Origin of the sequence: Algoriphagus algorifonticola (genome assembly GCF_007655305.1) — a bacterium.
GTDB classification, from domain to species: domain Bacteria; phylum Bacteroidota; class Bacteroidia; order Cytophagales; family Cyclobacteriaceae; genus Algoriphagus; species Algoriphagus algorifonticola.
Window position 1 is genome coordinate 1 of the sequence record NZ_VLOG01000040.1, and the last position, 57671, is coordinate 57671.

Consider the following 57671-nt stretch of genomic DNA (forward strand, 5'->3'; position numbering starts at 1 on the left):
CTTATACGCAAAGTCAACTCTTTCATTCCCGTTTGTGAAGCTCTAATTCATGAATGTTTTTATGGGAATCATTTTAAAAGAAATCTGACTATCCGCAATCATGCCAGTTGCTTTATTTTCTTTGCTTGACCGATTGGATACTTCGACTTCGCTCAGCACAGGCGACCGATGACCCAGCCACGGCAGGCAAAGCTTCCGGATTCTGATCCATTTAGCTGACAATAAGCAGTATTTGGTTGTTACTGGTAAGAAAGTGGATATACGTAATTGGTAATTTCTGGATTATATCTTTTGTATTTAAAGATTAATTCAAATGAGGGGAAATAGCTAAAGGAACTGTTTGGAAGGGAAATTTTAAAAAATAAAGAATTGTTTCTAAGAGCTAGTAGAAGGGTGAGATTTCTGAACCTGGCTTTTGATAATTAAATAAAGGATGGCCATTCCAATTAAAAATACAAGCGCCAAATAGTTGCCAGGAAGCTTATCAGAAGGTTGGACGAAGAGAATGTAATTAATCAATGCCTGCAAAACAGCATACAGTAAAGCAATATACACATGTGGGATTTTAGCCTGATTGACAAATAACTGATACAGATGACTTCTGTGAGGTTCGGTTAATTTCTCCCCATTTTGATACCTTTTCACCATGGTAAGAAAGACATCTGCACCATAAACCAAAAGAATCAAAATAATGGTCCAACTTTCAGTTTCGATATACCACTCAGTCATGAAGTAGATCATCATGTATGCCATAGAAATGCTTCCGATGTCACCTGCAAACATCAGGGCTCTTTTCCGGAGATTAAAAAGCAGAAAAACACTCAGGGACAGTAGAATATATTGAATCAGATCTTCATCAAATAATTGATAGTAATCATCCAGTACTAGTAAGGTACCAAAAAACACAAGACCACTAAGGCCCGTAATTCCATTGATACCATCCATAAAGTTGATAGCATTGATCACTCCCAAAGCAAAAAAGAAAAATATCGGCCAAGTATAGGCCGGGAAGTATGTAAACAGCCCCAAATCATAAAAACTAAAGCAAATAGCCAGAAACTGCACTCCAAAGCGAAGTTTTCGAGAAAGCTCAAACATATCATCCAAAAGGCTGATACCGGAAATCAAAATTAATCCCAGGATCATCCAGGTATTTTGGAAGTCAAATATTATCCACCATAAAATTGCCGCGACAGGAAAAATAATCCCTCCTCCCCTCACTGTGGCATGGGAATGAGAAGATCGATGGTTAGGTTTATCGACGATGTTGAACTTTTTTGCTAGTTGGTAATAAAGCCAACTTGCGGTCAAAAGAGAAATAAAAATGAATAAACTAGTAGGTGGCATCAAAGGAGAAATACTGAAATATCTTTTCGCAAATAATATACTGTAATCAATTTTTTAAGGCAAATGATTCAATTTTTTAAGATTTGCCTAAAACATTTCAATGAAATCTAAATAAGGAAAAAGGCGATGAGGAAAACACCTCCTTCTCTAGCATCATTTATTATGAAGCAGTAGGGCTGTGTTTAACCACTGCCAGACATGAAAGCTGCTATCATTATCCCCTTTCATAAACTTACTGAGTTCTTTTTCAATTTTAGCATAATCAAACCAAGAATCCTGTCGAAGCAAGCTAATTTCATCACAAACCCAATCTTTCAAATTATCTGACAACCATTCTCTTTGAGGAGTTTGAAGAGGTCTTTTAGGAGCTAAGGAGATTTCCTCACCTAAGTATTTGTTTGCAATTTTTCTTAGAAGCCATTTTTGCTTTCCGTCTTTAATTTTAAAGTCTTTCGGACGCGAAAAAACATATTCAATTAATCGATAATCCAAGAAAGGCTCCCTCAATTCAGTACTAAAAGCCATACTAACTCTATCATTAAACCTGAGCGCTCTAGGGATCTTAGTATAAAACAAATCTCTGTATTGAAGATTTAATAACTCTTCTTCAAAAGGTTTAGGAAACTGATTTTGAGAAGCCAAACTACTGAAATTAGCATCTAAAACTTCTGGTCTTAGAGGAGAAGATTTCACTCCTTGTATTAAATTTTGAGATTTCTTTAAATAATAATCATAACCTGCCCAAGCCTCATCAGAACCCTGCCCATCCAATAATACTATAATTCCTTTTTCACGGGCTTTTTGAAATACTTTTGCGTAAGCTAGTGTAGGAAGACCACCAAAAGGTTCATTCTGAACATCACTTATTTTCTTAGCTAATTCAGGGACCTCATCAGTCGACAACATGCAGGGATTCAAGGGAAAAGGCTTATCCTTTAGCATCTTTTCCACCCAAAATATTTCATCATAGCGGTCATCACCTGTCAAAAAAGTAAATGCTTCAATCTGTCTATTTTCGGGAAAAAGATCATAAACCAAGGCTAATAGAGTACTTGAATCCAATCCTCCGCTTAAGTTAAAACCAACCGGCACATCGGCTCTAAATCTTAATGAAACAGCACTTTTTAATAGCTCCAGAATATATTCTTCCTGATCTTTAAGCTCCACTTCCGGTTGCGATTGAATCCTAGAAAAGAAATCATACCATTGGAAGATTTTTTGTTGCCCATCCTGCCAGATTAAATAATGGCCTGCAGGTAGCTGTTCCACCCCATTCCAAAAAGTTTCATTTGGTTGACCATAGGTCCCCTTACTAAAATAGGAAGACCAAACCGAGGGATTTGGGGTTTTTGGAACTCCAATTTTCCAAAACGGACTAATTTCAGAGGCAAAAAGAAAGGATCCATTCCAGTTGGTATAATTGAAAGGCTTCACCCCAAATCGATCACGTGCAGCAAATAACTTTCTCTCTAAATTATCCCAAATGGCAAATGAAAACATTCCATTAAAATGGGATAAACAGCTATCCCCCCATTTTAAAAAGGCTGCGAGAAGCACTTCTGTATCCGAACTAGTTCTAAACTTATAAAAGCTATTTAGCTGTTCTTTTAATTCGAGATAATTGTAAATCTCTCCATTGAATACTAGGATATACCTTCCATTCTCGCTTTGAAAGGGTTGATTTGAAGAGTCTGATAGATCTAATATTGACAAGCGATTATGCCCTAAAGCTATCACTTGGTCATCCACCCAAAAACCAGTATTATCAGGTCCCCGATGAGATTGACTCCCTAACATTTGGAGAATTGGGGACTTCGAAGCCAGCTGTCCTAAAATTCCTGCTATGCCGCACATTTTATCTGAATAGTTTATTTACCAAAATTTCAGCCTTCTTCCAGTCATCGAATGTATCAAGGTTTACATATCGAGATTCATCACCAACTATATAGGCTAATTTTTCACTTAAAATGGAATTTTTCGAGAGGATGACCTCTGACTTCGTGATATAAATAGCCCCATCCCTGAAAAAAGAGGTGGGTAAATCTTGCCTTCGGGGAATTATTTGTTTTTCTCCTGTAGCAATTTCCAAAAATCCATTTAGGCCAGGTTCAAACACCCAATGTGGATTAAACTCATGTGGAACGGGCAAAACAGAAACTAAGGCTTCTGCATCTGTTCGAATAAATTCTTTGATCGCATCATCGATCAAACCTTTTCTTCTAAATGGATAAGTTGTCTGAAGAAGGCAAACTGCATCAAATTTTTCACCCTTTTCCTCAAAAAATCTGAGTGCATGAGCAATCACAGGAAGAGTTGGCGATTGGTCATTTGCTAAGTTTTCCGGACGTGTAAATGGGACTTCTAAACCTATTTGATTTGCTACAGCAATAATATCACTGTCATCAGAACTCAAAATAACTTTACTCAGCAGCTTAGACTGTTTAGCAGAATCATATGTGTAGGCTAACAGAGGTTTTCCTCCGAGTGCTTTTATATTTTTTCCAGGAATACCTTTGGAACCACCCCTAGCAGGAATCAATCCAAGTATTTTCATAAGTTCATTTTGAGTTTTAAATAAAACTAATTTTAAAGCGCCTCAAATAATTACTTATTTCCAAATGATTGAGGGTTTTCAAAAATATACTAAATCCAATGTAGCACATCAGAAACAAGGGCTTTTCATCCATCTTATTTGGATTGAAAATCAGTTCTTTTTCAATAGGGTATAAAGGCTGGACAATTTCACTGCTGTTTTTTATTGCAAGAGCATTAATTTCCTTATCCAATGATTGAAATGCATTTGTAGCATGGGAATATTGGAGGGATGCCAGTTCCCTATTTTAAATTTTAAATACATGTCAAAAAGTAATGGTTTTATGGAAAATAAGAGGTACTTCAGCTAATAAATTAGCGATCTGAAACCCTGCATCTCCCCCTCCATAAACATCCGAGGAATCAGGTCTAGGATTGGATTTTATCTGATTGATTGCTTCAAGGATCTCAGATTTGGAATAGTTTACATCCAACACATTTTTGCCTCTTGCTCTTCTATTTTGTCTCGTACCAATATTGATCACTGGCACGCCCAGAAAAGCACATTCTCTGATCCCAACACTGCTGTTTCCTATCAGACCCTTGCTGTGAGATAACAGCTTAAGGAAATCAAGAGGATCCATATTCTTAAAGAAATGGAATTGACTCAGATCATTATTTTCTCGAAAAGCTCTAATACCGGTGCTAGTTCCATCAGCACCTGCATCAACATTAGGCCAAAACCATAACACAGGCTCTTTTAATTCATGCAAGGCTTTTAGGGTCTCTTCAATATGCATTCTAGATTGACTTACTTCTGTTGTAACAGGATGCTGCATAACCACCCAATAGCCATTCTCAATGGATGGCTTCCCCCCTACTCCACCGTATTTCGAAAAAGGATTAAAATCCAATTTTGGGAGGTCCAATATTGTTTTCGCCAAGTCAATACTTGGGCAACCCGTATTAAAAACAAAATCAGGGTTTTCTCCTAAATCAAGCACCCTTTTTTTTGCATTTTCAGAAGCAACAAAATGGTAATCCGATAATTTAGTAATCGAATGCCTTACTTTTTCATCAATGTTTCCGGTAACTTCACCTCCTTGAATATGAGCAAGTGGAATATTCATATAGGAAGCAGAAATGGCTGTTGCCATAGTCTCAAACCTATCAGCAATTGTTACAACTATATCAGGATTAAGGTTGTCAAAAACAGTGGATAACTCCAAGATTCCGATTCCGGTAGTCTTGGCTGCCGCTGTGAGGTTTTCACCTTCCAGAACATTAAAAACCTTAGCTGCTATACTGAACCCATCACTTTCAATTGTCCGAACCGCAGTTCCATATCGCTCCAACAAGGCAGAGGCAGCTACAACTAACTGAAGTTCTAACTCAGGATGATTTTGGATTGCATCCAATGCGGTCTTAATTCTTGAATAGGATGGCCTTGCGGTCACCACAACACAAATTTTTCTTTTCATTTAAATTATATCCTGATCAGTCAAAAATTCCCATTTTGTGAGTTTTCGAGCGGTCTTTTTGCCAATAACCGACTGATAATTGATTGCTGCTATTCCCTTATCGCCTGGTTTTTTTGATTCCAAATCATCAAAACCTATTATGTGACCAGCTTGAAGATCCTTATTTACAGCCAGACTTTTTCCAAAAATTCTTTTCAGCTCAGTAAACTTAGAATTATCTGATTTGTGAATCGGGGACCTTAATGAGTTTTGTATCTGCCTGATTCCTTTACATAATCTTTCGGTATCATCGATTGAAATACTCGCCGGGGAATCAGGGCCAAACTGTCGCTTATCAAAAACAACATGAAACTCGAAGATTTCAGCGCCAAGTGCAGCAGCAGCTAAGCAGGCGTAAATATCACCACTATGGTCAGAGAATCCAACTGGAATTTGAAAACGGGTTTTCATCTCTGAAATTACATTTAAGCCCCACTCCTCTGGCTGGGTAGGATAGGCAGTAGTACATTGGAGAAGGCTAAGAGATGGCGTACCCGATTCTTTTAAAAAGGAAAGAGCTTGTTCCAATTCCTCAAAATCACTCATTCCAGAACTGACAATAACCGGTTTGCCGGTTTTACCTATTTTTTCAAGTATTAGACGGTTGGTTATTTCCCCAGAGCCAATTTTGTAGACCTCGACTCCAACCTTTTCCAATAAGTCTACAGCCGCCAAGCTAAATGGGGAGGAAATAAACTTTAATCCTTTTTCTTTACAATGCTCACTAATCCCCAACCATTGCTCCTCTGTAAATTCCATCCGCTTCCAATAATCAAACCTGGTTTTGTCCTGTTTTGAAAATTTTACTCGAAAGGGCTCATATTCCGAACTTTCCGCTTCTGCAATATGAGTTTGAAACTTGATGGCATCGACACCTACAGTTGACAACGCCTCTATAAAAGCATGAGCATTCCCTAAGCTCCCATCATGGGCTTGGGCTATTTCTGCAATAATCATTAACGAATTAAAATAAATACTCCGGATTTATGAACAACTTCACCTGATCTGCTGGTAAACTTGCCTCTAAATACATAATTGCCATTTGGTGCAGGGCGACCTTTGAAATACCCATCCCAACCTTGAGCTTCTAGTGAAGAAGTCTCATATATTAACTCTCCCCAAGTTGTGAAGATGTAAAACTCCATTGAGGCGATTCCTCTAAATACCGGTTTAAAGAAATTATTTTTGCCATCCGCTCTATCCGGCGTGAAGGCAGTAGGAACTTCTACCCAAAATTCATCTGATACCTGAATAGTTTGCTCATATACAGAGGAACAACCAAATTCATCAATTACAGTCAATCTAATCAAATAGGTTCCTGCTTCTTCATAAAAGTGCGTAGGATTAATTTCTGAACTAGAATTTCCATCACCGAAATCCCAATTCCAAATAATTACTTTCCCTTTTGATAAATTATTGAATAGGATATTTTCAAAAATCTGAAGTGAATCCTGTGACACTAATTGACCATTGAAAAGCTCAACTTCAAAATCAAAGTCAGCCACTACTAACTCATCTGCGATAATCACTCTAATTCTTTGAGGCTCATTCCAACATCCAGAACCTTTGGTACTACTTCGCACCCTATAATCTCCAGATTGGTTCACGTTATCAATATCGCTAATCTGCATGGCCGCTCCAGAAGGGCTCAGAATATCATAATCATATATGGCAGGATTAAACCCTTCGATATATTGGGTTAAGTCCACCGTTCCTTGTGGATCGCACACCACTGAAGGGTTTGATACTCTTAAATCAGGTATCCTACTCACAAAAACCTGAACCGGTTTTGGCTCAATGCCACAAATACCTGTTCCGGAAACATTGACATAATAGGTATAAGGCGTAGATCTTTCTCTTAAACCATCAACCCTTAATTCCCCATTAGAAGAAATTGAATAAGTAACTCCTCCTGAACTTCCATTGGAAATTGGCTGAGTTCCATTTGAATCAAAAAACCAGGTAAATTCCTCATCTAAAATATTCTGAGGGACTCTTGGAGATAAGATCGCCTGCTGTCCTTCACAAATTCTTTGATCCTCAACGGTTATTTCAGTAGGAATTTCGGTTACTTCTATGGATTGAGGCAAACTGAATTCGCAGCCTGAGTCGTCAACTATCCTAATTTGATAATCTCCTAATCCCAATCCAGTGATTGAAACTATTCCTTCAGAAGCAACTGACAAACTATTCTCAGGGTCTCCAGATTTTTGATAATAAACAGTATATGGAGTATATCCACCTGATAGTTCAAATCGTACAATTCCATTATCCAACCCACAAGTCGGGCTGTCTATTTCCGGATTATCAACTGCAATAGCTGCTTGAGGACCATTTACAAGTATATCGGAAAGAATCACACTGCAGCCCGTAGCACTCATCACTTCAATACTATAAGTACCTGCAGCAACTTCAAAAATATTATCATCAACAAAATCTCCTCCATTCAAACTATAGGTATATGGTCCTGTGCTTCCACTAGGATTTACCGTAATTCTACCACCATCACCAAAACAGACTTCATCGATTACAGTATAAGTCGCATTCGGAATTTCTGAAACTTGAATGGTCCCGCTTCCTACAAAACCTTCACAGACATCTCCACCAGAAACCGTGACATAGTATGTTAAACTCGCATTAGCATCTGCAAAGCCACTGACATTCAATATCCCATTTGAAGAATTATATTGATAAGTTAAGCCATTCGGAGCAGAGTTAGGAGAGCTTGTGATAGGCTGAGAAAGATTTGAATCAAAATACCAAGTAAAATTGACTGAAGTTCCATTAGGGTCTAACTCAGGAATCAGAGTTGCATTTTGATCAGAACATATTTCTACATCATCAACCAAAATTTGGGTAGGACCGTCAACTAAAGTGAGTAAGTTGGTGTCAAATTGGCAACCTTCTGAATCAGTTATTCTAATAGAATAATCTCCAATCGTTAGGCCGTTGATTTCTACTTTTCCATCCTGAGAAGAAATACTTTGATTTTGGCTTCCATTCTTAATCAAATCAATTTGATAAGGAGCCCAACCACCTGTCACAGTCACAAATAATTTTCCATTTGCTGACCCACAACCAGGGTCTAAACCAGTTAAAGGAGAGGCAGTCAAGGCGGAAGAAGGACCTTCAACAGTGAATTCAATAAGTTGAGAGCAATTTGCAGGCGTAAATATTTCTAATTCATAATCCCCAGCGACAAGATTTAATGATTCAAGCTGATTTTTATCCATTACACTTCCCCCATCCAGACTATAAGTATAATCAGGTAAGTCCCCACTAGTCACTGTTACTTTACCGTTGGTATCTCCAAAACAAGTGACGGGAGAAACTTCCAATTCAACCGATGGAGTTTCATAAATACTTAGGTCAACTTTGATTTCCTGTCCGGTACATACCACGAAGAAATAATAAGAATAATCACCAGCTGGCAATCCAGAAATAATTAATTCAGGATTAAGCCAATCAGAATCATTGATTGTATAACTAACATTCGAGTTCGAAGGATCTTGTCCATTTTCAATCAGACCATTTTGATTCGGTTGCTTATACCATCTAACTTCAGTGGCTGAAGCAGGTGGCAAAGAAGGATCCGGAGCCAAGTGAATAGGTCTTATCGAAACGTCGTTTCCAACACATGAATTGATTGGTGGAACTAATTGATAAACAGGATCCGAAGATCTTTCGATTATGAATTCAAAAATCTCTTCACATCCTTCAGCATCCTGAACGATTAAATAATAAGTGCCAGGCGCAAGATCAGAGATTCCAGATTCAGTTCCTTGTAAAATTTGACCATTTATTGAGCCTGCCCTCCACTCTATTTGGAAAGAGCCCCATCCACCTGAAATTTCTAAACCAGAGATACTACCATTATCCAAATCGCAAGAAGCTCTGACTATTGATGGAGAGTTAATTTGTATTGGTTCTTCAGGACCTAACAATTCGACAGTTTCAGAATAGGTACATCCCAAATCATTCCGAACTTCAATTGAATAAGTTCCTGGACTCAAGTTTTGGAAGTTCAAACCTGAACCAAACGCGCCTCCATTAAAACTCACCTCGTAAACCCCATTTCCACCAGAAGGAAGTACTGATATAGAACCATCATTAGCTCCAAAACATACTACGTTTTCAATATCAATATCAGCTGTTACAGGAGGATAAACCTTCACCTCAGCCATTTCAAAGAATGCGCAAATGCCTGGACCTGATACTCTCAAATAATAGATATAATCACCTGCAGGTAGATTTTGAATACTTAATTCACCATTCGAATTAATTTGGAAAATCAATCCGTTTGCGTCAGGATTTGGACTTGAGTTAATTGGTTGTGAAGTATCTGGGGTTTTATACCAAGTAAGTTGAGGCTGAACACCAGCAGGAATTTCTAAATCTGGGGTTAAACTTACTATTTGTCCTACGCAAATTTCCTCAGAAATTGGCGTTGAATTTATTTGAACCCCATCATTATTGACTAAAGTAACGAAATCAATCTCAGTCAGTGAGCAATTATTCTGATCTACTACTTCAATGGAGTAATCTCCCGGTGCTAAATTGGTTAATGTATATTCTTGACCATTTTGAGTAAAACTATAGGTAGAAATATTCTGACCATTTATTTCAATTGAATAATCTGGCGTACCACCCTGAACAGCAAACGAAAATTCTCCATTTGAGTCGCCACAGCTTGGATCTGTACTGTTAATAAAGTTAACAGCTAATGGTTCAGGCTGAACAATCTCCAACTCATATAGCTCAAAACAACCATTTGAGTCTTCAACTCTCACCTCATAAATCCCGGCAGCTAAATTTGAAAAATTACCAGTTTGATTAGATTCACCCGTGTTAATTGTATAAGTATAGCCTGCAGGGTCACCGATCAGACTAATTCTTCCATCATTTGACTCAAAACAGCTCAACGGGGATACATCAAAATCTTTTTGAGGCAATGGATTTACAATGATAGATCCTGGAATCATTGGCCCTTGACAAACTCCATCCCCACTTACTTGAAGTAGCAGTTGGTATGGAGAATCATTGGAAGAAAGTCCTGTTAAACTTATTTCTCCATTACTCGAAATTGAAACTTGAGCTCCAAAAAGCTCCTGACCATTCGAGATTTCAGTAGTGTCTCCTGTATCATTCAAATAAAACCAGGCGAATACAGGAGAAGAGCCAGCTAAATTTATAATCTCAGGAATTAAAACTGCTGAGTTTGGATTTCTGGTTGTAGGATCAATTTCACAAATTTCGGAATCAATTACTCCAAATTCCGGTATTTCGTCAGCATCAATAATAATTGTTTCCTCTTTAGTACAACCTTTCGAATCCTCAATTAAGACTATATAGGACTTAGGCGCTAAGTCAGTTAGAATCGCTGTAGCGCCAGGGTTGGCAAGGTCACCTCCTGTTATTTCGGCTCCATCCAAAAATAGTTTGTAAGGAGCAGTTCCTCCAGAAATTTCTAATTCTATAGATCCATTGTCTAAATTACATGAGGCATTGAATCCAGAGATTTGAGTGAAAATCAATTCCTCTGGCTGATCTATTATCACTTCGAATACATCCAAGCAATTAGTTTGAGTATTTGTGACTTGGATCGAATAAGTTCCGGCTGACAGGTTAGTAAAAGTACCTGAGGTATTGGACTCTCCTGAATTAAGTAGCTGATAAGCATAGTCATTGGACTCTCCTGCCGATACAAATATCTCACCATCTGTTCCATTGAAACAACTCGGTATCGTGGAAGAGAATTCTGGATTTGGGAGGGGGTTTACAATCAATTCCACAGAAATCTTTGGTCCAGAGCATACCTTATCGCCTGTAACCTCCAATAAAAACGTATAAGGATTGGAAGAAGCTGGAACTCCAGTTAAAGAAAGGTTTCCATTAGAATCTATCGAGGAACTACCACCGAAAACAGCATCTCCTGAATTTACTTGAACTTCATTCCCATTTTGATCTAGGTAAAACCAGGTAAATACCGGTGAAGAAGAGGCTAATTCTACTATGACAGGTGATAAAACTGCCGTATTAGGATTCCCCGAAGCTGGGTCAGACTCACATATGATTGAACCTGTTGCAGAGAACTCTGCAAATGGGTCGGCTTGAATTACAAAATCCTGTGTAACCTGACAACCTTCTGAGTCTGTCACCACGATTTGATGGTTACCACTTGCTAAGTCGGTTAATTGGATAGTAATTCCTGAAGAGGACAAATCAAATCCTGATATGGAATTCCCATCTAATATTAGCGTATAAGCAGGAGTTCCACCTTCAATAAAAATAGTTGCTATACCATTATCCTCACCACAGAAGGTATTTTCCAAACTTGATAATGCTACATTTAATACCGGTGCTTGGTCAAGAGTAAACGGAATAGAACTTACACAACCTGTGGTTTTATTTCTTACAGTTGCAGTATACGAGCCAGCAGTTAGGCCTGTAAAAGAAGGATCATTTTGGAAATTAGTCAGCCCATCAATTTGAAATTCAAAATCAGCGATATTTCCATTCAGTACACCAATAGTTACTGCTCCATCATTTCCTCCAAAACATGATATATTTTGGAGACTCGTAATTTCTGGTTCAGGAAGATCAAATATTTCGAAATTGACTGGGATTCTAGGTAGATTACAGGATTCTGGCCCTGACATCTCTAGATATAAAGTATAAACACCCCCGGATAGATTTGAAATCGTCAAATCACCGGTTTGCGTTTCATAGAAATAATCCATCCCCCCAGGGCCTGTACCATTTGGTATTAGTGAACCTCCAGTCTCTTGGGTATACCAATTAAAAATTGGGGTGGCAGTGGCTTGAATCTCAAAGAAATCAAACGTGACATCTAAGAAATAGCTATTATCACTTTCACAAATTGAGGGAGGAGTATTTACTGAAAAAATTGGCTTGGTGATGTCATCAAGCGAGAAACTCAAAGTTACCAAACAAGACCGGGCATCTCTAAATTCAATAGTATAAGGTGTATTTGGTGCTAAGCCATCAACTCTATACTCGGAAGTTGCATTATCAAAATTCAGTGAGCCAAATGGACCACCTGAAATTGAAATATCAGAAATATTATATGGAGTATTTCCTCCATTTATCTGGAATGTAAACTCTCCATTGTTTAATTCACATGTAGCAGGACTTCTGGAGATTTCAGTTAAAGTTAAGTCAGTATCCGGGCCCTGAACTATCACTTCTATTGTTTCGAAGCAAGAAGGTGACTGAGAGGTCACTTCTACCTGATATGTTCCAGGCAATAGTCCTGCAAATTGGCCATCTGAATTTTGACCGAGTGTTGAAGTTCCTGATTCATCGAATAAAGTGAAAGTTCTCGGACCATTCCCCCCTGTAGCTGCTATAGCTATGGAGCCTATACCTTCTCTACACCAATCTGGAACTGAGCTTTGAGTAAGCTGTATAGCGGGATGAACAATTACCGTCGCAGAAGTGGCGATATCGCCGATAAACGGGCAAAAATTAGGGGTACTCGGATTATCTTGAGGAGCAACTTCAACGAAAAATTCATATTGCTGGGTTGAGGCTCCATTAGCAGGCAATCCTGTCAATGTTAACACCCCCTGAACTACTGAAACTTGAACTGGTGCACCGCCAATTGTAACGGTAGTATTATCTAAAAGAGGACCAGTTCTATTAGCATTTTGGAACCATCTAAAATCAGCCTGAATATTAGATGGATTGTAAACTCCATCAATGAACGGAGTAAAACTTACGGGTTGAAACTCACAAATCACTTCATTTTCAGAAGTCAACTCTATTGGAGTGCCCAGTTCCTGATCAACCACTATTGGGACATCCAGATAACACCCACCACCATCGGAAGGATTCCAAACTTGAAGTGTATAAGTACCAATATTAATACCTGTGATATCAAATACGCCAACTCCTGTGCTTGAGTCAAAACTTACATTCGCCCCTGATTTGCCCAAACTTACTTCAGGACCAGTACTTGGCTGCCACAACCACTGATAATCAAATCCGGGAACTAAATTTCCAACTGTAACATCAAATATTCTTCCATTACTTTGGCCATCACAGGTTGGATATTCTAAATCTCCTCTATCTATTTCTTCTGGAAATGGATTGGAAATTACAGTAACCGTTTTTCCGAAAGATGTTAATCCATAGTTGTCAATTACTTGGTAATAAACCTGAGCTTCCCCTACAAATCCAGGCTCCGGCACAAAATTAATCGCTGCTTTTATCCTATCTTGATCATTTTCGAGATCAACATTTTCATCTAAAACGACAGTGAAAGTACCTTTTCCAGGAATTGTTACAGAATTGTTCGCCGGGTTACATTTCTCTATACATACATCCGAAGCCCCACAATTATTGACATCAGGATCGCCACCTGTAGGCGGGCTGTTATCAGGTGTTCCCGGATCAGTTTCAAAAAGCTGAACACACCTCACGAAAGAGTTTTCAGAAGTTAAAGTAACATCAAACTCAAATAAGTTTTCTTCGTCCTTACAAATCTCGGCTCTTTGATCAATAATTTCAGGAATTGGAATCGCCAAGTAATCAGATACTTCGACTGTTACATTTCTGATCTCGTGAAAATTGGTTTGTCCTCCAGTAGAGGCCGCGAATCCAATCTTGAGGTTATCAGGAGCAGGGAAATTATAAGGAACATTAGTAATAATTGGCTCAATCCTTCTGAATCCATTTTCAGTAACCAAAAGATCTACTGATAATAAATAGGTTCCAGATCCTGTTGGTGCCAAGTTCACAAACACCTTTCTATACCCATCCAAATTACAGTCCACTACCTTTACTGGTGAAGCTAAGGAAAACCTTCTTGAAATATCCGCAACATTGGGATAGAGATAAGCGGAAGGAGGCAACACTACTGCTGGACTAGGCTCATTATCAGGCCCATGTAATACCCTTTTCCCTGCAATGAAACGATAATTGTCTGACTCTGGACCTCTAACTGCTATTGATTGAAAATATTCCTTATTCGGAGGAATAAAGGAAAGATTAATCGGGGCAGCATTGGGATTGTCAAAACTACCCAATCTACCTTCCATATTATTACCCCAGTTTTTGAAAGCATCTAACCCTAAGCCCAAATACCCACCTTTCAACCCAGGTAAATTTACAGGAGCAGGAATGATATCAGTTGCATTTATTGGCGCATAACCCAAAGAACCTCCCCAACCTCCGATTTGGAAATCAGCCGCTGAAATATTTCCATCAAACAAAAAGACTGATATACCGTCAGCTCCAGAGCCACCATACATGAAATATTCAAATGAAAATTTCAAACCATAGGCAGATGAAAAAGGCAAATCCACAAAAACATAGCCCCTTTGATCGGTGTTATTGTTAGTCAATCGTAGAAAACCCTGACCCTCGGGATTTTCACCATTTGCAGCGGTGAGAATGGGATTAGTTGGACTACCACCCAATACGGTGTTTTGCCTAAAAGTTGAATTTGTAAATGGTTCGCAATAAGGAAACCCGTCCCTAGGTATTACCACCTGGGCTTCGGATACTGTATTCAATGCTAAAAAAAAGATTATAAAAACATATAAGAATCTAACATATAGACACTTATTGGACAAAAAAGACAATGTCCAAAGCCAATTACTTACTTTTATATGATCTCTACGCAACACGCCTGAAGAATTCTACACTTTGTAAATCTTGGAATAAATCAAATATACGAATTGAACTACCAGCACCAAGAAATCTGGATCAATGAAGCATATTTCATACCAAGAATTTAGCATTCATATTTAAGGAACAAATTATTCTGATTTTGCAAAAAATACATGTAGCAGTAATTTAAAGGACTTTTAAAGCTCCTCGAAACAGATCATAAGCTAAAGATAGGCTAAGTTGATTTTTACACTTGCCCCAATGCCAAATTATTTTTTAAAATAGAACTTATAATACTTTGATAATCAAAGAGTAATGCTATACGAATTGTCAAATTTAGGTCTAAATTAACAATGTCTCTGTTCTTATATTTAGAATTTCTACTTTAATTAAAAAATGGAAGAAACTATGAATTATCGTCAGTTATAAGCTTAGGGCTTTGCTTATATTTTGGAATTGATGTGAAAGGAATATTGAATACAATATTTTTGATAATGCTGAGAAATTGCCTTAACCCAATCTTTCCTGCTCTATGCAAATAGATCAGCTGAGGATATTTACTATCGGGATATAAATCCTTTAATGGATTCCCAAACTGGGATGGGTCTCTATAACACTTGAAATTATTTCGCTTGACCAATAAGCTAAAAATGGATTGATCATGACGATGCTCAACAAAGCAATCTATTCCCTGACTTGGGTGACTATCATCAATGTAAATCAAATTTTGAGAATATGACAACCACTCTTCTATTAACTTAACTGAGAGATCACTTTTTTTAATTAATATAAACCCCGCCAATCGCTGAAAGGAATCTTGAAATTGAGAAGATTCACAGTTCAATTCCTGAAAAACAAGTTGCTTGGTAAATGCCTTTTCTACATAGGGAAGCTCAAAGGAAATAACATCCTGGTCTAGATTTATACTTGAAATTAGGCGTCTGATATTTCGTTTAAAAACAGACCCTGAATCAGAATAAAATAAGTACTGCCCATATTCTAATTTTTCTAATGTTTTTAAAATAACATAGGGTTTCCAGACCCAATACCCGCCTCCTCTGGATTTTTGAAAGTGATCTTGATTTTTTTCAACAAATTCAATCTCCAAATCTTCGAAACAATAAGAAATTACTTTATCGAATCCGCCAAGTAAAACACCTGAAATGGAGTTAAAAATCTGGGCCGTCTTAAAATTACTATTTGAATAATTTACAAGGACAATTGGTACTTTGCTTTTGAAAAAGGATCTATATATTTTCATTAAAGGCTTTGTGAAGTAGCTTTTGTGAAAATCATGATGAATTTTGGCATGAGTGCCCAAACCCACCTATTCTATAAGTATAAAGCTAAAATTTAGAAGAATACTGAAATAGATTAGCATTGACTGACACTTAGCAGGTCTTTTCTATTGAACTCTTGCAAAAAGAATAAAAAAAGTCCAACGGGTAAATAAATTATTGAATCCAAAAAAATCAATCCGGGTCGCCCAATAAATTTATAAGAACCCGGTCGAGCTTTTTTAAATCAATTTTAAAATCGGCATACCCTGTCTGAGCACTTGTGGCTTCATTATCAGTATAATAATAATCATGGCCTAAAAATGAAGCAAGAGAGTAAAAGCTTTGACTTAAAACCCAAGAATCATTCTCATTTCGAAACTCTAAAACCTTTCCATTCTTTGGCATATAGAGCATATTCACCAAACCTGCTCCATGGAGTCCTACCAATATTTTGGTTTCCATCATGATTTCAATTTGTTGTCTTACAGTCAAATGCTCAAAATAGACGATTTCAAATCCTTTTCTCTTAAGTTTTTCAATTACTTGATCCTCATTAAGAACCTTTCTATGGGCAGCATTTTCTCTACTGATATAGATTTTTCTACTTGCCTTCTTGACCGGGAAATTATTCCAGATTTTTTCTCTAAGTCTAAGAATTGCACTTTCCTGAAAGTCTATCACATACCCTGCTTTATTAACTGTTATTAATTCCCCTACCACATAATTCACTTTTCTATCAAAGTAGAGGGGCTTAACACCCAGAATTTCCAAGCTTTCCTCCACAAATTTTAGCCCTTTAAATTCTGAGGGTAATAAAACAGGATGGTCTTCCAAATATTCTAAACAGGAGATAAGTCTAGGGAGAGCTTCACTATTCCAGTGATAAAAATTCATGCTCCAGTTATCTATGATCCAAACACCTCTTTCTATATGCTTTGTTTTCCTTAGAAGCCCTAGTACTAGCCTTTTGAATTTTGCTCTAGGTTTTAATTTTAGTGCATGGGTTAACTGATCCAGAACTTTCAGTTTATAAATAATTGAATCAGTAACTAGAGACACATTTTTAAATATATATGCATCTACTTGATTGGCAACTCTTCTTTGAATATCTGAAAAGATTGCTGTGTCTTTTTCTTCCAAATTCACAGGAAGTTGAAGAAGATATTCAGTTTTTGGATAAACTGTATGCCTTTCGAGGCTTGAATTTTTGGGCAGTAATCTCATTTAACCTAATTCAAAGATAGGTTTGATTAAGAATTAGAGAAAGGTTTCATATACAACCAGGACATTCCTTTTGGCCTTCTTTCATCTAAAGCATATCGTTTCTCTTTTTCAGATAGCATGTGTAGAGGGTAACTTAATACTCTTCCAGAATAGTCAAGAGCTATTTGAATAGCATGGCTTGCTTGGAACCTTTCCACTAAGGCTTTTTGAATTCCCGGAAAAAAACAATCATGAACCTCTACCAAAATCTCGCATTTTAATAAGCTTTTGCTTTTTAAAGGATCTAATAAAGACAATTCATGACCTTCTATATCACAAAAAAGTAAAGTCGATTCATCACAATGCTGATCTAAAAATTTATGGTCTACCTCCTTAATAAAATCGATATTCTTCAATCCATTTCGAACTGAAAGTTCCTTTGCTAGTGCAAGTGCATTTTCATTAATATCGCATGCAATTATTTGGGCAGTCGGGATTGATCGGGCAAATCCAATTGCATAAAAGCCTTCAGCACAACCAACATCAATAATTCTTTTGTATTTGTTTGATGCCAAAATCTGGAAAATCCAATCATGTATCGGTTCTTCATAGGCTCCTATAATTTTCGGAAGCAACATGCTTCCACTAGCCATCCCCCCATATTTCATTCCTTTGAAAGGTCCCTGAAGAACAACCATCTGATCATTAAACCCAAGTTTATTCAGAATTTGATGTTGTAAATTTTCCTCCTCTTTTTTTAAAGCCTGACTTAATTCTTGACTCTTTTTATAAGAATTTGTCTTTCTATAAAAAGATCTATACAAGCCATATAATGACTTTTTAAGAGAATTTGCGAGCATATGAGATTTTTCTGTAAATGAGATGTTATTAAGATTCAAAAAAGTTAATTTTTTTGATTTCTGGGGGAAAATTTTTCAGTTGTTATGTCATTTGTATCAATTCGACTTAATTGAAAGGCATTGTTCGAGTTTACACGAGCAACTCCTGGAGATACTGTAAGTGCAAGCTTGAATCCCATTGATTTTATCACTTCAATCGTATCAGAATTATAGCCCCCATGAGGATAGCACATTGTCTTGGTGTTTTCATTCACCCCAATTGAACCTAAAAACTGACTACACTTGGATATTTCCTCCTCCTGCTCTTTTCTTGAGAGCAGATTAAGCCATGGATGAGAGTATGTGTGATTTCCAAGATGCATCCCAGAAGAAACCATGTATTCTAACTGATCCTTACACATATATAATTCCTTACTGAATGACTCTTCGTCCATCCTGACGGAATCCCTAAACAACTCATCAATCAATTGATTTCTATAAGGCTGAGGAATAACCTTCTGAAGCATTCTTTTTATCAGCATAATCTCTCCGCAATCGTTGAGGTGTGGTATAGCATGCATCTGAAATAGGCTATCGGAATCAGGAAGAGGAATTTCCCTTCTGATCTTATCTACTTCTTCAAATATTTTCTTGATAATTTCTCTTTTATTCGAATTTAAGGCTAAAATAAAATGAATCTTATTCACATTTAAGACTCTGTTTTCAGTAATCATTTGAGATGGAATGTAAAAACTTCCCTGAATACCCCACTTTTTTAATATTGGAAAAACCTGAGCAAAATGATCTGAATACGAATCATCAAAAGTAAGTATTGCTGCATTTTCCGGAAGTTTAGATTGGCTCACGATTGCATCAATCAAATCTTCCATTGTAATCAATTTATAATTATTCTTCAAAAAGGCCACTTGCTCCTTAAATAAAGACGTTTCAAGCCCCTTTATTCCTGGAAATCGTGACTTTTTAATTTCTCGAACATAATGATAAACAACAATAGAAACGGTATTAGTCATTAGTTTTAAAAGTTTGGTCCAATTTTGCAATTCTATCTCTGTCTGAATCCATTCGGGTAAAATAGATGTCTTCAGACCTTAAAGAACGAATCTCTTGGTTAAAAAGGTTACTATAAATTGCTAAATATTCTTGATTGGGTCTATTTTCAACTGGAGAAGAAACCTGAGGAAATAAAGCTGCATCGTCTTCATCTAACCTGATAAATCCTTGGTCTAGCAATTCATCGCTATAAAGATTTCCAATTTTGGAAAACTCTAAATAGATATGATTTCTTTGAAAGCTCCAAATTTTAATTTTCTTTAAGAGAGATCTAACTAATCTAGGCCTGCCGTATAAATCAATGATCCTACCTATCTTTTTACCGGATGGTTCTAACTTTTCTTCTCTTATTACAGCATATGCATTTATTTCATCTCCTACTTTTTCAATAAATATTTTGTAATCAATGAATGGATTGTCTAAAAATCTCCAAGAGATGAAATCTTTATCTCTATGAGTAGTACAAGTGGCATGCACACCCAAATCGAAGGAATAGTTCTTTAAATTTTCATTTTTAACTGGTTGAATCCCCATACCCTCTTCAACGCTTTTTGGAATAAAAGTAACCGGCGCCAACGATTGAGCTCTTTCAGTATTTTGCCCCATTCCAGAAATAATTAAAAAAGAATCCTCTTTAAAATTTAGTATAAACCTACTAAATCTTAAATGATCAAACACCTGATATCCCAATTTTTTGTAAAATTTGTGGGTTTCAAGGCTCATTCCTAAGGCAGCATTCACCACATTCTCCTCAAAAAGTATTTTGACAAGGTTTCCATTGAACCCCAAGCCTCTATATTCCGGTAAAGTGTAGGCATTTACTCCCCATGCTACTTGCAAGGTTTTTTCGCCTAGTTGCAGTTTATATTGTAGTCCCCCATAGTGAGAAACTATTTCACCTGTTGGATTTAAGCCAATCCAATTTGATGAAAAAAATTGAGATGGATCATAAGGATTTCTGAAATAATATTTTAAAAAATCGAAGGATTGAAATGCGGTATTTGAGCCATAAGCTTTCAAAAAAAAAGAAGCGATCTTGGATAGATCATCAAGCTGGGCCTTCCTTAAAATTAAATCTCCCATTTTTTTAAGAAAAACTTACCTCAAATTATTTCTTAATTCGATATTCATGGCCTTGAAATAGGACGGTTTTCTAAAATAATCCATCCAAACCTTCCTGCATTCAGACTGAATACGTTGGAGGTCTTCAAGGGTTTTATCTTTTAAAAACCCATGGATATACTGGTCGGCCTTTAACCTATTTTCAAAAGGAACCCGAACAATAAAATTGTCATAATTTAATTGGGATTCAAAGGGCAAAAGGGAATCTGATTCAATGACTACAGGGATACGTCCCATAGCCAGAGTTTGAAAAAATCTTACAGAATAATTTCCAAATCCCCTGATGCAAAGTGTAAAAAGGTTTCTATTTATATTTTCAAAAAACTCTGACTCTAACTGCATTAAGTCTTCTTCACTTTTACCTCCCCCTTTATATCTTTCTCTTTTAAGAAAATTTGTGTCTATTAATGAAGATTTTTCCAAGTGATTTAAAATTTTCGCACGTTCACTGGCTGCGAAAAAAAAGGGAATATATAAATGGGTCTTGTCTCCAAGCAATTTTTTAGCATTTAATTGTAGATATTGAAGCCTATCTTTTAAGTACTTTAAACCATGAGAAGTTGCCTGCCCACAGAATCCAACACTAAAGCGGGATAGGTCTTGAATAGGTTCCCATATTTCCCCAACCCATTTGGCATATGGATCTTTGGGCAATAATGCGGGAATTGAAATTTGATTAGGCAGACTTTTGTAAGCTCCGGGAGTTAAAATAATTACATCATCAAATCCTGGGTTGAAAATCAGATCTGCGTCTGAAACAACAAATACCTTTTTATTAAAAGCTCTTCCTATATGGACATGACTTTTTATTTTTTCACGGCCAAGTTGATTTTTTACAAGTTCAGAAAGAGGAACCGGAATAAAAATTAAATCTGCATCTTCAGGTTTTTCGACAATGGTAAAATAATCTGTCGCCTCGGAGAGGATTTGAATACTTTGGTCCGTACTTCTTAAAAAGAGGTCAAATACATATCCTTCAGGGAATAAGGATTGGTCAAAGTATAGTTTAACTTGCTGTAGGCTATCCTTTTCAATCATAAAAATCTATTTCATTAGCTTAAATTTTCCTCTCGGAAAAAATCTATACTGAAATCTTCTGATTCCCTGCCTGAAAATTTTAGGAGTTAAATATTTAATAAAATTGAGGGCATTAAAATCCTCAGGCAAAGATCTGGAATAAGGAGTTTGTCTCAAGAATTTCCAAAATTTCTTTTTGAATGGATGTTGATTACTGGTATGCCAAGGCTTACTGGTGCCGGTGAAATGAACTATTAAAGGATTCTTTTTCGCTTTGTTTATATCTTCTTTACTACATCCGCAATCACCAAATTCAAAGTCTCCTTCGTATACATCCACCGTTAAGTTATGAGACAATGGGAGCCTTACCCAATGATTTTTAGCAAGTGCGTTTAAGCCACATTGGTCCACGAAGCGGATTAATTTGGGGTTATCACTTACAAAATCAATTACTCTTCTTCCGAAGTTCTCTTCGCGCCACTTTCTAAGATTTAGTAACATTACTCCAGAATTAAAGTATCCATCCTCTTTACTAACACCCAGTTCTGGATGCCAACTAACCCCAGGAGTACAAACTGCTGCTAAATAGTAATTTGTTAATGGCGTTTCCCAAATGGGAAGAAGAGAACCTAAGATTAACAGGTCCGCATCTAGATATATTACTTTATCCTCTTTGACAAATTCAGGGATAAGTAAACGATAGTAATTAGCTTTTTGGAAATGAAGAGTGGTAACAAGACCTGATAAATCATCATCTGAAATCTGAATTAACTCAAAGTCTATATCATTACCCCCTATTATTTCCTTAATTTTTTCCTGATCACTTTCAGGAATTTCATCAGTCAAAACAATAAGCTTTTTCAACTCACCCTTGTTATGAAGAAGGAGAGAATGAAGCGTAACTGCAAAAGGTAGCAGAAATGATTTATTGATGGTAAAAACTATAATCAAATGACAAAAATTTACTGTGACTATCTTGTTATTGGAGTTCAGAAGTTATGAGATTCTATAAAAGATATATCTTCTAAAGCAATTTACCCCGAATTACCGATTTAAAAACGAAACTAAGCTTTTTTTAAATAAAGATAAATAGCTAGTATCAGAAAAAATCAAAGAACCTTCACTCCTCAAAATGGGCAGAAGATTATTTTTATTTATAAGGAGGGTGTAGGATGCGGAATCTAATCAAGCTACACTATTTAATATTTAGTAATAGGTATCTAACTGGCATGAAGGGGTTCAAATCATCATTACAAAAAAATCAAGAGGATTTTTCATGGGATTAAATAAATAGATGATTGCAAAAAAATATCATTGAAGGTTGGGCTAAGAAATTTTAAAAGCTTTTCACTCGAAAAAATTCAAACACCTATATCTTTTAGGTTGGTAAAAAGAGTATTTTTTATTCAATGAAAAATTCGTTTTGAAAAAAACATTGAGTTTATCTCTTAAAAAAGTTGAAAAAAGCCATTCTCATTTTTGGAAAGAAATTTCATACCATAAGGAAGTGAAAAATAGCTGCTTCATCCAACCCAGGTTTGATTTTGGATTATTTTTAAAATTTTCAACTGCCTTTTTGATATCAATGTGAGATAAAAATCCCATTTCAAAAAGTTCTGATTTATGCATTGATTCTAAATGCTGTCTCAACTCAGGATTTTCCATAATATATCGATCCCAGGGCATGGATAAACCGATTTTCCTATGATTTCTGATATAGTCTGGGAGCTTTTTCCCGAAACTATCCATGGCCAATAACTTTCCTTTTCCCTTACTATTAAAGTATTTATCATGAACTGATGCCGCTCCGACCACTAATCGATAGTCTAAGTAAGGTTCTCTGCATTCAATTGAAGCCCCCATAGTAGTTCTATCATTTTTATCATTTAAAGAATGTAAGTGAGTGTGCTGCTCCAGATACAAAAGTTGACGATAACGATTTTTCGGAAAAAGAGACTTGGCTTCTTCCAAAATATTAATTCGATATTCGGGTAGTAAGTTTGAAGATAGAATTCCTAGTTTTTTCAAATCAGAAAGATATACCTCATTTGCATTCATGAGCATTTGTGCATCAGGATTCCTCAAAGACATATATCGTTTTAGCTTTTTCAATCTATCTTGAGACAGATATTTCTCAGGGATTAGATTCAATAAGCTGAGCATGCTATATCTGAATTCGCCATCGTGTACTTTGTACCTTACATATCCACCTAACACCTCATCAGCACCCTCCCCTGTCAATAATACGGTTACTTTCTTTTTTGCCTCCAAACTCAGTCCCAGTAATACATTATCTGTAAAATGCATCAATGGTTCATCATTGATTCTTATGGCTTGCTTGGTGAGTTCAACCTGCCTTTGTCCTAAAAACTCATGACCATTATATTCTACTCCCAATTCATTGGAAAATCTTTCAGCAATACTGGACTCATCGTGTTCGTAGCCTTTAAATTTCACATTCCAAGAACTCAATCCAGTGAAACCTTGGGTAGCTTGACTGTAAACAATTCCACTACTATCTAATCCTCCACTCAGCAAAGTACCTACAGGAACATCTGAGATCATTCTTAACTTCACGCTATCAAAAAATGTCTCTTCAAACCATTCGATTGGATTCTTAATATCCTTGAAATTTTTGGCTTCTTCTCCTAAATGAAACCATCTTTTGGTCTGAACTACTCTGCTATCCTGTGAAAGAGTCATCAAATGTCCAGGAAGTAATCTTTTCACCCCCTTGAAAATGGTGTTTTCACCTGATACAAATCGGTAAATAAACAACTCATCTAAATACGATGGATCAATTTCTTTACCAATGCCTCCAGCGAATATGCCCTTGGGCTCGCTTGCAAAGCTAAATCCCAAATCATTTTGATGATAAAATAAGGGTTTAACTCCAAATCTATCCCTAACTAGACTCAGCTGTTTTTTAGTTTTATCCCAAAAAGCAAATGCAAAAAATCCGTTTAGCCGAGAAAGAACATCAAATCCATACTCCATCAAAAGAAATAACAATACTTCAGTATCTGAAGTGGTTTTGAATTGATAGCCTTTTGATTTTAGCTCAGGATAAAACTCCTGAAAATTAAAAATCTCCCCATTATACACCAGTATATAATTTCCGCAAGGAGAATGAAAGGGCTGATTCGCATGCTCGGACAAATCCAAAATAGAAAGACGCCTATGACCTAAAGCTAAAGTCTCCTCAATGTAAGTACCCTCTGCATCAGGACCTCTGTGAAAAATTGCATCATTCATTGATTTTAATCTTTCAGGAGAAGCAACTTGATGATTCTGCCAAAAGCCTACTATTCCGCACATATTTAAATTATTATTTTAAAAGCTGTTGGTATCGGGACCATATTATTTTCATATTCTTATTGAAGTCAACTTCAGATTCAATATAAGCCCTGTTTTCTATGATGTATTCGGTGAATTTGCTTCTGCTGGCCAAAAACAACTCTATGGCATCGGCCAATTTCTGAGCATCACCTGAAGGAACTAACAATCCATTTTGTCCTGGACGAATAAATGCTCTATTGGAGGGCAGGTCTGTTACTATAGGAAAACAACCTCCAGCCATGGCCTCAAACAAAGAAGCTGAGACCCCTTCTGTTTCAGGTATAGCGACATAAAAATCAGAGTCATCCAATAAGACTGGTAATTTATCATTATCCACTCTTCCTAAAAACATCACCTGATTTGAGATCTGAAGATTTTTTGCAAGAAGCTTTAGATCTTCCATCAAAACTCCATCTCCAACAATCCTTAGTTTTACTTCAATACCTTTCTCCTTCAGTAAGGCCAAAGATTGCAAAATAATATCATGTCTATAGATATCTGAAAGGGATCTGGTAACAATTCCTATCGGAGTGGAATTGAACTCGTGTTTTTCTGAAAAAGTATATCGTTGAAGATTAATTCCTTTAGGTAAAACCATGATTTTAGATGGAGCTGCCCCACTTTCAAGCATCGCATAAGTCATTACGTGGCCCCATGCATGTATCAAGTCCACATTTTTATAGACTCTTCTTTGAAAAAACCTCTTATAAAGGCCAGTAAACCCTTCCTCTGGGAAAGCATCCGTAATACCTTGTTGTGCGACTACTTTCACTCGTGCTTTGACCAATAAAGAAAAAAAACCATAACTCGTGGCTCTTTCCGCTAAGACTATATCAAAGGATTTTTGAGTTCGAAGTCTAATGAGTTGCACTAAAAAAAGGAGAAACAGAGAAATCCTTTTCCATCTTCTCGGAGAAAATGGCACCTCCATAGTATCAATTTTAGCACCAGAGAAGGTTTCAATTCCTTCTATCCAAGTTTTGGCATCAGCACGATAAGTTTCTCCCAGAAAAAGGATCTTCATTTTTTGATTTTAATTTTATTTTTTAAAAAGTCCAAAACAGGAGTTGGCTTCCAATTCAAGTCGGTGACCGCTTTGGAATCATCAAAGGTTAAGGAGGAAGTCAACTTTTCTAAGCGATTGGAATTTACTGGAAAAAAGGAAATTTGATCTCCAACTTTAGCCATAAAGTTGACTAATTGAAAAGGGATAGATTTCAAAGACCTATTGCATCTATCTGAAAGCACTTGCTCTATTTCGCTGATACTAGGATGTATTCTGTCAGTTAAATTGAAAATGCCACATTTCCCATGTATATGTGGAATAAGCTTAGCAACATCTTCCGCAAGGACAATTGACTTTTTTGATGTATTATTTCTTAAACCAAAATAGAACCCTTTTTTAATGGCATTAATCATCGCGCCTAGATTCCCTGGAGGATGGTTACCTGCTATCAATGGTAGTCTAAGAATTATTAATTTCACACCAGTTCTATTAGACCATTCCTCAAGCATTTTTTCAGCAAGAATTTTACTTCTTGCATAAGGTGAGTCACCCAGTAAAGGACTTTCTTCTTTTATTCCCAACCCCTTTTCAATACCATAAACTGCAACCGTACTTATAAAAACAAAAGTTTCAGGTATGGCCTTGCTTGCCTCCAAAGACTCTAAAAGAAAGGAGGTTCCTTTTGTATTCATCGAAAAAAAAGCCTCTTTTTCATCCTCTGTTTTAGGAATTGAATGGGCTTTTCCTGCACAATGAATTACCATTTTGACCTTTGGAATATCGGAGACTACCGATCCGAAATCAAAATAAATGTCACTGGAAGGAGATCTCCCCAGAGTAAGAGTCTCTTTTTTAATTTTCTGATAAATTTCTGATCCAAGAAATCCTGTCGCACCTGTCAATAAATAGGAGTTCATTTCAATTCAAGCAACCTATTTAGGTAAATGTTAGCAAGTTTTCCTCGATCAAACCTTTCGACAGCTACTTTTCTAGCCATAAGGCTCATTTCACTTCTTAAACTTTCATCAGCATGGATTGCTTCCATCGCATCAGCAAAAGACCTTGGATTACCTGGGTCTACATTGAAACCACAATGGGTTTCGTCTATCAAATCTTTGATCCATCCCTTCGTGGACTGGATTATTGGTACTCCAGCTGCGAAGGAGTCAAACATCTTATTAGGTGAGTTTGTATGCAATACTGGAAGATCTTTAAATGTGACAAAGCTCCCTTTTGCTATGGAGAACCATTTTACCAATTCCTGTTTAGGCATCAAATTTTTGAATAAAATTCTATCCTCCAATTGTAATTCGGTAACCAATGATTTTAGTAATTGCTTCTCTGCACCATCCCCAATTATTACAATTTTTATATCCTCACTTTTCAGATGTTTGGCACCATTGATGATTTGCGAGCAATCATCCATCAAGCCTAAAGAACCCGCATAGATAAAAATAGATTTTTGATTCCACTCAGCCGGAAAACCAATAGGAATTTCTGATTCGTTTGGAGAAAAAAGTTCATTATCTGATGAGTTTGGAATTATCAAAGTAGGAACGTTCTGATTTACATCTTTTACTCCCTCATCCATTCCTGGAGAGCAAGACACCACCAAATTTGCCCTTTTATAGATCCATTTTTCGAAACTGAGACCTACTTTAATCAGAAGTTTATTTTGAATAGTTTTCAACTCAATGGCTCCTTTTGGCCAGAGGTCCCTAACTTCAAACGCAAACTTCTTTTTCCTAAAAATATTTGCCATCAAAGCTGGAAAGGCGATTGTAATTGGACCTGAACTCGCAAGAACAATATCATAGTTCAATTTCAAGGCGTAATAAGTCGAGACCAAAGAAAACCTCATCGCATTGATCATTCTTTGAATTACTCCTACTTTATTTGAATCAGGAGAATTGATTACTATTAAATCAATCCCTTCAATATTCTGCTTTGAAATAAATCCATCTGCTTTAATGTCAGATTTGTAATAAGGTGATGTAACAATTGTGACTTGATGACCTAGGCCCACCCATCGCTTAGCAAACTCATAATACCTTGTACTCCAACCTCCCTTGGGAGTTCCGAAATATTGATAAAAAATCAAAAGATTTAAAGGCTTATCGACCTGATTCATTGGATTGGATTTTAGGTCTTTTTTCAAAATTTTCTCTGGCTTTAGAAATTATTTCATTTAAATGTTGAAGAAATTTTTTTCCGAAAATCTCAGGATTTAAGACGTTTTCGAAATCGACTTTGCCTTGTAAAGCTAATTTTTGAAAACTAGAAGGATCATCTAGCACATCCTTTATTTTTTCTTCAAGATCAGAAGCGTCCCATCGATACGAAATATGATTCTCAGATGTATAAAGGTCTGGAAAAGTATGGATATGGTCCATTTCCGGTTTAAACAATAAGGATCCTGTCCTGAAAGCTTCAAAATCCCTATAGCAAATTTCACCCCAACCAAAAGGAGATAGACTTATTACAGTCTCTTTCATTTGCTCAAGATATTCTTTGTGAGATAAAGGGCTATTGGATACAGGCGGAGCATTAGTCTTTACTTTTGAGGCTACTCTAAAAGTTAACAGTCTATGAAGACGACTTACATCGTGCTCTTTGGGGAACAAATTCCCTTTAAACATAATCGGAATCCTTCTTTCACTCAAAGGCTTAACCCGCTCCGGTGAGATTGGCTTTTTGTTTTTTAAAAAAATGGTTAAGTACCTTTTCCATTTGGTGGAAGTCTGCGTTTTCCAATCAATAAGTGCCAAATTCCAGGAAACGCCGAGTTTAGAAAGATCTTTTTCTTCAAGGGATACAGGTACAAACTTATTTTCATTTTTAAACCTGAACAAGTCCATCATTTTCTCTCTGAAATAATGGCGCTTGTGAGGGATGAGATATAAATTTTTATTTTTTAGTATTTGCTTGGATAAATAAAGGTCCACTAAATTTAAAATCTCTTTTTGTATAGGTCCTGTTGAATCATTACCTGATAAAAAAATGACAGGATACTCCTTTTGATCATACAAGCTTTTTAAAAACTCCTCTTTGGAATTTTGTTTTCCAAGCAATTTTGGAAGAGAAAGTCCTGAGATAAATAATATGTCAAAAGAACCTTCTTTGAGTTTTTTTATAGACGTAAATAGTTGAAGCTTGATACCTGAGCTTTCAATTTGAGATTTATAAAGAAAAAATGGAAATATAGAGTTATGTCCTTCCCTATGTGGAAAATATAAAAGTGCAATTTTCATTTTGAATCCTGACTTAGATTCATGATTAATTGATATTTTCCAGACTTTCTTCGTGGCAATTGATTGACCTTTAAAAAATCGATTTCAAAAGACGCATCGTAGAGATTGGAAAAAGACTTGGTAATTTGACTTTCGACATCTTCAGAAAGATTTTCTGAACCAATATATTGAAGTTGAAGACTGTTATCCTCCTTCTTAATCAAGGTAAATTGTTCAATCTGAGGATAAAACTTCATTATTCTGACAACAGTCTGAACGGTAATATATTTTTTATTTTGGGTTTGAATAAACTCAGTTGACCTGCCAATGATTTCGCCTAAATGAGGCAAGTTTAAACCACATGCGCAGGTACCAGAATCACTTTTGACAGCCATGTCTCCAATATCATAACGAATCAGAGGAGTGGTAAAATTATCTAAGCCTGTCAATACAACTGACCCTATCTCACCCGGCTTAACTTCTACCCCATTTTCATCAAGGATCTCCACGTACACATGTGGAGACATGATGTGATAAGTTCCATGTTTGCATTGAGAAGCTACCATCAAACCTTCTGAGCTCCCATAAGTATCAAATACTTTACAACTGAATGCCTTTTCAATAGATTCTCTGAAATTTGGAAGGAGTTTTTCCCCCAGAGAAATAACAGACTTGAATTGAACATTTTTGATCTCATTATCCAAAGCGGCTTTACTGAACAAAAACAAGCTGGATGCATATCCTACAAAATGGTCTCTTTTCTCTGATTGAAGCGAACTCAATTCCTGAATAATTTCCTCCTCATTGTGCTTTAAAGCTTCAATATATTTAGTCCTGAAAAAAAAGTCTTTGATCTGTTTTTCCTTGGAACGATTTAAATTAACCCCAGTTTGTAATATGCTATTTCCATATTCATAATCTGCCCAAGACCACCATATAAGTTGTATAGCCCTAGGAATTGCCAATTCTTCACTCGTATAATAAACTTTGCTTGGGGGACCAGTTGATCCACTGGATAAAATTTGATGCAGATTAGCTGTATCCTTTACAGTAATAATTTCTTCAATTTTATCTCTTAAGGTTTGTTTTGTTAAGATGGGATATGAAGAAATTTCGGTAGAGGGAAGAATTTTATCAGAAAAAAGTGATCGATAATAAGGACTATTCTGGACTGCATATTCCAGGACTTGATTTAGTTTTTTCCGCTGAACCTCAGCAATCTCAGAGGGCTGAAGACTTAAAATTGATTCGTATTCCCTGATTTTTTTTGAAATACCTCCTCCCATCAATTTGCTACCTAGAGGTAAAACAAAATTTTTTAGAATAAATGGATAAATCATAGAGAAGGTGATGCTTCTTTCACTTTCAAATCTTTGGCGGCACTAACTTTATCTCGTCTTTTCTTGATTTGATAAACGCTTAGTAAACTTATTCCAATCATCAAGGGAGAAATAAATGTTCTCATAGCTGCATGGAAACTTGTATAAATCCCAACTGCAAAACAGGCCAATAAAATACCTTTGATCATGGGGTTCTTGTGAAAAGAAAAATTATTGAGTCCCACATACATTAATAATAAAAAATTGATGAGGCCTAGGACCCCATGCTCAGCTAGTAGTCTACTGAGTTCTATGTGGGCGGCAACTTCCACCATAGTATCTCTTAAATATCTTGAAGCACCCGCTCCGACTCCAAAAAGCAAATTGTCATACCAAAGCTCCAAATCCCCCAAGAAGATGTCTACCCTACCAGTTGTATAAGTATTGAGATCAATTTCTTTAGAACCTGCCAAGGTACCTGCCGTTTCTCCCTGGTATCGAAGCAGCAAAAGTCCATCCGTAATTTCATTAGCTATATAAAAAGCAGTAACAACAAAGACGATAGTAGGAACAACAAACTTACCTACTTTTGGAAGTTTGAACCTCTTAATTTCATTTTGCGAACTTCTTGCAAGGAAAAAGAGCACAACAACCACTCCGACCACTGTTCCAAACATTCCTCCTCTGGAAAAAGTCAAAAGCCCTTGGACGGTAAAGACTAGGAATATAATAGCGTCCAACCAGCGATATCCAGTCAGCTTCCATTTATTCAACCAAATAACAAATACCAAAAAAGCTCCCAAGCCCAAGGCAGTAGAAACTTGATTGGATCCAAACCCAGCACTAGTTACAGAGTTGGCACCTAATTCAAAATCTATGTCATCAAAGTCAGGCAATCTGTAGAAAGTATAGCTTAAAACAGAAATAAGAGGTAAAGTGGCTAATAAAAAGACTTTGGAAAAAACTGAAACACTGATCTTTTTCTTGTAAAAGAACCAGACAACCAATGCAACATTGATTGGCCCCACCACATTAAATACTATGTCGAGCCATTCAACTTTTCCTGACAAGTCTATCATTAGCCCAGGAATAAGACATATCAAAAGTAAAAAACCGATCCAGCTTTTTGACTCGAACATGATAATGCCAAATACCATTAAAAGAAACAAAAGATATTTCCCTAATTCGTAAGGTATATAAGGCGATGTACCTGCCATTCGTGCAAGTAGTTCAAAAGAAATCAGATAAACTGTGTATAAAATCAAATAGCTTGGGCTATCGCTGGACTTTATGACTCCAAAAAACGAGATAACCGCGATTGAATAAAACCAAACTATTAAAGGAATAGGAGAAATTGCTGAAATAACTCCCAGAGCTATATGAAAAATTATCCATAGTAATGGATATTCGGAATTAGCGATTGATTTTAGCAAGACTTGAAATAGAGTAGAAATTCAAATAAAGGTAAAAAATTGATTGAATGCATTCTGATTAATTTTTAATCAATTATAGGATTCAGCCTTACACTTTAATTTTTTGAAAAGCCTAAGCTTTGCTTGGTAAATTCCCAAAGTTTTTTTGGCCAATCCTTATCCATACATGGCTTTTCAACCAATATGAAAAAGACTATAGAAACTACAATTGCAACCGGGATTCCTATGAGCATTTGAATGGAAAGGTTGAACATGTAGCTATCTGATAGAAGTAAATGCTTTGAAAATTTGACCATTAAGTGAAAGAAGGGATAATGAATTAAATAGATAGTATAACACATTCCCCCTATCAAATAAATTATTGGAGTAGTGAAAAATTTATTAAAAATCTTTCCCTTAAAAGTCGAAATGAACAATAGATAAATTGAAGTATTAAATATCAAATTATTGATCATATCCGATTGCGGCTTGTAAAAATAAAAGAGTGTGAATACAGAAATTAAACCTAGAAGGTCAAACCCAAAAGACTTGATTTTGAAAAAAGACTTGAATTTTAAATATGTGAGCGCAAATAGAAAGCCTGTTAGGAAGTTGCTTAAAAAGACAAACACCGTATAATCCCATCCAGGTGTAGAGTTGGTGTAGATATAATTTTTTGCCCAAACTGACAGGATGATTAAGAAGAAAACCAGAAGCACTGTCAATGCTTTTTTAGACTTCTTTATAAACAAAAGAGAACTTAAAAATGGGATCAACACATAAAATTGTACCTCTGTCTCCAAGCTCCAAGTAACAGGATTTATGATGGAAGGCATTTCATAAATAATGGTATGCAAGTAAAATAAACTTGCCCAAAAATGAGATTGAATCAATTCTGGATCCTCATTCAGCACATAAATATGAACCCCCGCAAATAAAACCAATGTGATAATAAAGGGAGGTTCTAATCGAGTGAGCCTTCTTATAAAATATTGTTTTAAGGAGACAATTTTGCCATTATAATGATATTGTAAAATAAAGGGTACTGCTAAAATGAACCCAGAAATACCAAAAAATACTTTTACTCCCAAATCCATCCTTACAATCCACCATCCAAGGTTCATAAAGGATGCAGTGGGTAAAAACTCAGTCCAATCTATTGCCAGTTCTCTGGAATAAGCTGTATTCAAATGAAAAATCAAGACAGTGAAAATTGCAAAAAACCGCAATCCATCTATTTCAGGTATAAAGTTTCCCCCTGAAGTTTTCCTTTGTAGCAGGCTTTTGACTGATAGATTCATTTTAGGGATTAATATGGGCTAAATAAAAAAGCTTAAGAGATCTATTCGCAGCTTATTGAAAATAATTTAGAACAAAATTGATTTGTTTCTCTGGAGTGCAATATTTATCAAAAAACAACTTTCCACCTTTAGAAATCTTTTGATGGTAAGAATCATTCTTCATGATGTAATCAATGGATTCTGAAATTTCTTCCAACGAGTTGATCATATGAATCTCCTCACCGTGAAGGGGATATTTTGGTAGATGAATATCAAAAGGGAAAGAAAGAACAAAAGAACCTAAATTTTGACTTTCAGCTAATCGCCAACTCACTGCACCCAATACAGCTGGGTTATTAAAAATAATTCTTGACTGTCTGGAAAGGGAAGCAAACTCCCTTGGCTTGTATTTCTTTGTATTCAATAAGTGATCATAACCTCCATGCTGCCCATCTTTTCTTTCCACAAACCCACCCTCGAAATTAATCATAGGATGATCTTTACAAGCTTGAATGAATGTCGCTCTTAACTGATTAGCGAAGGGTTCCTTTTTCCAAATTGAACCTGAAAAAAAGACATAATTGGAGCCATGATATTGAAACTGCTCTGAATTGTATAATGGTCTCAAACTTTGAGCATACAATTCTTTAACAAAATCAATGGGCCTCAACTTTAAAAAAGGATGGAGACCAAATAATTTAAGATAAGAAGATCTTACATCTATAGGATAATGAGGAAACAATGGAAATACTTTTTCTCTTTCATAGGATGGATTACCCTTGACTTTGTTTGTAACAAAATAAAAATCAGATTTTTCATACAACTCCTCATTAACCCCGATTGGATCATGATTATCAATGACACCTAATTTCCCGTTGATTTCAAAAACTATATACCCCCTATTATTAAAGCTTGAAAATTCTTTAGACGCAGAAAAATGAGGCTCATGGACTTTAATAAGCCCATGCAAGTAATAGGAGGAATAATAATTCGAAATGTTATGAATAATTACTTTCAAAAGGAAGCAGGGATTAAAGTATGCGGATTTACTACTTTCAAAAAACTGTAGTATTCTTTTAAAAATTGTTTCGCTCCATAATTTGAGCTTATATGATTATGAAATTTATTGGCCTTTTCTTTGGCTTCAACTTGATGATCCCTCATGTAAATCAACATTGATGCAAGTTGGTCTGGACTAGCAGGCTCCACCAAATAGCCGAATTCTCCATTATTCAGGACTTCTGGGCAATTACCCACTCTTGTGGAAAGTACCTGTAGGTTCGCCAAACCATATTCCAAAAGCGATACAGGTAAGCCTTCTCGATCAGAACAAACCAAACCAATAGTAGCTTTTTCAAGTTCAGAAGCAATATTATCTACTGGCCCAACTACTTCAACCTCATCTTCAAGATTATTTATTTTGATACTTTCTAAAACTTTTTCGTAAACCTCTGATTCCAAAACTTGACCAATTAACCTCAACTTGAATTCCACCTGCTGAGATTTAAGCATTTTACAAGAATCAAGAAGAGTTAGATGTCCTTTTTCCTGACGGAAATTCGCCACATGAACTATATCCAATGATTTCCCTGATTTTGATGAAAGACTGAAGATTAAAAAGGGAAAATTCCTGATATATTTAATTTTTTCGGGATTAAAATTCAAAAATGAAATCCACCATTCTTTTATCGCTGGATTCACAGCAATTATTCCATCAATCCACTTTTTTAAAACTTTGAGCTCTTTTCTTGGATTATTTTGAATCACCTCTTCATTTACTCCTAAGTGATCATGCCAGATCAGTTTAGTCGAAGGAAAAAACCAAGAAAGTATTATGGCCCAATAAATAGATGTTCCGTGAGCATGGATAAATACAGGGTTGAAATCCTTAGTTACTCTGTATAATTGATAAAAAGCTCTGAAATCAAAAAATCGGGTTTTATCTAAACTTATGAAAGGAATTCTTTCAAGTAAAAATTTAGAAAGTGGGCCTTTTTTTCTTGAAACAATGACCAAAACCTCATTTCCATCCTGATGCAAGGCATTAGAAATATTCACTGCCATTCTTTCAGCTCCTCCCATTTCAAGGGTATCAATTAATTGAATAATCCTCAATTTTTTAAGAGGTTTTGAATTTCATGCTCGAATCTTTCTAAAGTATATTTTTGCGACCAATCTCTAGCGGATTGAGCCTTTTGATAATACTTTTCGGGCTCCTCCACATATCTACAGATGATATCAAAAATCATATCTTCCGAATTTAAAACAAGGTCTCCTCTTGATTCATCTCCCAACATCCCAGGCACACAAGAAACTGGAGAAGTTATAGGAAGACAAGCCCAAAACATTGACTCTGCAACTACTTTAGGCCATCCTTCACTTTCAGAAACAAAAATTAAAAAATGAGAATTTTGATAGGCCTTCATCAATTCTTCACTATTCACATTTCCATGAAGAATGACGTTATTGCTTAAATTATTTTTTTCAACAAAATCTAAAAGCTTTTCCATCTCAGGACCTTGTCCATAAAGATTTAACTCTGCTTCTACATGATTTTCCAGTAATTTTTGGCAAACTCGAATACTTAACAAAGGATTTTTAGCCTTTTGTAACCCCCCAACATATATGAGCCGGATTTTTTGATCTAAAGAAAGTTGTCTGGGTTTTACAGCTTTTTTATCCTTTTCTGAATAAGAGGCAGTGAAAAAGGGTACTAAATTTTGATTTGAGGAATCCCAATCTCCATAGGTGAGGACTCTCATGTTTTTAGAAAGTGCTTGGCTGGCTAAAATCTTTTTTTGTAATCGGTACGTGAAAGGTTGTTGACTGGCGGGATCCCAATTAGACGCATATTTGGCGGTTTTATGTTTTGAGGGAAACAAAACCTGAATGAGTGCACCAATCAAGCCCATATTTCCAGGACATCTGAGGTGAACATGATCTGATTTTTTTATTTCTTTCCAAGTTTTAAAAAAAATAGACGGTAAGAAAAAAAGCGCTGTTAAGGAAGATCTTAAACTAGTTAATTCGAAGCTTTCGACTTGTACAAATCTCAAAGTTGAACATTCATAAGGTAAGTCTATAGGATCTGGTGCTTTTTTACTACTAAGAGGTGCCAATAAAGTAACTGAAGCTACATTTCTTGCCCATAAATTCATTTCCTTAACATAGGGCCCATATCCCCAATATTTCCCCTGAAATCTAACATGGGCTACATGAGTGATGATCAAAAAGTGTGTGGGGGACTTCAAGGGGGTTTTAGAGTTCAAGAAATCAATTGCTGATAATAATCTACACTTTGATCAGCAATGGCATCCAGTGTGAATTCTCGCAGCACTTTTTCTCTGGCATTTCTTCCCAAACTCTCTTTCAATTCCTGATTTTCCAGTATTTGAAGAATTTTCTCTGCAAGTTCGTTGGCGTTCAATGGGTCCGCTAAAAGCCCTGATATCCCATCATCTACAAGTTCAAAGGCTGGGCCTATTTTGGTGGCTACAAATGGCTTCCCCATACTCATAACTTCTATCCAAGCTAGAGGCATTGCCTCCATGTGGGAAGGGTAAACGCAAATTTCACTTGACTCAATCCATTGAGGAATTGAAGAATTGGGTAATGGACCTAAGAAATGAACTGACTCAAAAAGATCTTTGGATACAATCTCTTTAATCTTTTCTGTGTAGGAAGTTCCATCGGGATAAAACCAATCCCGTCCTGCCATAAATAATTCAGTATGTGGGAATTTTTCATGAACAATATGAAAAGCTTGAATCAATTGTCTAATTCCTTTTTTCTCACAAATAGTCCCTGCAAAAAAAAGTCTTCCGGGAACCACTTTGGATTCATCTGCTTTGAAAAAATTTTCAAGATTAGCTGGATTAAAAATTACAGGGCCCTCTTTGGAAGAGAAGTCAATATATTTCTTTGTATGATCCATCACATACCTGCTTACACCGCATACAGCATCCGCATTTGAGAATGAACGCTTTTCCATAAAAGCTTTCCATAAATTAACTTTTCTCTTTTCTGCTTCGGAAAAAAAATGGTGTCCTCCATTCATTCGAATCAAATATTTTACTCCAGGAATCTTTTTTATAAAAGAAAAAGACATCTCTGGCCCTTCAACCACGTCAATTTTATGGTTAAGATGAATTTTATCCAACTCCTTATTTAATCTTCGAAAATTAAAAATTGCTTTTGGTTTTAATTGAGAGGAGGCGGGAATAGTAATTACGTTTACTCCTTCTGAATTTACCACTTGTTTTTCGGAAATTGAAGACAAGCCCAAGACGGTAACTTTATGCCCTCTTCTGGCAAGTTCTGGGCAAAGTAATTTCAAAAAAGTACCTACTCCACCATGAATTACTCCTTCCAATGGATATTCATTCGTTAAGAAAACAAGATGCATTCTAATTTTTTATTAAAGCTTTTACAATTCTTTGAGATGAGGTCTCCGTCTTATTGGGCTGTACTACTCTTTCAAACCATTTCATCTTATCAGGGCCTACCTCCCCTTGACTTGAAAGGGCTTTATGAATTGAAGGCAGAATAGCATCTTTTGACCTTATCCAACCTACTGCATCCAGTCCATTCATCGTTTTAAAATGTTCAAACCCGTAAACATCTTTCACAAACCTTTTCCTTTCATGAGGTTGATCATAGGCCAAATAAAATGCCGTGCTTCCAAAGACAGCAAAATCAAGAGCCATTGTAGACCCTAAATTGATAACGACATCACAATGATATGCCAGATTTACTAAAAGTTTGATATCACTCGGTAAAGGAAAAAAACTGCCCCACTGTGAGCTTTTTACCCACTCTGGGGAGATATTTTTTATTTCCGGGAATTTTGACAAAACCTCCTTAAACCTATCAATGGACTCTACTGGAACTTCTCTAAAAATCAGCTGGACATTGTTTTGATTCTTGAGAGCTTCCGCCACATCTTCTAAATATTCATGATCATTTGGAGAAGAAATACTGTCAGACCCTGAAAAGCAAATCCATTTCTTATCCTGATCCAAACCATATTTTTCGGCAAAATCACCCCTCTTATCAATCAATTCCTCTTTTCTGTAAAAATCAAATTGTGTAGTACTGGTAACATCAATTTGATTCTCATCTATTTCCGGATAATAAGTCAACAATTCATCTTTCATATAATCCGACCAAACCAGGTATCTGTCTGTTCGAAATGCAAGCCTAGCTTTAGGTAGATTATCCCAAGAAAAGACTGCTGTAAAAGTTTTTATTTGAAGATCCTGCGCAGCCAATACTGCAGGAGTAATTGAGGGTACTCTTTGATGGGTGCAGAATAGGACATCTGGCTTAGTTTTTCGTAAAAATTGCAAGGATTCTTTATATGCTTGACTCTTTCTTACTTGCAAGAATCCAATTTTTTCAAAAGAATGAATCTCATGGTAATTATTTAAAAATAACGCCGATTTCTCAACCAATTTATAAAACAGTTTATTCTTCCATCCAATTTTTCTTGGCATCCAATTATCCAAAATAGTTGGGTTTTCCTTCAATTTTACATTTTGCTTTAACCTAGCATATGTAGTGGTCTCTCGAATAAACTTTACAATAGGGAGTTCAGGCCTGTGAATAAAATCATAGTCCAAAAAGTCCAAACCTACAATTTCCTTAACCTGAGAGATTTGAGGTTTTCCTAAACTATGCCAAATAATTACTTCGTTACTCCGGGAAGTAAGATCCTTAATGATATCACTGTATAGATAATTTCTTATTCCTACACCGTCCGGTATTAAAAAGCAAAATTTCATTTATTTAATTTATTGATTAAATGGTTCAACTTGAAAAAGTACATTGATTATGCTGAAACAGGTATTGAAACTGAATTTCCTGGGTCTTTTAAAAATTTATGAGAGTCATACAGTTTGCTTTTAAAGGCTATTACAAGAAGCAAAAAAGAAAAATGTCTATTGGGTATATACTGAATTTACCTTATACACATTAAGGTGAAAAACCCTTATCCAAATTTCCAAAACCAATAATGCAAAAAGGACTCTAGCTAAGGTTGGACTTGGATTACTTTGATGTTGAAAGATTAATTCTTTCACACCCGCTTGATTTATATCTAAAAGTGAAGTTGATTTTCCTTCATTGATATAATCGAGTAAGACATCTCCCCATTCTCCTTGCATGAATTTTGAGTATGGAATTGAAAATCCTTTTTTAGGACCCTGCATGGGTTTTTTAGTAAAATCAACTAAGATAGATTTTGTCAGTTCCTTATCGATCTTATTTGGCATTAATGAAGAGTTTGGGATTTTCATAATGAAATCCACCAAGGTATGATCCAGAAAAGGAGCTCGGACTTCTACACTACTGTGCATAGAGGCAGAGTCAATTTTCTGCAAAAATGCTCCTGGAAGTCTAGTTTCATAATCGAAATGAAAGCTGATTTTTTGGTGGTCTGCCCCTAACTTTTCTTCAATCTCCAAAAATTTTTTAAAAGCCAAACCTTTGTTAGTCTGATTATTAAAAACCTTTTCTATCAAGGAGTTATTTAAATTATTCTTTTGATAATAGCCGTTCCAACCACCCAATTTTATCCTTGTCCTGTCATCTAGTCTAATTCCTAAATGCTTCTCGACCCAAGGAGAGGTATTATTCAAAATACTCTTAACAATTTTTTTACCTCCAGGGATACCTTTGAATTTTAGACTGTCATATACATTAGTTCTATTGTATGAGCCAAATAATTCATCTCCTCCATCTCCAGAAAGCATCACTTTAAACCTGGATTTTATTTGATCTGTCACCATATAGGATGGTATCAAAGAAGCATCTGCTAATGGTTCTATATCCTTGAGTATATAGGAGAGATGTTGCAATGAATCTACATCCACAGGTACTATTTCATGATTAATATTGAGTAGCTTGGCAAATTTCCTTGCTGCCGATGATTCATCCATTTGAGCATCGTGGGTGCTCATAGTTATGGCCTGAATACCAGGTTTGATATCATTTGCAATGGCCGTAATTAGGGAAGAATCAATTCCAGCACTTAAAAAAGAGGCTACTGGTACATCTGCATGAAGCTCCCGCGCGATAATTTCATATAACTTCTCTTTTGTAAGCCTTTTTAATTGCTCAAATGGAATGGGTTGAACTAGATCTGAGGGGAGAGAATAATAAGTAGAAAAATTGGGCTTTTCTGAAAAACTTAAATACGACCCCTTTGGAAATTTCTTTACCTCTTTGTAGATGGTATGTGAATCGGATATATAAAGATTTTCTATTAAATCTACTACCGCTTCCTGATTAATCTGACACTCTTTCGGGTAAAGAGATATCAATGTTCTCAATTCGGAGGCAAGGTATAAAACCCCATCTTCGAAAATATAGAATATAGGTTTTTCTCCGAATCTATCTCTAGCAGCAAATATTGAGTTGTCTTGTTCTTTGTAAATCACAAAAGCAAACATCCCTACAAGCCTTTCTAAAAAATTTTCGCCATATTCTTGAAAAGCTACGAGAATTACTTCTGTATCAGAGTCTGTATAAAATTTGTGACCTTTCCGTAATAGATCTTTCTTTATTTCCTGATAGTTATAGATCTCGCCGTTAAAAATAATTTTTAAACCCAGATCAACTCTACTGAAAGGCTGATTAGCTGAATCCGAAAGATCAATAATTGATAGTCTATTATGGCCTAAGGAAATGAAATCATTTGAAAAAACACCATGGGAATCAGGACCTCTATGAGCTTGCAGTGGTAAGGATGCATCCATCCTGGCAAAATCATTTTTGTTTAAATTCCCTTTAGGAGAAAATATTGCAGCTATCCCACACATCTTTATTCTACGATTGCCTTTTTAAATTTATACTCCCAATCTTCATAAGAATGAAAACCAGCAAGGTGAGTTTGATCAAAGTCCAACTTTTTTCGTGACCTCATTTCCAAAAACTTCTTTACCCAATTTTCGGTCTTATTGGGTTCTGAGATAAGGGCAACTTGATCACAATCCTTGATTACCTCAGGAATACCTCCATTGGCCGACGAAATTACAAATAGCCCGCTTTTAATGGCCTCAACTAATGAAAGCCCAAATCCCTCTTTCCAAAGCGAAGTGAAGAAATAATAATCTGATATTTGAAGATACTTTGGGAGCAAATCATGACTGAGTCTACCTAATTGAAGTACTTTATCTGACTCAATATTCAGTTCAGTTTTGTTACCAATGATAAAAAATTTGAGATTGGGATCTTCAGCCAGTAAAAGCGGAATTATTTTTTTAAAAAGATGTATTCCTTTGGCTGGTCTTGAATTAGCCATCCAAACGATTATTTCATCATCTTCAGAAAACCCCATTTCTCTCCTTGCCTTAAGTTTATCTTTCTTGTCTAGCGGAAAGAACTTGTCAGAACGAACTCCGTTTCCGACAATAAAAACTTCAGGACTAAAAATTTTATTTTTTGACAAAGACTCCAAATAACCAAGATTAGTCAGAAAAAAAATTTTATCAATTGAATGACCAAAATTTTCCGGAAGATTTAAATAGTGACCGTGGTAGGAATATATTAATTCAATTCTATCAGGGTATTTTTCTTTCAGAAGGGCAATAGCTTCACAAAGAACTAAGTCATCCATTACCACAACTTTCAAAAAATCATTAGAACTTTTTAGAGTTTTCTCAATAGCTTTAAGATAATCCTGTGCAACCCAGTTTTTTAATTGCCATTTATATAATTGAGGGTGATAGGATATCCATTTTTTTTTTGAGCAGTGCAGACTCTTTTCTCCTAATATTTTAGAGGGAGATAAGATATAATCAAAAAAGTCAGGGTCATTTTCAATCAAAAAGCTAATTCTATTAACCCAACTTCCAATTAAGTCTGATGGAACTTCAATATTTGAAACAAGAATTTTTTTAATTTTTCTCATCAAAACTCTTGGAGTTCAACCATTTTTTTAAACTTCAAACTCTTTCCGAGTAATGTTTGGAAAGAGCCTGAATCCTTGATTTTTCCTTTTTCCATTAAATAGATGCAATCCGCCTTTTTAATAGTGCTTAGTCGGTGAGCTATGATAATGATGGTGAATTTTCCCATCAAATTATCAATATTTGCTTGAATTGCTCTTTCTGTCTCTGAGTCTAATGCAGATGTCGCCTCATCGAAAATTAAAACATCTACATTTTTATATAATTCTCTTGCAATAGAGACCCTCTGTTTTTGTCCACCGCTTATCAATATTCCATTATCTCCTAAGAACGTTTCTTCCTTCTCTGGAAGATCTTCAAGAAACTCTTGAAGGTTGGCAAGTTTAATAGCGTTTTGAAACAGTTTAATATTCTCAGGTGTCTTCTCAGACCAAAGGGTAATGTTATTGAAAAGAGTATCGTTGAAAATTACAGATTCCTGAGTGATGTACCCAAATTTTCTGCGATAAGTAGAGATATCTACTTTATTTCTCTCCATACCATTCACTATGATATGCCCCTCACTTGGACTTAACAAACCAATGACCAGGTTTACCAGAGTTGTTTTCCCACTCCCACTTTCTCCTACAAATGCATAAGTCTTCAATGGATCTAAGGAAATATTGATTTTATCCAGAACTTTGAATCCTGATGGGTAGGCGAAGGATAAATCTGCTAATTCCAAAGTTGTTACTTTTTCCACTGGATGTGTCCTATCAATTTTCTCCTTCCCTTTTTTAAATTCATCGATTAGCTCAACTGAAGCCAGTAAACCACCAATATTTGAAATAAATCCTTGCCAACTTCCTTGAAGAGTAACTATATAGTTTAATGCTCGATACAAAAACATTAAACTTAATAGAATTGATGACATCTTACCTCCCAGAACATTCACCTGAATCAAAATAATTAGCACCACTACTGCCAAAATAATCGGCTCTCTGGTACTAGACATAATGGCAGAATAAATGCCAATTTTCTTTTGATTATTTTCAATCTTATCTATTACCTCCATGAGTTTAAGTCGATAAGAAGAAAAGTAATCTGTTGCCTTTAAATATTTAAAGTTAGAAACAGCCTGTACTAAAAATGACTGGAATGAGTTACCAAGCTTTGAAAGACCAATTGAAGCTTTTTCAGTATTTGTAAATAAAAACTTAAAGACAAGATTAGATAAATATCCACCTATACTCACCAAAATGGCGAATTGGAAGTTGGAAAGCATTGCCAAGCCAATATAAACCAACAAAAGTATAGCATGCTGCAAAGAATTAAAATATGCCAAAAAGCCGTAGGTTAATTTAATTCCTTCCGATGATAAAGTATTTTGGATTTTTCCAGAGTCAAAATTAAGAAACTCCTTGTAGTCTAAATCACTTAGTCCATTAACCAGTTGATATCTGAGTTTTTTGACAAATTGATTTTGGAGTTTGATTTTGAAATAGCCGTCAATAAACCTCATGATTGCTTTCAACAGAAAAAGGAACACCATGAAGGTAATTACTACATTCAGATTTAGTTCAAAACCCAGGTTTTGAATCCAGTTAAGCAGGAATTGAAGTTCCCCCATTGTTTCTGGATTTGTAGACGTTAGGTCTGAACTGTCAGCAGCTATCTGAAATATTGGAATAAATAAAGCAAGACCAAATCCATCCAATAATCCGACCAATAGACTTAAAAAAAGAAGGAAGAATATCCTATATCCTAAAAAAGAATAAAAGAATGAAAAGTGTCTAAAGTATTTTTGAATTAATTTATTCAACATATAAAGTTTGAATCAATCTAAAACGGCTCTTATTTACTTATTTGTGAGAAATTCCAGATATGATTATTAATTGCTGGTAAAATGAAACTTGTAGTGCACAGTGAGTGGTAGACAAAAAAATAATTAGGAGAGAAACAATGTTTCTCCCCTATTTAACCTTAATTATTTTTTTTCTTGAGCTTCTTTTTGCCCTTTTTATCGTCATCGTAATATCCATAGCCATAACCATAAGTATACCCATAGCCATACGTTACATTACTTGACTCAACCCCATTGAATACGGCATAGATATTCTTTAATCCTTTGCTGGATTTTAAGCCATTCAGAGCATCAACAAAGGATCTTTGGCTGTAATTCTGTCTAAATAAGAATAGAGTGAAATCCACATAATTTAATAGATCCAATGTCTCACTCACCAGACCAATAGGTGGAGTATCAAGAATGACAACATCATAATGTGCCTTTAACTCATTCATTAATACATCAAATCGCTCAGTAAACAAAAGTTCAGCTGGATTAGGAGGAGTTGGACCAGAAACCAGGATATCCAAATTTTCAAACTCCGTAGGCTTAATCACCTTTTTCCAGTCTTTCTCTTGACCACTCAAAAATGTAGAAAGACCTTTGTCATTGCTTAAACTAAAGTCATCAAAAATTTTCGGTTTTCTCATATCACATCCTACAAGGATGGTCTTTTTTCCTGTAAGGGAATAAACCGATGCGAGGTTGATTGCACAAAAAGTTTTCCCCTCTCCTGAAATGGTTGATGTCAACATGAGCGCTATTTTCTCTTCATTTGGCTGAAGAAATCTCAAATTCGCCCTTAATGATCTAAACCCTTCTGCTATACCGGATTTACCCTGTTTAAATACGACAAGATTGTCATCTGATTTATTATGTAGTATGGTTGCTACCAAGGAAGTCTTCAAATGAGTCTCCAAGTATTTAGCATCTTCTATTTTCGTCCTAAAAAACTCTCTAAGTACAAGTATAAAAATTGGTATAAAAACACCAGCTAGAGCAAAGCCTAAATAATTTCTAACTGGCCTTGGAGATAGTTGATAACCTCCTGATGCCCTTTCTATAATCTTATTTGCGGCTTTATTAGAAGCTTTGGTTATCGCTGACTCGGACCTCCGCTCCATCAAAAAGGTGTAGAGGTTTTCGTATAATTTAAATTGTCTCTCAATCCTGATTAGGTTTTGCTCTGTCTGAGGAAGGTTTCTGAAAGATTTTTCAGTCTCAGAAATTCTTCTTTCTAGATCCGCAATAAGCCTTCTTGCATTATCATCAACATTTGTCAGAACTTCACGAATCGTTTCATTCAAGTCGGCTATTTTTCGATTAACTTCTTTCACAGCCGGCGAAATTTCTGTCTGAGTTGCAAGTAGTCTAGACTTATCCACCTGAAGAGATAAGAGGTTTTCAATTTGAGCATTCAAAATCGGATCATCTATTCCTATTCCGGAAGGCACCACTAAGTCTCTATAATTCTCTCTTACTAGATAATCCTTCAGACTCTGATAATAAGTCCTTTTGAATTTCTCTTCGTTCAGTTGTGTCCCAAGCTCTGATAATTGACTAAAAACTGCAGACCCTTCTGCACTTAAATCAAAAAACCGATTTTGAGATCTGAAGCTTTCTAATTGACGTTCAAAAAATCTTAACGAATCTTCAATGCCTGAAACTTGATCGTCAATAAACTTAATTGTATTGGAATAAACTTCATTCTTTTCTTCCAGCTCATTCGTTAAATAAGTGTCCATTAATGAGTTCAAGTATACTTCCCCAACTGCAACGTTGGTAGTATTTATACTTAAATTCATTATTGAAGCGCCACGTTCAACTGGGGAAACTCTTAACGAATTTGAAAATTGATTAACCAGTGAGTTGATATCTCTAACTTTGACATAGATTTCTCCGGATTTCTCAGGGTCAACTTTTGATATTTTTAGTCTGAAATTTATGGTTTCAACCCAATCACCGAATTTGAAACTTTCTGGCTTTGGAATGTTATTTAAGGTAATGGAAGTCCCGTCAGGTAGATATTTAGTATAATAATCATCTTCGAAAGACACCGTAAATGATTCATTATTCTCCCATGAGATCTTTAAAAGTCCATTAGTAACCTGTGGGGCTAACCAATCTACCTGAACAAGTATTGGAGTATTTTTATAAAGTCTGTTATATATAAATGTTCCTTTGGTAAAGTATTCTACATCAAAGTCCAGCGTTTTCAATGTAGCCTCAGCGATTGGTCTGGATTTTAATATAATGATCTCATTTTGAAGCCCTACATTTCCTACCTCAGTAATGCTTGGCTTTTCAAAAAGTGCAAAAGCGGACTCTTTTTCTTTGATAAAAAACTTACTTGATACACTAAATAGGGGAACTGTAGTTTTTGTTAGATAGAAACCAATCGCTAATGAAATTGCTACCGATAAAATAATCCAAGGCCATATTCTTAAAATTTTAGGAAGAATTGACTTGAAATCAATGGATTTATCTGGCTTTTCAGAAAAATCTAGATCTTCGAATTCATTCATGATTATTAGTTTCTAACAAATGTTGTAATTAGGGCAAATGCAGTGATCATTGAAGTCACAAGAGTCAAAGTCTGAATAAAATTAGTTGCAGTTCCAACCTCTCTAACTTTAAGAGGCTCTGCATATAAAACATCATTAGGTCTAATAAAATAGAATTCAGAACTCAAAAGATTTTTATCATTCAAATTTATCCTGTGAATTTGAGAACCATCGGGATACTGTCTGAGCAAAACCAGGTTATTTCTTTTGGCAAGTATCGTCAAGTCACCAGCTGCAGCTATAGCTTCAAAAATAGTAACCCTATTTTGAAGAATCGTCATTTTCCCGGATGAATTAAATTCTCCCAAAGCACTAAAACGAATACCTCCTAACCGAACTCGTACAAAAAATTCGTCCTCATTAACATATTTTCGGACTTTATCTTCTATGATTGATTTAGCTTCTGCTGTTGTTTTTCCCACCAATTCTACCTCTCCGATCAAAGGCAACTCCACCTTTCCATTCTCATCAAGTGTATATCCATTCATAAAAAAAACATCTCCTCCTTGGCCTCCGCCCCCGCCCATCATGGCAGCGCCCGCGTTATTATCAATATTGACAACAGAAAGTAATTCATTCAACTCAGGACTCGTTGTCTTTATATTGATTTCTACTATATCAAAGGATTGAAGCAAGTATTCTTCAAATTTATACCCCATCCTTTCATCAGAAGACATGTGGGCTTCGGAATCCTTTCCAAGATCTTGCATGTAAATGATTCGCTTATTTGAAATACAAGACCCTAGGAGGAAAAGTAATAAAAGCGAAAAAAACAGTTGATTTCTTTTAAAGCTCATTTTGTGTTTAAAGATTTACTTTGAAAATTATAGAAGTTATTCGAATACTACAACCTTCCGTCCACATGATCTTTTTGCAAAACTCCTTTAACATCAAAAACAACTTGGTTGGGTGATCTTTTGATATTCAATTGTTTAAACTGATCATGAGAGACTGCTAAAATCAAGGCCGAATATTTATGAAAATCGGGAGCATTTTCTCCAGATAAAATGTCCACATCGTATTCATGTTTCACTTCTAAGGGATCTGCCCAGGGATCATAAACGTCCACTTCCATATCAAAGGAACGCAATTCTTTATAAATATCAATAACTCTGGTGTTTCTTACATCAGGACAATTTTCTTTGAAAGTAAATCCGAGAATTAAAACCTTTGAATCGATGACTTTTAAATCCTTTCTCATCATAAGCTTAATTACTTCCGTTGCTACATGCTTGCCCATACTGTCATTCAATCTCCTACCTGCCAAAATGATTTCTGGATGATAGCCGACTTCCTGCGCTTTCTGTGCAAGATAAAAAGGATCGACTCCAATACAATGTCCCCCAACTAATCCCGGTTTAAATTTGAGAAAATTCCATTTTGTGCCCGCTGCTTCAAGAACTTCCTGAGTATCAATTCCCAGTAAATTAAATATTTTCGAGAGTTCATTTACAAAAGCAATATTGATATCTCTCTGGGAGTTTTCAATCACTTTAGCTGCCTCAGCTACTTTAATAGATGAAGCTTTGTGAGTGCCTGCTGTAATTACTTGTTTATAAAGCTGGTCTACATACTCAGCTACTTCCGGTGTACTTCCGGATGTAACTTTCAAAATTTTCGAGACAGTATGTTCTTTATCCCCGGGGTTAATTCTTTCAGGAGAATAACCCGCATAAAAGTCTTGGTTGAACTTTAAACCAGAAATAGACTCTAAAACAGGAACACACTCGTCCTCAGTTACGCCTGGATAAACGGTTGATTCATAAACTACCACATCGCCTTTTTTAAGATACTTTCCGATATTTTCAGATGCTTTTAGCATAGGAGTGAGAACCGGACGATTATGCCTGTCTGTAGGAGTTGGAACAGTAACTATATAAATATTGCAATCAGAAAGAGAACTGCTATCTGAAGTATTAAAAAGTCCTGTTTCTCCGTTTAGAGGATTATTGCTGAGTAAAACTGATTTTAAAAGATTATCCTCAACTTCCAAGGTAGAATCAACTCCAGAATTAAGTGAATTAATCCGCTGATTATCAATATCAAAACCAATAACCGGGAATTTTTTTGCAAATTCAACAGCAAGTGGTAGCCCCACATACCCTAGCCCTATAATGGCTATTTTGGAATCATTAATAGATTTTATCATCGAAAAAGAATTTATTCAAATGGTTGTATATAGCTTCGCCCTCTCAGTCACAAAGACTTAGCATTATTTTTTTTACAGGAGAGGAAATACTCTTCTAAAATGAGTACCAAAATTACTCACATTGTTATTAGATAAAAATATTTGAAGATTTTTCAGCACTTTATTCGTTTTAGAATTGGTATTGAAAATGAAATTGAAGAAAAGCACCTATTTGGTTAGAACTTTCAGGGAAATCTCTTCTGCTACTCTCCCCGCTTTTCCATTGGTAATTGTACGCGTTAATCAATTGAGCTTTCCCGCTAAAGGTTAAGTTATTCCACTGTTGATCCCATAGTAATGCAACACTGTAATCTATCCATGGTCTTACTTCTGGGCTTGTCCTAAATGCTCTGCTATAAAAATCCTGATGATTGACCAGTCTTTCTAAAAGAACCCCCTTCTTACTTAAACCTTTAACTTTAGCTATCTCAAAAGATTGTACATTGGAACCTACCCCAGGACCGGTTCCAAGAGCCTCACCATAGTTAGAAAAACCCCTAGCCTGCCCGTGAGTATGCCAAGTATACCCTCCACCAAATCCAGCATACCTTATTGTTCTATTTATTGACTCTTGCTGATGAAGGATTTCAGATCTTAGGGAAATAAATTCCTCTGTTCCTTGAATCGGAAAAAGCTTTTGGAAACCTAATAAAAAGGCTCTTGCATGTTCTGGATTTAAAATGGCTTCTCGCCAGTTGAAAGCGTGGTCCCTGCGTCCATACTCAAAATACATCTCTGCAGAAGCCTTGAAAGACTTAAATCTCCCGAAAAAAGTAACTTGTTGATCTCTTCCTTCACTGTCTCTATCAAACCCATAAACCGTCTTTTGAAATGGCTCAATTACAGGCATATAGTCCATAAAACTATTGCCCATCTGTCTTGAATACTGTTGATGAGTTCTGGCAAAACCTATTGAAATTCCTTTCAACCATTTGGGTTGATAACTAATCAATAGAGCATTCAAATATTTATAATCTCCCGTAAATCGATTAAAATACCTTTGATTTAAATTTGGCAATTGGGATGGGAAATAACCGGAATCCTCCAGTCTACCTACTAATAACTCTCCTTCGAACTCACCCAAAAATGTTTTAGCTGGCCTTCTACTTCTCAATGTAAGGTGAGGAAAACTTCTGGCATTATTGCTAAATGTCAAAGAAGAGAATTGTCCCGGTCCCCAAAAAATATTTTCTGTGGAGATCCCCGTTTCTAAAAAACCCAATTGAATCGTAAACTTAGACTGTCCCCACCAAAGAAAGCTAATGGGTTGGTCACCAAATCTTTCAGGATAATCTCCAAAGCTCCAGTAAAAAAAACGTGCTCTGTTAACCGCATCAGAAAAATCTCCAGAATATCCTTGAAAAGCCCTATTCTGCAAGTAAACGAACTCTGGTGCAAGCTGAAGTCTAAAAATAAACCACTTGGCCGAGAGACCAGTACTGGTATAGGTTGAAATGCCCACGTTAGGAAGCAATGGACCGTTTCCCCAACCGTAAGTCCGATTAGAATTAAATGATATAGATTGACGTAAAGGAAGTAAGGAAAAATAATTTTGAGACTTTCTTGATTCAGTATTGGAAAAACTAGTATTTCCCCCTTTCCATACTTCCAGAAACTGCTTTCTGCCTAGATCTACTGGTCGCAGGTTCATAGAGAAATTATGCGCATTTTCTTCTAAGAGTTGACTCCTTCTAAAGTATTCTTCAAATACTGGATTTGAGGCAACTATGGTTTGAGAATACCCTTCAATCCCAAAAAAACAGAAGAAGTAGAATAAGCCTAAGCCCTTAATAAGTAGGTTCAGATTTAAATAAGTATTTTTAATAAATTTCATTTCTATACTACACATGAAAAAAATCTTTACTCTTCTTTTTTTAATCAACATCTTTTTCACCTCTCATCTCTTCAGTCAAAGAATTGTTGACGCAAGAAACTTAGGATTGGATGCCACCGGAAATTCAGATGTGAGCTCTACTCTTAATGATATTATTGACAGTCTCTCATCAGCTGGAGGAGGTACAATTTTAATTCCATCAGGTAAGTTTCTTTTAGAAAATGCCATTATCCTTCAATCTTTCATTCATCTAAAAGGAGTTTCAGAAAGTGAAACTCTATTTTTTAGAAAAAAAGACTCCAAAAACTGGACAGACCCAAAAATCCAAGCACTAATTACAACCAATCCTTCAGTGAAAAATAAGGGAATTTCTGTGGAGAAAATCAGCATTAATGGCAATTTTGAAAAAGGTCAGCTTTCTGCCAAAGGAGGTATCTGCCTTCGTAATTGCACCAAATCAAATATTAAGGATGTAACCACAGAAAATACCTGGCATGGTGTTGCATTCTATGGTTCTAAAGAACAAAACACTGAAAACAGCATTGAAAATGTGAGCGTTTTCCGAGCCCAAGGATTTACCTCAAAAGATAATGCAGGAAGACCAAGGGGAATTTTGGCAATAGGTTCTGGCATATTGGTGAAAAACTCTAAAAGCTCTCAGTCTGGAACAGGGTTCTATGCAGAAGGTGAAAATATAACCCTACTTAAAAATTATGCAGAGTATTGGTTTGAGGATAATGGGTATTACTTAATAGTAAATAATCTAAAAGTCATAGACTGCAGAGCATTAGGAGGTGATTCGCCTGATACAGGTTTTGGAAGTGGATTTGCAATCGCCTACAAACAAGGAGCTTTGATAGAAAATTGCATCGCTGAAAATTGTAGTAATTATGGCTTTAGGATTCATGTTCCTCAATCCAATACTAAATTGATCAATAATCAAGCCGTAGGATGTGGTAATGGGTTTGGGATTGAAACTGCATCACATCCATACCCTGAGGTCTCAGAAAATTTATTATTTCAAAAGAACATTGCTAGAAATAGTGGACTTCATGGTTTTCTATTCAGGCAAATGAAGAATGCTCGAGTTCTGAATAACTCCGCTATCAATGGCAATCAAAGGGGAGTAACTCTCTCCACTCGAGGAGCTATTGCCATTAAAGAATACGTCTCAGATAGTCGGTTTAGGGGAAACTTGTGTTTGGATAACCAATTGAAAACTACCCAAATATTCGGACTCTATAATTATTCTGTTGACCTGATTAATTCAGAGGATAAAAAGGCTAAAAACATTAAAATAAAGCATCAATCCAAGTCAGGAATTGATATCATTCAATAATTTGAATTCTTCTAATCCTCTTTTCTTAAAAAAATTTAGTACTGAAAACTGGGGAATCTCTTTAATATTTTTTGAGAATCATGTTTCTTACAAAACCGACTAGCTTTAATTGTCTCTTCAACCTTTTAGGCTCTGTCACTAACCTGTAAAACCATTCCAGTTTCAGGTCAATTAAAAATTGAGGTGCTCTTTTCGTCTTTCCCGAATAAATGTCAAAACTCCCGCCTAAACCTATGTAAATTGCCGGATGAATTTCAGAAAGTCTCATCATCAATCTTTCTTGAGCTGGTGAGCCCATCGCCACAAAAACATAGTCTGGCTTCTTTATTTGAATATCATTGATTAGGCCATCCATTTCATGAGGTTTTATATACCCATTGCGATAACCTGCTAAATTAATCCCAGAATATTCTTCTTTCAATTTATCAACTGTGGACTGAATTATCTCTTCTCTGGCTCCAATAAAGTAAAATGATTTTTTCAGGTAATGTTTTTCTACAAATTCTAACCAAAGCTCGACTCCCGGTATTTTAGCCACATTTTTGATTCCTTTTTGGCCTAAAGCCCAAACTGCCCCTACTCCATCGGGATACCCAATGTTTTTATTGATAACATCTTTAAGTTCTTGGTCAGCATTCTTGATTTTTTCTGCATTTACAGCTACCAGAATCTCATTCTTACCTTGAACATAATTAATCAAGGAAGCTTTATCAGGGAAGCCAAATATCCTAATGCCATTTACGTATCTAAATTCAGGCATAAAAGAGTTCTCTGAGCCATTGTCTGAGTCTTCCATTAACTTGATCTGAATAGTATTGCTTGGCTGTAACAATTGCGTTTCTGGATAATTCTTCTCGGGATTCATTTTCCAAACCATAAAACTCTAAAATTTTCTCCTTTAAGTCCTTAACGTTTCCTGACTCAAAGATGATACCGTTCGACCCATTTTTTAAATAAGATTCCATACCTCCCATTGCAGTTCCTATCACAGGTAAACCGCAGGCCATGGCTTCAATCCCAACTAAACCAAGGCTTTCTTCTAGCTGGGAAGGAAAAACCAATGCGTCCCAGTTTTCAAAAATGGCTCTTAATTGATTTTGAGGTGCATTTCCAAGGAACTTAACTCTATCTTGAATCTCTAAGTTCACACAGATCGCTGATAAATCATTTTTCAAAATGCCTGGTCCACAAATTTCAAGATTTAATTTATCTGTGGGCAATTCAGAAAATGCATGAATTAAAGTGTCTACTCCTTTACCGGGATCCAACCTCCCTACATATCCCAAAGTACCTCTGTTTATCTCTTGGAAATTAATTGGATAAAAAAGTTCTTTTTTCACCCCGCCTGAAGGAGAAATTTTGATTCTCTCTCTTTTTACTCCCAGTCCTTCAATCTTCTGTCTAAAAAAATCCGAAGGAATAATTATAAGATCAGCATGTCGAATCAACGATAAATTCCATTTTCTGAGTATTCTATAAAATGGAGAAGAAGCAGTAATATCAGTACCATGAGCGTTCAAAACCATTTTTTTGGAAGATGAATTTAACCAAAAATGAAGAGGAACTAAGGAATGCTGTAGAAAGTGAACATAGACTAAGTCAAATTCACCTTTATTTAATTTATAAACACAATCAATAAAGAATTTAACGTAGGCCAAGAGTAATAATACACCTTTTTTCTTGCCCTGGATAATTGTTTTATCAATTATTTGAACATCTTCCCTTTGGATTCCTTCTTCAAAATTTTTCACAAAAACCCCAAAATTGGGACTTTTTTCAGAAGGGTACATATTGGAAATCAAATAGATTTTCAATTTTTCCAATATTTGAATCCAAGGCCATTCAACATTCCTAGACTAATTCCCAACATAGCCGAGTTGAAAATATGCCCGGCCATAAAAGAAACAAAAAGCAAAACGAGATTGATAGCCCAAATAGGTGATTTACTCTGTTTTTGAGTGAGACTTCTAAAAGTTGCCCAAACAAATATTCCCAAAACAAGAGAAAGACCAAGGAATCCATTCATGAATAGCAAATCAAAAAAATCAATTTCAATCGTATGCGGATTTCCATGGTAAATCCCCATCAACTTTAAAAACTCCTGATTCCCTACTCCAAATAAATAGTCCCAAAAAGAATACATCGAGGGATAAAAGGTCAGTGCCCCTTGAACCATTTGATTTCTACCTGATAAGATAAAAGTCAAGAGGTCTAGTTTATCATAAAAAAATGCTATCCTGTCTATCAGGCCTGTAGCTTGAATGCCCCAATAGATAATTCCAACTAAACCAATTACCAGAAGGGGAAGAGAGAGCAAACCCAAAAATCTCCCTAATGACATTCTTTTTGTGAAAAACTTTGGAACTTCAATGAGTCCAACAATTAAAATAATCCCCAAAATTGCTGTCTTTGAGGTATTTAAAACACCTAAAACCAACAATAAAAGGAAAAATAAAAACCTGGATATTCCGTTTAAATTCTTGGTTAAATACCAGCATACACCTGAAAAAAGCAGGAAAATACCTGCCACTTCATTCCCTGCAAAAAAGAAGCCTCTCCCCCCTATACCTTGCCCCTCGGGACTGTCATATTGACTATAACCTACACCTAATACACCTAAAAAGATATTGAAGGCAATTAAAATAAAATTAAACCAGGCGAAACTCTTCCAATAAGCTTTTAAATTCTCTCGGCTAAGTTCAAGATTTGAAAAGAATAAGAATGAAACAGGAAATAGAATCAGTTTAAGGTTATATCCAAAATTCCCAACGAATGTGGAGGTGTCACCTGAAAGCAAAGACTTAAATAATAGCGGAATTAAAAAAAATAGGATTAAGCCAAATGCTGCCAAAAATGCAATGGGCCTCCTCCCTAATAAAAATAGAAGCATTCCGGCCAAAAGCCCAATTTTGTATAATTGGGAAATACTAATCCCAATTCCTATCCTCATTAGCAAACCATTGAAACAGTCTACCAACAAATAGGTGAAGGTCATAAAAAGAAGAATGCCCTGAAGTAGGGCAAATACTGTCTGAAAGCTCTGACTTTTATTTAGCGCTGTCAAATTGACTTTTGAAATACGCGAGGAGAATTCTCACGAAAGCAATTATAACTCCCAAGAAAACTGATAATGCTAATATTAATGGGATATTTGGTTTGGATACTTGGTAGGAAACAACTGGCGGATTAATGATGGTAAGTTGAGGAATATCCTCTTGAACTTTTATTTTCGCCTGGTCCAGCTGAATTGCCAAATTATTATAAAGGTTACTGGCTAGATTATATTCCGCCAATAATCTCTCTTCCTGAGCTCTTGCTGAAGAGAAATTTAAATTTTGATTTCTATCCCTAAAATTTGAAAGGCTTTTTTGGGTATCGTAAAATTTAGATTGTGCTTCTAAGAATCTCTCTTGAATAAATTCCAGATTTTGCTTTGCCTTTTCTGTTTTATATTCCGTAACATATTCTGACAATAGCTCAAAAACATGCGCAGATACCTGTGCTGAAACTTCAGGAGAAACCGTTTGGGTTTCTATAGAAATGGATCCGTTTTTGGGATCCTCAGTGAGAAGTATCAACTTTCTATATTCATTAAACATTGGAATCAACTCTCTTTGAGCAAAAACTAGAGAATCTTTAATTTCAGAATCCAAATTTATTTGTGGTGGTTCATCCCCAAACAAGACATTAGGCAAGCCAAGTGTGTATTTTTTGATTAATGAGGGAATAGAAGGTCTTCTATTTTCATCAACAAACAAACCTAATTTCTGTTTTTGCCCTTCAATTTCGATTGATCTCTTACTTAATCTCCACAAAAAAGGATAACTGTATATAATTTCCTGATATAGCTGTGGAGAAATATTGCCGGTTTCCTGACTATTAAAATCTCCCAAGTTTAAGCCAGACAACCCTCCCAATTGTCTCATGATACCACCTGAAGAAGAATTATTTTGAGCTACAAATTTCAAGGTGGAACTATAATGATTTCTAGTCAAAAGAATGACTACCAAACCAAACCCAAGCATGATCAATAAGGATGTTAGCAACCTCTTTTTCTGCTTTGCGAAAAATCGGAATAAATCACCGATATCTACAGACTCATTAGCCATGGAATCTTTGGTTTTTCATTAAATATGATTTAAAAATACCTCTAAGTAAATTATTTCTAAGAAGTATTTGTACAATTTTGGTTTTCAAGTCGGTTTCCGGAAAAAAGTATTTCAAATTCCTTTTTTCAAACCTTCCACTAATAATTGATTTAGAAAGAGATGAAAACTGATATTTATTGGCAAACTTTTTCCAGAGAATAGCTAATTCTGGGTCTTGCACTTTATCTAAAATCATATTTACTGTTGAAAAAATATGCCCTGGAAAACTGACTTTAAATTCTTTAGATAACATGTTTGAACTATCAGCCCGATAGGAAGCAGAAAGATCATTGATAAAATGAATTCCCTTTTGAAGCCTAATTAACTGAACCCATAGAGCAACATCCTCCCCATGCGCCGGCAGTGGTTCCGGAAAGCCCCCTGCTTGGTTAAATAACTTTTTATGAACCACGATTGCTGAAGTCCAAAATGGAGGAGAATTTTGAAGAGTTAATTCCAAAACTCTCTTTTCAGAGAAAAAAATTCTCTTTTCATTAATAGAAGTGGCTAAGGTAGATGGACTAATAGTATTGCTTTTTAAGACTTTCCAAGAACTTGAAAAAAAATTCACATTTGGTTGTTTTGAAATTGCCTCAAAAATATTCTGCAGGTGAAATTTTTCCCAAAGATCATCCGCATCTAAAAAAGCAATCCAGTCATTTTTTGAATGGGCAACACCAACATTCCTGGCAGCTCCTGGACCAATTTGATTGGTTTGTATTAGCTTGATTCTAGGGTCATTAAAGGATTGAATAACAGAAAGAGAATTATCCGTAGAACCATTTTCTATCAGGATTAACTCGAAATCCATATAGTCCTGGGACAAAACCGAATCTATTGTTTCTTTAAGCTCCTTTTCTTTGTTGAAAACAGGACAGATTACACTAAACATTTATTCTCGGCGAGCAGATTTTTTCCCTAAATGAAGGCTGATCATTTCCTTTACACCCACCCACTCCAAATCCCATCTAGCCTGAAAAAGACTCATTTTTTCTGAAAAAGATAGGCCGGAAAATTTAAAAATAGTGATTGGAGGTCTTAATATCCATAAGGTAAAACTCAGTTTTCTAACAAAAGAAAAATCTTTGTAGAAACTATAATACATCCCTCCGGCTGTTCTCTTTTTTTTATTGATTAAGGCCTGAAAATCTCTCCTTGAAGGATGTAATACAAGAGCTTTTTCTCCATAAGCTATGCTATGGCCTGCATCAGTTGCCCTTTTTGTCCATTCATAATCACCGCCTGACATCAGGCTCTCGTCAAAATTTCCTACTTGGTCAAAAACTGTCCTCCTGACAAAAAGATTAGCCGTGATACTTTGCTTATTTACTAATACATTTCTGTCTTGACGAAATGAAAACCTACTTTCAAACAAAAAAGCTTTGTGATCTCCTCCCTCGGGCTTAAAAAACTTCATTTTCCCACCAACCAAATCATACCCTTTTTCCAAAAGAGCTATTCCCTCATTCAACCAATTTTTATCTGGAATGCAGTCAGAATCCGTAAAAGCTATGAATTTACCTTTTGCTTTGCTGAGACCTAAATTTCTGGCAGCATAAGAACCTGGTTTTCCTTCTGTGAAAATTTTCACATTGGATTCAATTGGAAAGTTTTCTGGAATTACCGAATTCGGATCATTATTGACTACAATGATTTCATATTCATCTTTTGGAAAAGATTGTTCAGACAAAGCATCTAAACACTTTTTTAA

At 35.8% G+C, this 57671-nt stretch carries 40 protein-coding genes (1 of these 40 running past the window's edge); 1 reads left to right on the forward strand and 39 read right to left on the reverse strand.

The genetic code is table 11. The features are described 5' to 3' along the window. Positions 1-375: 375 nt before the first annotated feature. From FL972_RS09700 to FL972_RS09855, 33 genes are all read right to left on the reverse strand, one after another. On the reverse strand, positions 376-1347 hold the full coding sequence (locus FL972_RS09700) for an MraY family glycosyltransferase (RefSeq protein WP_144605190.1): 972 nt from the start codon (positions 1345-1347) through the stop codon (positions 376-378). A gap of 153 nt (positions 1348-1500) precedes the next feature. Further along, entirely contained in the window at positions 1501-3201 is a 1701-nt protein-coding gene (asnB, locus tag FL972_RS09705) for an asparagine synthase (glutamine-hydrolyzing) (RefSeq protein WP_144605192.1), read from the reverse strand. Between the two features lies 1 nt (position 3202). Then, positions 3203-3901 carry an acylneuraminate cytidylyltransferase family protein gene (locus FL972_RS09710; RefSeq protein WP_144605194.1) on the reverse strand — a complete coding sequence of 233 codons (699 nt, stop codon included), beginning with the start codon at positions 3899-3901 and terminating at the stop codon, positions 3203-3205. Positions 3902-4205: 304 nt separating this feature from the next. Beyond that, positions 4206-5360 carry a UDP-N-acetylglucosamine 2-epimerase gene (gene neuC / locus FL972_RS19420; protein WP_186300079.1) on the reverse strand — a complete coding sequence of 385 codons (1155 nt, stop codon included), beginning with the start codon at positions 5358-5360 and terminating at the stop codon, positions 4206-4208. Further along, positions 5361-6356, reverse strand: a complete 996-nt coding sequence (locus FL972_RS19425; RefSeq protein ID WP_186300081.1) for an N-acetylneuraminate synthase family protein — start codon at positions 6354-6356, stop codon at positions 5361-5363. Next, a complete protein-coding gene (locus tag FL972_RS09720; RefSeq protein WP_144605196.1) occupies positions 6356-14938 on the reverse strand; it encodes a PKD domain-containing protein in 8583 nt (2860 codons plus the stop codon). Before FL972_RS09720 ends, FL972_RS19425 begins: the two co-directional genes overlap by 1 nt. Before the next feature lie 503 nt (positions 14939-15441). After that, entirely contained in the window at positions 15442-16296 is an 855-nt protein-coding gene (locus FL972_RS09725) for a hypothetical protein (protein ID WP_144605198.1), read from the reverse strand. Positions 16297-16507: 211 nt separating this feature from the next. Further along, positions 16508-17539 (reverse strand): glycosyltransferase family 61 protein, encoded by a 1032-nt coding sequence (locus tag FL972_RS09730; protein ID WP_144605200.1) that lies wholly within the window; start codon positions 17537-17539, stop codon positions 16508-16510. A gap of 26 nt (positions 17540-17565) precedes the next feature. Beyond that, the gene (locus FL972_RS09735) at positions 17566-18342 is read right to left on the reverse strand and encodes a methyltransferase domain-containing protein (protein ID WP_186300083.1); all 777 of its coding nucleotides are present in this window, start codon (positions 18340-18342) and stop codon (positions 17566-17568) included. An 80-nt stretch (positions 18343-18422) separates the two neighbouring features. Beyond that, positions 18423-19388: a polysaccharide deacetylase family protein gene (locus tag FL972_RS09740; RefSeq protein WP_144605204.1), complete on the reverse strand. Its 966-nt coding sequence runs from the start codon at positions 19386-19388 to the stop codon at positions 18423-18425. After that, positions 19381-20511, reverse strand: coding sequence for a GNAT family N-acetyltransferase (locus tag FL972_RS09745; RefSeq protein ID WP_144605206.1), 1131 nt, complete (start codon positions 20509-20511; stop codon positions 19381-19383). The genes FL972_RS09740 and FL972_RS09745 overlap by 8 nt, the downstream gene beginning before the upstream one ends. 15 nt (positions 20512-20526) lie before the next feature. Beyond that, positions 20527-21588, reverse strand: a complete 1062-nt coding sequence (locus tag FL972_RS09750; RefSeq protein ID WP_144605208.1) for an exostosin domain-containing protein — start codon at positions 21586-21588, stop codon at positions 20527-20529. 6 nt (positions 21589-21594) lie between these two features. After that, positions 21595-22518, reverse strand: a complete 924-nt coding sequence (locus FL972_RS09755) for a glycosyltransferase family 8 protein (protein ID WP_186300085.1) — start codon at positions 22516-22518, stop codon at positions 21595-21597. Positions 22519-23040: 522 nt separating this feature from the next. Continuing rightward, positions 23041-24885, reverse strand: a complete 1845-nt coding sequence (gene asnB, locus FL972_RS09760; RefSeq protein ID WP_144605212.1) for an asparagine synthase (glutamine-hydrolyzing) — start codon at positions 24883-24885, stop codon at positions 23041-23043. 10 nt (positions 24886-24895) lie between these two features. Next, entirely contained in the window at positions 24896-25930 is a 1035-nt protein-coding gene (locus tag FL972_RS09765) for a glycosyltransferase family 1 protein (RefSeq protein ID WP_144605213.1), read from the reverse strand. Beyond that, positions 25927-26829: an NAD-dependent epimerase/dehydratase family protein gene (locus tag FL972_RS09770; RefSeq protein ID WP_144605215.1), complete on the reverse strand. Its 903-nt coding sequence runs from the start codon at positions 26827-26829 to the stop codon at positions 25927-25929. The genes FL972_RS09765 and FL972_RS09770 overlap by 4 nt, the downstream gene beginning before the upstream one ends. Then, on the reverse strand, positions 26826-28070 hold the full coding sequence (locus FL972_RS09775) for a glycosyltransferase family 4 protein (protein WP_186300087.1): 1245 nt from the start codon (positions 28068-28070) through the stop codon (positions 26826-26828). The genes FL972_RS09770 and FL972_RS09775 overlap by 4 nt, the downstream gene beginning before the upstream one ends. Continuing rightward, positions 28027-29163, reverse strand: coding sequence for a hypothetical protein (locus FL972_RS09780; protein WP_144605219.1), 1137 nt, complete (start codon positions 29161-29163; stop codon positions 28027-28029). Before FL972_RS09780 ends, FL972_RS09775 begins: the two co-directional genes overlap by 44 nt. Beyond that, positions 29160-30482, reverse strand: coding sequence for a phenylacetate--CoA ligase family protein (locus FL972_RS09785; protein ID WP_144605220.1), 1323 nt, complete (start codon positions 30480-30482; stop codon positions 29160-29162). Before FL972_RS09785 ends, FL972_RS09780 begins: the two co-directional genes overlap by 4 nt. Continuing rightward, positions 30479-31894: an O-antigen ligase family protein gene (locus tag FL972_RS09790; protein WP_144605221.1), complete on the reverse strand. Its 1416-nt coding sequence runs from the start codon at positions 31892-31894 to the stop codon at positions 30479-30481. Before FL972_RS09790 ends, FL972_RS09785 begins: the two co-directional genes overlap by 4 nt. Before the next feature lie 95 nt (positions 31895-31989). After that, positions 31990-33174: an acyltransferase family protein gene (locus tag FL972_RS09795; RefSeq protein WP_144605222.1), complete on the reverse strand. Its 1185-nt coding sequence runs from the start codon at positions 33172-33174 to the stop codon at positions 31990-31992. Between the two features lie 52 nt (positions 33175-33226). Continuing rightward, the gene (locus tag FL972_RS09800) at positions 33227-34171 is read right to left on the reverse strand and encodes a glycosyltransferase (protein WP_144605223.1); all 945 of its coding nucleotides are present in this window, start codon (positions 34169-34171) and stop codon (positions 33227-33229) included. Beyond that, positions 34168-35268, reverse strand: a complete 1101-nt coding sequence (locus tag FL972_RS09805) for a glycosyltransferase (protein ID WP_144605224.1) — start codon at positions 35266-35268, stop codon at positions 34168-34170. Before FL972_RS09805 ends, FL972_RS09800 begins: the two co-directional genes overlap by 4 nt. Next, positions 35265-36404, reverse strand: coding sequence for a glycosyltransferase family 4 protein (locus FL972_RS09810; protein WP_250161331.1), 1140 nt, complete (start codon positions 36402-36404; stop codon positions 35265-35267). The genes FL972_RS09805 and FL972_RS09810 overlap by 4 nt, the downstream gene beginning before the upstream one ends. A gap of 14 nt (positions 36405-36418) precedes the next feature. After that, on the reverse strand, positions 36419-37558 hold the full coding sequence (locus FL972_RS09815; RefSeq protein WP_144605225.1) for a glycosyltransferase family 4 protein: 1140 nt from the start codon (positions 37556-37558) through the stop codon (positions 36419-36421). Between the two features lies 1 nt (position 37559). Continuing rightward, a complete protein-coding gene (locus FL972_RS09820) occupies positions 37560-38936 on the reverse strand; it encodes a glycosyltransferase family protein (protein WP_144605226.1) in 1377 nt (458 codons plus the stop codon). A gap of 156 nt (positions 38937-39092) precedes the next feature. Further along, the gene (gene asnB, locus FL972_RS09825) at positions 39093-40973 is read right to left on the reverse strand and encodes an asparagine synthase (glutamine-hydrolyzing) (RefSeq protein ID WP_144605227.1); all 1881 of its coding nucleotides are present in this window, start codon (positions 40971-40973) and stop codon (positions 39093-39095) included. Between the two features lie 2 nt (positions 40974-40975). Further along, positions 40976-42064 carry a glycosyltransferase family 4 protein gene (locus FL972_RS09830; protein WP_144605228.1) on the reverse strand — a complete coding sequence of 363 codons (1089 nt, stop codon included), beginning with the start codon at positions 42062-42064 and terminating at the stop codon, positions 40976-40978. Further along, a complete protein-coding gene (locus FL972_RS09835) occupies positions 42064-43866 on the reverse strand; it encodes an ABC transporter ATP-binding protein (RefSeq protein ID WP_144605229.1) in 1803 nt (600 codons plus the stop codon). Before FL972_RS09835 ends, FL972_RS09830 begins: the two co-directional genes overlap by 1 nt. A 158-nt stretch (positions 43867-44024) precedes the next feature. Next, positions 44025-46412, reverse strand: coding sequence for a GumC family protein (locus tag FL972_RS09840; RefSeq protein WP_144605230.1), 2388 nt, complete (start codon positions 46410-46412; stop codon positions 44025-44027). Between the two features lie 5 nt (positions 46413-46417). Beyond that, positions 46418-47161 (reverse strand): polysaccharide biosynthesis/export family protein, encoded by a 744-nt coding sequence (locus FL972_RS09845; RefSeq protein ID WP_091654519.1) that lies wholly within the window; start codon positions 47159-47161, stop codon positions 46418-46420. A gap of 134 nt (positions 47162-47295) precedes the next feature. Then, entirely contained in the window at positions 47296-48600 is a 1305-nt protein-coding gene (locus tag FL972_RS09850; protein ID WP_144605231.1) for a nucleotide sugar dehydrogenase, read from the reverse strand. Positions 48601-48769: 169 nt separating this feature from the next. Next, positions 48770-50488, reverse strand: coding sequence for a capsule assembly Wzi family protein (locus FL972_RS09855; protein WP_144605232.1), 1719 nt, complete (start codon positions 50486-50488; stop codon positions 48770-48772). Between FL972_RS09855 and FL972_RS09860 the strand changes: the two genes are divergently transcribed. Further along, positions 50487-51812, forward strand: a complete 1326-nt coding sequence (locus tag FL972_RS09860; RefSeq protein ID WP_144605233.1) for a right-handed parallel beta-helix repeat-containing protein — start codon at positions 50487-50489, stop codon at positions 51810-51812. The two genes, FL972_RS09855 and FL972_RS09860, sit on opposite strands and share 2 nt — an antisense overlap. Before the next feature lie 61 nt (positions 51813-51873). Here the strand turns inward: FL972_RS09860 and FL972_RS09865 are convergent, their stop codons facing one another. The 6 genes in view from FL972_RS09865 to FL972_RS09890 are tightly spaced (at most 52 nt apart) and all read right to left on the reverse strand, a layout consistent with a single transcriptional unit that may run on beyond the window. Further along, a complete protein-coding gene (locus tag FL972_RS09865) occupies positions 51874-52572 on the reverse strand; it encodes a WecB/TagA/CpsF family glycosyltransferase (RefSeq protein ID WP_144605286.1) in 699 nt (232 codons plus the stop codon). Beyond that, positions 52565-53626 carry a glycosyltransferase family 4 protein gene (locus FL972_RS09870; protein WP_222116021.1) on the reverse strand — a complete coding sequence of 354 codons (1062 nt, stop codon included), beginning with the start codon at positions 53624-53626 and terminating at the stop codon, positions 52565-52567. The genes FL972_RS09865 and FL972_RS09870 overlap by 8 nt, the downstream gene beginning before the upstream one ends. Further along, the gene (locus tag FL972_RS09875) at positions 53623-54807 is read right to left on the reverse strand and encodes an O-antigen ligase family protein (RefSeq protein WP_222116022.1); all 1185 of its coding nucleotides are present in this window, start codon (positions 54805-54807) and stop codon (positions 53623-53625) included. The genes FL972_RS09870 and FL972_RS09875 overlap by 4 nt, the downstream gene beginning before the upstream one ends. A 52-nt stretch (positions 54808-54859) precedes the next feature. Continuing rightward, positions 54860-55921, reverse strand: coding sequence for a hypothetical protein (locus FL972_RS09880; protein WP_144605236.1), 1062 nt, complete (start codon positions 55919-55921; stop codon positions 54860-54862). Beyond that, positions 55914-56852, reverse strand: a complete 939-nt coding sequence (locus tag FL972_RS09885) for a glycosyltransferase family 2 protein (RefSeq protein WP_144605237.1) — start codon at positions 56850-56852, stop codon at positions 55914-55916. The genes FL972_RS09880 and FL972_RS09885 overlap by 8 nt, the downstream gene beginning before the upstream one ends. Beyond that, positions 56853-57671: the 3' portion of a glycosyltransferase gene (locus tag FL972_RS09890; protein WP_144605238.1), read on the reverse strand. It continues 96 nt past the right edge of the window; only the last 819 of its 915 coding nucleotides appear in the window; the start codon falls outside the window, past its right edge — the gene reads right to left on this strand; it ends in the stop codon at positions 56853-56855.

What these genes read in the sequence shown, in the direction of transcription:
- FL972_RS09700 (WP_144605190.1), bottom strand. Translation starts at nt 1,347, where the DNA reads ATGCCACCTACTAGTTTATTCATTTTTATTTCTCTTTTGACCGCAAGT.
- asnB (WP_144605192.1), bottom strand. Translation starts at nt 3,201, where the DNA reads ATGTGCGGCATAGCAGGAATTTTAGGACAGCTGGCTTCGAAGTCCCCA.
- FL972_RS09710 (WP_144605194.1), bottom strand. Translation starts at nt 3,901, where the DNA reads ATGAAAATACTTGGATTGATTCCTGCTAGGGGTGGTTCCAAAGGTATT.
- neuC (WP_186300079.1), bottom strand. Translation starts at nt 5,360, where the DNA reads ATGAAAAGAAAAATTTGTGTTGTGGTGACCGCAAGGCCATCCTATTCA.
- FL972_RS19425 (WP_186300081.1), bottom strand. Translation starts at nt 6,356, where the DNA reads ATGATTATTGCAGAAATAGCCCAAGCCCATGATGGGAGCTTAGGGAAT.
- FL972_RS09725 (WP_144605198.1), bottom strand. Translation starts at nt 16,296, where the DNA reads ATGAAAATATATAGATCCTTTTTCAAAAGCAAAGTACCAATTGTCCTT.
- FL972_RS09730 (WP_144605200.1), bottom strand. Translation starts at nt 17,539, where the DNA reads ATGAGATTACTGCCCAAAAATTCAAGCCTCGAAAGGCATACAGTTTAT.
- FL972_RS09740 (WP_144605204.1), bottom strand. Translation starts at nt 19,388, where the DNA reads ATGACTAATACCGTTTCTATTGTTGTTTATCATTATGTTCGAGAAATT.
- FL972_RS09745 (WP_144605206.1), bottom strand. Translation starts at nt 20,511, where the DNA reads ATGGGAGATTTAATTTTAAGGAAGGCCCAGCTTGATGATCTATCCAAG.
- FL972_RS09750 (WP_144605208.1), bottom strand. Translation starts at nt 21,588, where the DNA reads ATGATTGAAAAGGATAGCCTACAGCAAGTTAAACTATACTTTGACCAA.
- asnB (WP_144605212.1), bottom strand. Translation starts at nt 24,885, where the DNA reads ATGTGCGGAATAGTAGGCTTTTGGCAGAATCATCAAGTTGCTTCTCCT.
- FL972_RS09765 (WP_144605213.1), bottom strand. Translation starts at nt 25,930, where the DNA reads ATGAAGATCCTTTTTCTGGGAGAAACTTATCGTGCTGATGCCAAAACT.
- FL972_RS09770 (WP_144605215.1), bottom strand. Translation starts at nt 26,829, where the DNA reads ATGAACTCCTATTTATTGACAGGTGCGACAGGATTTCTTGGATCAGAA.
- FL972_RS09780 (WP_144605219.1), bottom strand. Translation starts at nt 29,163, where the DNA reads ATGAAAATTGCACTTTTATATTTTCCACATAGGGAAGGACATAACTCT.
- FL972_RS09785 (WP_144605220.1), bottom strand. Translation starts at nt 30,482, where the DNA reads ATGATTTATCCATTTATTCTAAAAAATTTTGTTTTACCTCTAGGTAGC.
- FL972_RS09795 (WP_144605222.1), bottom strand. Translation starts at nt 33,174, where the DNA reads ATGAATCTATCAGTCAAAAGCCTGCTACAAAGGAAAACTTCAGGGGGA.
- FL972_RS09815 (WP_144605225.1), bottom strand. Translation starts at nt 37,558, where the DNA reads ATGCATCTTGTTTTCTTAACGAATGAATATCCATTGGAAGGAGTAATT.
- FL972_RS09820 (WP_144605226.1), bottom strand. Translation starts at nt 38,936, where the DNA reads ATGAAATTTTGCTTTTTAATACCGGACGGTGTAGGAATAAGAAATTAT.
- asnB (WP_144605227.1), bottom strand. Translation starts at nt 40,973, where the DNA reads ATGTGTGGGATAGCTGCAATATTTTCTCCTAAAGGGAATTTAAACAAA.
- FL972_RS09830 (WP_144605228.1), bottom strand. Translation starts at nt 42,064, where the DNA reads ATGAGAAAAATTAAAAAAATTCTTGTTTCAAATATTGAAGTTCCATCA.
- FL972_RS09835 (WP_144605229.1), bottom strand. Translation starts at nt 43,866, where the DNA reads ATGTTGAATAAATTAATTCAAAAATACTTTAGACACTTTTCATTCTTT.
- FL972_RS09840 (WP_144605230.1), bottom strand. Translation starts at nt 46,412, where the DNA reads ATGAATGAATTCGAAGATCTAGATTTTTCTGAAAAGCCAGATAAATCC.
- FL972_RS09845 (WP_091654519.1), bottom strand. Translation starts at nt 47,161, where the DNA reads ATGCAAGATCTTGGAAAGGATTCCGAAGCCCACATGTCTTCTGATGAA.
- FL972_RS09850 (WP_144605231.1), bottom strand. Translation starts at nt 48,600, where the DNA reads ATGATAAAATCTATTAATGATTCCAAAATAGCCATTATAGGGCTAGGG.
- FL972_RS09860 (WP_144605233.1), top strand. Translation starts at nt 50,487, where the DNA reads ATGAAAAAAATCTTTACTCTTCTTTTTTTAATCAACATCTTTTTCACC.
- FL972_RS09855 (WP_144605232.1), bottom strand. Translation starts at nt 50,488, where the DNA reads ATGTGTAGTATAGAAATGAAATTTATTAAAAATACTTATTTAAATCTG.
- FL972_RS09865 (WP_144605286.1), bottom strand. Translation starts at nt 52,572, where the DNA reads ATGCCTGAATTTAGATACGTAAATGGCATTAGGATATTTGGCTTCCCT.
- FL972_RS09875 (WP_222116022.1), bottom strand. Translation starts at nt 54,807, where the DNA reads ATGACCTTCACCTATTTGTTGGTAGACTGTTTCAATGGTTTGCTAATG.
- FL972_RS09880 (WP_144605236.1), bottom strand. Translation starts at nt 55,921, where the DNA reads ATGGCTAATGAGTCTGTAGATATCGGTGATTTATTCCGATTTTTCGCA.
- FL972_RS09885 (WP_144605237.1), bottom strand. Translation starts at nt 56,852, where the DNA reads ATGTTTAGTGTAATCTGTCCTGTTTTCAACAAAGAAAAGGAGCTTAAA.